Source organism: Acinetobacter sp. 24-47-62 (assembly GCF_056779765.1).
The window spans coordinates 115,343-160,074 of record NZ_JBWYIN010000010.1 but is presented as its reverse complement, the minus strand read 5'-3'; the positions used below and the strand labels follow the sequence as shown (position 1 = coordinate 160,074).

Below are 44,732 nucleotides of genomic sequence, written 5' to 3'. Positions count from 1 at the left end.
ATCCAGTGCGTCTTTGTCTGCTCCTTCTGGAAGTGCATCAACTTTCGATTGTGCATCTTCTTTAGCAGCAAGCGCATCATCACGTGCTTGAATCAGCTCAGTAAGTTCTGTTGGGGTGATGAGGCCATTGGCATTTGCATCGATCAGTGCTTGTTCTGCCGCAGCGTATGCTGCTTCTGCTGCCTCTACTGCTGCTTCGGCATCTGCCAATACTTGTTCGTACTCATCTGCTACGCCATCTTCGTTTTCATCATTTACTGTTGGTAAGGTGATGTCGACTAGATCATCTAAGCGTGCATCCAATGCGTCTTTGTCTGCTCCTTCTGGAAGTGCATCAACTTTCGCTTGTGCATCTTCTTTAGCAGCAAGTGCATCATCACGTGCTTGAGTCAGCTCAGCAAGTTCTGTTGGCGTGATTAAACCATCTGATTCTGCATCTGCTAGTGCTTGCTCTGCCTCAGCATATGCTGCTTCAGCCGCCTCTACTGCCTCTGTTGCTTCTTCAAGTGTAATATCTTCGCCGTCTGGTACGCCATCACCATCTGCATCATTGACTTCAGGTAAGTCAATATTTACAAGAGCATCTAGACGATCCTGTAAACCATCTTTAATCGCTCCATTTGGCAATACATTTACCTTATCTTGGGCAACTTCTTTTGCATCAAGTGCAGCCTGTACTTTCTGTTCAAGAATACTGAGTTCAAGCGGGTTAATTAAGCCATCTTTTTGAGCCAAAGCTAAATTATTAAGAGCTTCAGCATATTTAGCTTCAGCTGCTTCTACGGCTGACTGCGCTTCCTGAATCGCTTCTGGTAAGCCGTCTACAATGCCATCACCATCTGCGTCATTTACTTCAGGCAAACTTATGTCAGTCAGATCATCTAATCGATTTTGAAAGGCATCTTTCTGTTCCTGAACAGATTCAGGTAGAGCATTTACTTTACTTTGAGCAGTTGACTTAGCAATTTGTGCCTGCTCTAAAGCATTCTGTAAAGCATTAAGCTCTGTTGGATTAATTAATCCATCACGATTTGCAACAGTTAAAGCATTTTCAGCAGCTGCATACTTTGCTTCAGCTTCCGCAACAGCCAACTCTGCTTCAATGAGTGCTTCAGCGATATCATCTACGATACCATCATCATTTTCATCATTAATTTCAGGTAGGATGATATCCACTAAATCTTCAAGACGTTCCTGCAAAGCATCTTTTTGAGATTGAACTGATTCTGGTAATAAATTTGTTTTAGTTTCTGCTAAGGCTTTGGCACTCTCGAAAGCCTCTTTAGCTTGATCTAATTCCGCTCTTTCAGCAGGTGTAATCAGGCCGTTTTCATTCTTCTCTAAAATTAAATCTTTTAATGCTTCGTACGCTTGTTCAGCATTGGCTACAGCTTCTTCAGCATCTAGTAAAGCTTGCTCGAGATCATCTGGTACACCATCACCATTTTGATCATTAATTGGTGGCAACTCTTCATCAACCAAATCATCTAGTCGATCTTGTAAATCAGATTTTTCCTCGCCATCTACCAAGTTATCGACTTTATCTTGAGCAGCATCTTTAGCATCCTTTGCATCTTGTAATGCTTCCTCTAATTCAGCTTTTTCCTCAGGAGTAATTAACCCATCATTTAATTTATCTTCAATCAAATCTTTAAGATCTTGATAAGCTTTCTCTGCATCATTAACGAGCTGTTTTGCTTCTTCTAATTCATCGTTATTTGGTGGTTCTGGTTCCGGCGATACAGAATTAGATTTTTTATCTGAATCACTCATATTATCTGCAATAGCAACTACTCCAGCAGCTAATCCCCCTGCAATTAACCATGGAGTTAACCCTGTCAAAGCTGTACTTGAGTTTCCAGCGATAAGTGCTGAAATATCATCAATTGGATAATATTTAATAGTCGAAGCTATTTCATTGGCAGCATCTGTGAACTCAACCCAATAAAGCTGACCATTGTCATTAAATAAAATATTATGACTATTTAAGGGATCATCAAAATAACTTTCTACAACTAATTGTTCGCCATTTTTAAAATTAATAACTAAAGAATTTCCTTCTTTCTGAAAATTTAAGACCTCTTCGATTGATGCATCAATTTTCACAATTGAGTTCTGGTTTAATACGATTTTATTAGCAGTAGTCTTTTCTAAAACCGCCCCATCGTTTTTTGATAATATTTCTAAATTTTTCATGACGTCACCCAGTATTATTAAGATATTCTTTAACCCTCTATTTTTTTATCAGATTGAGAATCAATGTAAACGTCATAAAAAGTCAGTTGAAAATCAACAAAAATTCATAGTTAAAAAAAATTTTTTACACTCCATTCGAGATTCTTAAAGCAATGTTTTTATTGATAAAATTTAATTTTAAACAAAGTCACAATTTATAAACTAATAGTGAAAAAAATCTCATTATTTATTATTTTATATAAGTTAGACATAAAATTTTTAAATATTGCAAAAAAACACCAGAAACAAAATTACACTATTACTTAATTAAAGTTACATAATAAAACCCAATGAAACAATATTTTATTTCTTGAAACAAATTAAATTTTATTTATTTTCAAACACTTATTTTTACTAATTTATTTTTCCTATATAAAACATAAAGTTAGGATTAATGAATTTATTTCAATTTTTTTATTCTTATTACTTCGAAATAACTTAAAAAATGGCCAAAAACACCATTGCAATGTGGAAGTTAAAATATATTTATAGAAATTTTCTAGCCGTTAAAATATTGTTTTATATTGATAATTTAAGAATCAGTTTTAAGTTATTAAGTTACTTTAAAATAAAAAACCGAGATTTAAATCTCGGTCTTTTAGATTCATTGATATTTTAGTTTGGAATTCTTAGAACCTGTCCCGGGAAAATATCATCTGCATTTTTAAGTAATGGTCGGTTTGCTTCAAAAATTTTGTTGTACTGATTTGCATCACCATAAAACTCTTTAGAAATTTTTGAAAGATTATCCCCTGATTTTACTGTATAGAATTTACTTTCAGGCTCTGGAGATGAAACAGTAAGTTGGTCATCGACTTGAGCAACATGATCAATATTTCCCACAGCCAAGATGATCTTTTCACGATCTGCTTGAGTTTGCACTTGTCCTTTTACAGTCGCTAAATCACTGCTTGCATTATAAGTCACAGACAGTCCTGTTACTGGTAAGCCAAGTGATTTAATATGCCCCAATAATTTATTCGCAATTTCTTGAGCAGATGGCTCTGCTGGCGTTGCTGGTGTAGCTTGTTGCTCAGCTGGTGCGGTATTCTTTTTCCCAATACCTTTCACAAAATCAAAAAGACCCATTGTTATTCTCCTATTGTTATTTCAGTTTGGTGATCAAATAATTTAGATCCCTTAATTTTTATACAGAAGAACTATACCTAACGCCGTTATCTTTCTTAAACTTAAGGTAACTTAATGTAATATTGCAATTTATTCCTTAATAAAAAAAAGCCACCATAAAGGTAGCTTTTAAGTTCGAAAAGAACTGAATCTGATGATTAAGCTAATTTCTTAGTTACATAATCGATAGCAGATTGAACAGTTGTAATTTCGTTAGAATCTTCATCAGGAATAGTAATGTCGAAATCATTTTCGAAAGACATTACAAGCTCAACTAGATCTAGAGAGTCAGCACCTAAGTCATCCATGAAAGATGCTTCGTTTTTAATCTCTTCAGCTTTTAAGCCAAGTTGTTCAGCTACTGCTTGTTTGATACGTTGTTCGATATCGCTCACAGGAATTCTCCTCATTGCTTGTGGCGGCGTATAATGCCTATAGTTTAATTGAATCTTGATATATTTGAAAGTTTATACATCGCATTACGCCATGTATAAACCACCATTCACGTGTAATACCGTACCAGTAATGTAACTTGCTTTATCAGAAGCAAGGAAACTTACTGCATTTGCGATATCTTGAGGCTGACCAAAACGGTTCAATGCCACTTGATCACTCATTTTTTTCTGAATTTCATCACTTAACTGTTCAGTCATCTCAGTTGCAATAAAGCCAGGCGCGATACTATTGACAGTAATTTGACGACTGCCCATTTCTTTAGCCAAACTGCGGCTAAAAGCTTCAATCCCAGCCTTCGCAGCTGAATAATTTGCTTGACCTGGATTTGCAAAATGCGCAACGACAGAACTAATATTGATAATTCGTCCAAATCTCGCTTTCGTCATACCTTTCAATACACGTTTAGAGAGACGGAATACTGCTTTAAGGTGAATATTTTGGATATCATCCCAATCATCTTCAGACATACGAAGCAGTAGATTATCTTTAGTGATACCTGCATTATTCACAAGAACAAGTACAGGGCCAAAACTTTGTTCAATATCTGTAATGAGTGCATCAATTGCAGCTCCATCACGAACATCAAGTACTTTTCCTACACCATGTTCAGCAAATTGTGTAGATAATTTTTCAGCACCAGACTCAGATGTAGCCGTACCTACGACAAAAAAACCATCTTCGATCAGCTGTTGTGCAATCGCAGCACCAATACCACGGCTTGCACCTGTCACTAACGCGACTTTACGTTCCTGCGTCATGCAATTTTCCCTTCTGCAACTAATACAGTATTTAAAGCATCTTCTAAACGAGATTTAGTATCTAAAGGCAATGCTTTTTCAACATGTTCTAAACGTTTTGCTAAATTTGTTAATACATTCCCAGGACCACATTCAACAACATAGCTCACATCTTGATCAGCCAATACTTGAAGTGTTTTAGTCCATTGGACAGACTCATAAAGTTGTGATGTCAACGCTGTACGCAATTCATCAACACTGTCAGCCACTTGTGCATTGACATTTTGAATCACTGGAATGCGAGGTAATTGAATATCAACATCTGCTAAAGCTTTGGCAAACTCTGCTGCCGCTGGCTTCATTAATGAACAATGTGATGGTACTGATACTGGTAACGCAATTGCTTTTGCACCTTGCTCTTTTACCAAAGCTATTAACGCTTCAACCTGTGCAGTATCACCTGCCACCACAACTTGACCCTGTGCATTATAGTTTGCAGCTTCCACTGAACCCTCACCTTGAGCGGTGACTTGAGCACACAGTTCTACAACCTTAGCATCATCAAGACCAAGAATCGCAGCCATAGCACCTTGACCCTGAGGGACAGCATCTTGCATCAACTTACCGCGTAAGTTCACCAATTTAACTGCATCTTTTAAGCTTAAAGATTCTGCAGCAACCAATGCACTGTATTCACCTAGTGAATGTCCCGCTAAATATTTAGGAACGACACCACCAAGCTCTAACCATACACGCCATAAAGCAATGCTTGCTGTGAGTAGCACTGGTTGTGTAAATTCAGTTTGGTTTAACCCTTCACCACTTTGCGCAATGTGCCATAAATCAAAGCCGAGTGCTTCAGAAGCTTCAGCAAACGTTTCTTGCACACTACTAAACTGTTCTGCAAGCTCCGCTAACATTCCTGCTTTTTGAGAACCCTGTCCAGGAAAAACAAATGCAGTTTTGGTCGCAAGAACGGCTTGCTCGAGGCGTTTAGCAGACATATAAAAATCCTTTATTCAGAGCTTTGACTATTCTATTTTGATTCATTTCGATCATCTTGAACATCAAACTCAAGTCTTAACTGATTTGATGGAGCGAAATTTATCATTAAAAAAAAGCTTTGGTAATTGCCAAATACAACAAAAAATAGAAATAAAAAAAGGGAGCTTACGCTCCCATTTTTTCTACTAAGCTTGACGCTTAATACATCACCAATTATTCAGCATCAGCTGCTTTAGCGAATAATTGACGACCACGGTAGACACCATCTTTAGTTACGTGGTGACGACGGTGAGTTTCACCAGTCGTTTGGTCTACTGTTAATGCATTCTCGGTTAAAGCGTCATGTGAACGGCGCATGTCACGGCGAGAGCGACTTTTACGGTTTTGCTGAACGGCCATGATGGCTCCTTACAAAGATCGAAAAAATGGATCAGAACAAATTCGATTGTCTTATACCTAAGAGTATAACACAAAAATTAGTTAAGTTTACCCTTCAAAGCTGCCAAAACACCAAACGGATTATCTCGTTTTTCTTCAACAACTTCTTCTTGGGCAGGTTGATGCTTATGCTCACAAGACGCATGTCTTGGTGACAAAGGAATCAACAATAACAATTCATCTTCTATGAGAGAAAGTAAATCAGCGGTTGCAGGTGCATCAAATGAACCTTTTGTCGTTGCTTCACTCTCACCTAAGACGATGAAATCAGCATCCTCATCCAAGCGCTCTATCAGTGACTCATCATCGACTAAAGCCAGATGAAAGTCCAATTCGAGAGGTAATTCAACAGTATCCAAACAACGTTGGCATTCCATTGGAACCTTCGTTTCAACACTACCATCAAGCCAAACGATACGATGATACGCATCCATTGATAGCTTACAGTCTATATTGATCAATTGATTATCAATTGACCCAACAGCTTCACGGGATATACGAACAAAGCGCGACAATGGCAGTGTACCTGACCATGTGAAGCCCTGTTCAGCCCATTTAAACGGCTCAATCTGTGCCGGAAAGGTATTTGCTGACATAATTAAGGCGGCAATTCTACAAATTCATAAGTACTCTGTCAAAGATTAAGATACAATTTTGCACTTATTCAGACAGATCATTTGGGTTAATCAAGTCATGCATCAGTTGCAGCCGCAACCTGAAGTCACAACTTCATTACAGTTACACTATCCTTCGACCTCAAATTTGACCGATCACTTAGACCGCGTGCAACTCGCACCTTGGGTAAATCTGCAAACAGAAGCTCAACAGGTAGACTGGCTTATCTTACACTTTAATCATTGGTTTTCCCACTTAAATGTCACATTAGTCAAAGGCGACTTTGAACCTGAATACTTCCCTGCCTCAGACCAACAACCTGCTCGCATCCAATTCGCACATGGATTTTTCAATAGTGCTTTACATGAAATAAGCCATTGGACAATCGCAGGAGATCATCGTCGCACTCTTCCTGATCTTGGCTATTGGTACGCACCAGATGGTCGAACTGCTGAACAACAAGCCCTATTTGAACAAGTCGAAATTAAACCTCAAGCAATTGAATGGATGTTTTCCACAGCCTTTAGTCGAAAATTCCGCGTTTCTCTGGACAATTTAACGGGTGAAGGTGGTGATGGGCAGTCTTTTAAAGACAATGTTTATGCTCAAGTACAACGCTATTTTTCAGGTGAAGCTCAGCTTCCAAGAGATGCTCAACACTTTATTCAGTGCATCTGTAAGTGTCTCAGAAGTGGCAAAACATTACATTTGCATGAATTTTCTCGTGCATCGCTAGATTAAGTCTAGTAAATATATACTCATGACATTGAAGTGAATGTCCATGCACGCAATAATACGAAAAAATAATCAGGAGAAAATAAAATGCTTCATTTAAGAGTACATCCTGACAATCCACAATCTCGACTTATTACTCAAGCAGTAGAAAGAATACGTGCAGGCGATGTCGTGGTTTATCCAACAGATGCAGCCTATGCCATCGGATGCCAAATTGGTAATAAGCAAGCGATGGAACGAATTGCTCAAATCCGTGATCTTGGTGCTAAGCATCAATATGCGATCTTATGTGCGGATCTCTCAGATATTGCAACGTATGCAAAAGTGGATAATGCAACTTATCGTTTGCTTAAAAATAACACACCTGCGATTACCACCTTTATTTTGCAAGCGACAAGTGAAGTCCCTCGTCGCTTGATGCACCCCAAAAAGAAAACCATTGGTTTACGTGTACCGAGCAACCCAGTCTGTCAAATGCTTCTTAAAGAGTTGGGTGAACCTTTACTCACCAGCACCCTGATTCTTCCAGGTCAAACTGAGCCTTTGGATGATCCATATGAAATAGAACAACAATTAAGTAAAAGAATTGATGTTTTTATTGATAGTGGACTTGGTACATTAACTACGACAAGTATTGTTGATCTCTCAGGAAGTCAACCTGAAATTATCCGCCGTGGCGTGGGTGATGTGAGTGCTTTTGAGTAAAATGCCTCACCATTCATCTCTCTTTATTTGATTTACGCTGATTTTTCGTTATAGATTGCTTGGAGGGTCTTTATTTGTTGACCCTCTTGCGTAAAGTTGCTTGGTTCAAGCCAAGCTAAATAACTTTCTTTTAAAGTCAGCCACTCTTCATCCAACATTGAAAACCAAAGCGTGTTTCGGTTTCTTCCCTTGACCACTTTATGTTGTCTAAACATTCCTTCATATTGAAAACCGAATCGTAGTGCGGCTTTTTTGGAAGCTAAGTTCAACTCATGACACTTCCACTCTATACGCCTAAATCCTAAAGTAAAACACTCATTCAACAGTAAAAATAATACTTCTGTAGCAGCTCTAGACCGTTTTAAATCTGCTGAGAAGTATACATTCCCAATTTCAACCACTCCATCATCCAACCCGATATTCATCAATGCGATCCACCCCACTGGTTTGTTCGCTATGCGAATAACATAATAAATATTCCCTTGTGTACCAAATTGCGATGAGAGTTTATATGACAAGTCTTCAATCGAAGTTGGCGCTTCGTAAGGCAAATAGGTAAAGCTTGAAATAAACTCGTCTGTAATCTTAATTGGGAATAGATTTCTCGCAAGCTCTTCAATATTTTCAATTAAATTTAAAGGATATAAATTTACATACGTTCCACTCAACGCTTTGAATGAGTTTATAGGGTGAGTATTTGAGTGAACTTTTATACCTACACTTTGTTTATATACATTTTGTTCTACTTTTTGAAAATTATTCATACTCTTTTACTTCTCGTCGAACACACGCTAACAATGAATACCAGTTTACATTTATCAATTAAAACACTAAATACATCCATATAACCTTAAAAAATACCACCTATTTATTTCAATTTTTTTATCGTAAAACTGCGGATAAAGATATATTCAGCACTCGATTTAATTTAGAATACCCATATTGTTTTTATGCTATTCGAATCACTGTCCTTTTACTGATTTCGATATGTGATCTCCTGAATCGCCCAACATGCTTTTGAAAATTCGCGTGGCTAATAATTGTAATGACTCAAGCTATCCATAATCCCATGGACGCACTTCCACACATCCGTGTTTTAGATGAGTGGCAAGATACGATTCCTGAAGATTTATATATACCGCCTGCAGCATTCGAAATTCTATTAGAACATTTCGAAGGACCACTCGACTTTTTAATTTACCTCATCCAAAAAAATGGTTTCGATCTACTTCAGCTCGATATAGCTCCGATTGCAACGCAATATTTGTCATATATTGACAGTATGAAGTCACTCAATATTGAGTTAACCGCAGATTATATGGTGATGGCGGCATTATTAGCAGATTTAAAATCACGCTTACTGCTGCCTAAACCTAAATCAATCCAAATTGAAAAAGATCCAAAACAAGAATTAATAGATCGCTTAGAGACATATTTAAGGATCAAGCAAGCTGCTGAGCGTCTCGGTCAAATGCCTATTTTGGACCGTGATACTTTTCTACCCAACGTTAGCCTTGGACAAATTAATACAGTAAATGAGGGTTATGAAGCCTCTCTTCTGCGCGATGCTATGTTTTGTATTTTTAATCGCCCAGAGCCTGTTACACACCAGATTACTCAAGAACCTGTTTTGCTTGAAGAACGTATTGCCTATATTGAACAGATGACAAAATCAGGTGAGGTTTTGAAATTTGATCAACTTTTAAAACCAAGTCAAGGTCGTATGGGGTTAGTGGTGACGTTTATGGCAATATTAGAGCTAACACGTCAGCAAAAAGTTCAAATTATTGCATCAGGTATTGAAGCCCCGCTGGCAATTCAAGGGGTAATGATATGACCATTGATCAATCAAACTCCTTTCAAGTTGATGAGTTACACCACGAAGTGCTCATGCAGCTCGAAGCTATTATTTTTGCCAGTGAAGCGCCTGTTTCTATTGCACGCTTGAAAGAGGCATTTCAAAACCAATTTTCCAAACAACAACTGCGCGCATATTTGCAACAGCTTGCAGTGTTACAACACGGTCGTTCAATTGAGCTGACTGAAACAGCTCAAGGTTTTCGCTTTCAAGTTCGTGCTAAGTATCGACAAGTGATTGCACAAACTTGGCCAGAACGTCCAACTAAATTATCACCATCATTGTTAGAAACTCTAGCAGTGATTGCTTATCATCAGCCCGTTACCCGAGCCGATATTGAGCAAATTCGAGGAGTCACGAATAACAGTCAGCAACTCAGAACGTTATTCGATTGGAACTGGATTAAAGAGTCTGGTTTCCGGGAACTTCCAGGAAGACCCGCGTTGTTGGTTACAACGCCACAATTTTTAAATGCTTTTGGTTTAAGTGATTTAAATCAACTGCCTCCCCTACAGGATGCCAAGGAAGCTTTTATGGCATTGGATGCTCACGCACCCAAGTCGTAAATAGGTGAACTGTTGATGATTATTTCTAAGGTTATGCTGTTATGAGTGAAAAATTGCAAAAGGTATTGGCACGTGTAGGTTTGGGTTCTCGCCGCTATATGGAAGAAGTCATTGCTGCCGGTCGTGTTAGTGTCAACGGTCAAGTTGCTCAAGTAGGTGAACGTATCGAACCAACCGATGAGCTTCGTATCGATGGTCGTAAAGTACAGTTCCAAATTGAAGATGAAATCCGTCGTCGTGTATTGATTTACTACAAACCTGAAGGTGAAATCTGTTCACGTAACGACCCTGAAAATCGCCCAACTGTATTTGATCAATTACCATCAATTCCGGGTGATCGTTGGGTCATGGTTGGTCGTTTAGATATCAACTCAACAGGATTATTACTTTTCACAAACGATGGCGAGCTTGCAAACCGCTTAATGCATCCATCTAGTGAAATTGAACGCGAATACGCTGTACGTGTGATGGGTGAAGTGACCCCTCAACTGAAAAAGAACATGACAGATGGTGTCATGCTCGATGATGGTCCAGCAAAATTTGAGTCATTCTCTGAAATTGGTGGTGAAGGGATTAACCGTTGGTATCAAGTGGTTGTAAAAGAAGGACGTAACCGTGAAGTACGCCGCATCTTTGAATCACAAGGCTTGAAAGTCAGCCGTCTATTACGTACACGTTATGGTACAGTCATTCTGCCACGTGAATTACGTACAGGTCGTTGGATTGAACTTGATAAAAATGACATTGATAACTTAACTAAGTCTGTTGAGCTCAAACCACGTCAAGGTACTGGTCTTTACGGTATGGCGAAACGCCGCAATGAACGTATGCAAGAGAAACCACTTGCAGCACGTCGTGGTGGTTATTTACGCCAACAACGCCGTGACGAAGGCGAGCATCAAGAACCACGCCGTGACTTCCGTCAAGGTGGTGCTGATCAAAGCCGCAGTGATAATCGATTTAACAATCGCGCACCGCGTCAAGAAGGCTCAGAAAACCGTTTCAATGCACGTGCACCACGTCAAGAAGGATTTGAGAATCGATTCAACAATCGTGCCCCTCGCACTGAAAATCAGGATTTCCGCAATAAACGTCCTGAAAACAAAGGTGAAGTAAACGGCAATTCTGTTGATTACAAACCACGCAACGAAAATAAATTCGGTCAACGCAAACCTTTTGGTATTAACAAAGGCTTTAAGAAGTTCTAATTTTGAAATCCCTAAAAAAACCGCTCAATAGAGCGGTTTTTTTCATTTATTCAATAACAGGAATATCAAACCATTTAGCAGATGGAAAATGTTGTGATAAATACTTTTTTAAGTAGGTAGATGTATCACGTGAAATAAGCTCATCGTCAGATTCAGCATTCAAATTATATGCTAGAGCATATAACTCAAGCCCACGATGCTTCAGTGCCTCTAAGCTCAACAAAGTATGGTTGATGCTTCCCAAACGCCCCGAACTCACCAAAATTATGGGATATTTTTTATCCACCAAATAATCAATGGTTAAATATTGTGTTGTTAGAGGGACCATCAAGCCACCCGCCCCTTCAAGTAAAACAACTTCATATGAAGAGGACAACTGTTGAGTCGCTTGTTCAATTTTAGCGAAATCAATACTTCGCCCATCTATACGTGTCGCTAAGTGAGGCGATGCAGGATAACTGAAAATTTCAGGCATAGTGAGTTTTTGAGTATCTTCCTCTAACCAACCACATCCCATAATTTCACGATGTTTTTCAATATCTTCAGAAACATCCACATTACCCGTTTGAATTAATTTCTGAGTAATGACATTCCGCCCTTGTTCACGCCAAATTTTTGCCAAATAACCAGTGACGTATGTTTTTCCAATTCCAGTATCAATACCGCTCACAAAGTAGATTTGAGCACTCATGACTTACTCCGTGCGATAAAAAATATAGGGTGATACGTTAAAGGATATACAAGATTCTCTTGCTCATCAGTCGCAATAAATTGTCGGTAACCTAGATAAAACTGATTCAAACTTTCCTTCGTCCAACGAAATCCCTGTGAGGTTGCCGTCACACCTGTGGCCTGTAAATGTTTTAGGACCAATTTTGGGTGCGCGAAGTGTAATTGAGCCAATTGTTGTTCACAGTGCATCACTTCAAATCCGTTCTGCTCTAGTAAGCTTTTAATTTGGCTTTGATCAAAATATTTTAATCCTTGTCCAGTTAAGGATTTAATTTCTTTTAAGTTCTGAGGCCCATAAGTTGAAAAGCAAAAATAACCATTGGGCTTTAAAGCCGAATAAATTTTCTGTATCAATCTTTCAAACTCAGACATCCACTGTAATGCAGAGCTTGAGGCACATAAATCAAGGTCTTTGGGTAACTCAATTTTTTCGACATCACCAATACGCCACTCGACAGGCTGATGATGACTGATGGTATGCTCAACATCAGCATATAAATCATTCAAAATGACTTGATCCATTTTAAAATGATGAAGCATCTCTTGAGTTAGATTTCCAGTTCCACATCCAATTTCAAATACTTTAGCAAGCTCAGAAGATGAAACATAAAGACGCATCAGCTCGCTTAAATGTTTCGCTACATTTTGTTGAATACGTGCCTGATCTGCATAAGTCCAATGCGATTTTGCAAATCGAGTAGCAATCATTTCTTTTTGAATAAATTTGTTCAACATAGAGTCATTCATAATTGTTCTTTCAAACGCTCCAATTCATCTTGATTCAGCTGAGAATTCATACAAATTCTCAGGCGTGAACTTCCTTGTGGAACCGTTGGTGGCCGAACCGGCAAAATATAAAAACCAGATTGTTGTAATTGTTGTGCGCGCTCAAGTGCACGCTGAGAATCACCTAAAATTAAAGGAATAATCTGCGAGCTTGAAGGACATTCGTAACCTTGCTCAAGAATATATTGACGCAGTTGCAGACTCAAATCACTTAAATGAGCACGTTGCTCCTGCATTTTTTTCATTTTATTCCAAATAAAATGCGTCCAAGCCATGTTGATGGGTGGTTGTGCGGTACTAAAAATCAAAGAGCGCATTTTGTTGATTAAATAATCTTTTAAGATTGGATGACACACAATGTATCCACCAACAGATGCGAGTGCTTTCCCAAATGTTCCTACCAAGAAATCGATATCATCTATGACAGCATATTGTTCAGCACAACCGAGCCCTTGCTCTCCCCGAACACCAATAGCATGTGCTTCATCAACATATAACATGATTTTACTGAACTGATATTTCAGACTCACCAACGCAGTTAAATCAGTTTCATCACCATCCATACTAAAAATTGATTCAGTTACCACAATGATTCTTTGATACAAGGGATCATCATGATATTGCTCGATCAATTGCTTTAAATGAAGCAGATCATTATGTCGATAACGTATCAGCTTCGCTTTACTTAAGCGAATCCCATCAATCATGCTGGCGTGAATCAATTTATCCGAGAGAATTAAAGTTTGACTATCAGCAATCGCAGGCAGAATACCAATATTCATGTGATAGCCACTGTTGAATAACAGAACTGCCCTTTGATTGAATGATTGACTCATGTCATATTCAAATTGCTCATATTCAGGATAATTTCCTGTGAGTAACCTTGAAGATGAAGAGCTCATTCTTTTTGAATCTGCTGAACAGTGATCAAAAAATGCTTCTCTTATTTGTAGATCTGACGCAATCCCTAAATAATCATTACTCGATAGATTCAACATTCTTTGTTGCTGAAGCTCAACCCATTTTCCATGCTGAACGATGGATTTAAACTGCCGAAAATTTCCAGTTTGTTTTAATGAGTCTAACTGCTCTGCGTAGTAGTCCAACAGATTCATCTCATTTCCTCTGCAAGTTCCATCACAACACTCACCAACTGCGTTAGTAACTCAGTAAGTTCGACATCTGAAATCACAAAAGGTGGCATGACATAAACTAATTTTCCAAAAGGACGAATCCACACGCCTCGTTCTACGAAACGCTGTTGCAGCGTTTTCATATCAACATTTTGTTTAAGCTCAACAACACCGATAGCACCGAGCACACGAACATCTTGAATATGCGCTTGATCATCTAATCTATGTAAATAATGTTTTAGAATTTGCTCTATTCTTTGAATATTGGACTGCCAATCTTGTGACAATAAAAGCTCAGTACTCTTTAAGGCGACAGCACAAGCCAAGGGGTTCGCCATAAATGTAGGTCCATGCATAAATACGCCAGCTTCACCAGAGCTGATCACTTCAGCGACATGTCGTGTGGTCAGTGTTGCAGATAAAGTCATATACCCACCGGTCAGCGCCTTACCAATACACATGATGTCTGGTTCAACTTGAGCGTGTTCCCAAGCAAATAATTTACCTGTTCGCCCAAACCCCGTGGCAATTTCATCAAATATCATTAACACCTGATATTGATCGCATAGCCTCTTGGCTTCGCGTAAATATTCAGGATGATAGAAACGCATGCCTCCAGCACCTTGCACAATCGGCTCAATAATCATGGCAGCGATAGTGGCATGATGGTTTTTTAAAGTTTCTGCCAATACAAGAATATCTGCTGGATTCCAATCTTCATCAAATCGAGTCTGCGGTGCAGGAACAAAATAACGAGAAGGTAAACTAGAACCAAAGACCTGATGCATCCCAGTAACTGGATCACATACTGACATTGCATTCCATGTATCACCATGGTAACCAGAACGCGTCGTGATAAAACTGGTTTTATCTTTCTTATTTTGTGCGGTCCAATATTGAACTGCCATCTTTAGTGCGACTTCAACAGCGACAGAACCTGAGTCCGCATAGAATATTTTATCTAATTGAGGTGGTGTAATTTTTAATAATGCCTTCCCTAATTCAATCGCAGGATCATGAGTAAGCCCACCAAACATAATGTGTGACATGTGCTGCAATTGATCCGACACAGCTTGATTAAGTTGAGGATGGTTATATCCGTGAATGGCACACCACCAAGATGACATACCATCAATGAGTTGACGGCCATCTTCAAGTTCAATCATCACCCCTGTAGCCTTTTTTACTTTATATGTCGGCAGTGGGTTTAACATCGAAGTATAAGGGTGCCATAAGTGTGCTAAATCGAATTCGTCAACCATCCTGGAAGAATTTCCTTATTAATCTAGACAGAGCATAACGCGAATTATTTTTGTTATGAATTGCCTGATTAGACAATATTCATCAGGATTTCTCATTCTTTCTTAGATATTGAACGATTTTGTCACTTAGTTGTGTAGCTCTAAAAATTGAAAAGCAGTGAGAGCCTGGGATAATTTCGAATTTAAAAAACTTTGCATCTATCTTTCGGATATTATCTAGAACTTTGTTACTAACTAATCCATCATCATCAGCAAATACATGTAATTGTTTTCCGACATAATTTTTCAATATCTCGACAGTATTAAGATGATATAGTAAATCCAAGCCCTGCTTTTTTAAATCTAGCTCTTCACTCGTAATTGAATTTTGCAAAGATTGCCAATCTTGTTTAGCAGTTTGGCTGCCCTGTGAGACCAGATAACAAAATCGCTTTAAAGTGGTCATGGGGTCATTTTCAAAAGACTCTCTAAAACTTTGAAAAGTAGAAAGCGGCATACCTGTAGACCAGCGTTCATTGGCAACGAAGCAAGGATTCGATGCTAAAGTAATTAACGTTTTTGCCTGACCTGAAAGCTCGAAAACCTTTTGGGTGAGCAATGTTGCTAATTGCCCGCCTAAAGACCACCCTATAATGACATCGACTTTTTTAGCTAACTCAACATGTTTAGATAATTCAACAGGGTCGAGTGCATTAAAGATATTAATCAGATCGATTTGAAATCCTGCCATATCCAAAGCAGTTTTTAAGTTTTCGAGTGGTTTTGTTCCGAGTCCCCAACCGGTAATTAATAAGATTTTACTCATGATTGCCAATCCTTAGCTGATCGTTTTCGGTCAGTATATAAAGCCAAGCACAATAACTCATTGAGCAAATCATTCAATTTCACTTTGATTTTTAGATAATTATTAAAAATGAGTCAATTTAAGCAAAATTGAGATATAAAAAAACCCAGCCTTGCTGGGTTTTAACTTACATTTGAGACTGAATATAGTTTTGTAAACCAATTAGTTCAATTAAGCGAAGCTGTTTTTCCAACCAATAAGTATGATCTTCTTCGGTATCCGACATTTGTTGACGCAACATATCACGTGTCACGTAATCGCCTTTTTCCTCACAAAGCTTTACACCTTGCGCTAATTTTTCACGCACTTCGTACTCAAGCTTTAAATCAGCTTTTAAACATGAAACGACGTCTTCACCTACTTCAATATCATCACGACTCATATTCGGTGTACCTTCCAAGAATAAGACACGGCGAATAATAGCATCAGCATGTTGTGCTTCTTCTTGCATTTCGTGATCGATACGCTCAAAAATCTTAGTGAGACCCCAATCTTCATACATACGTGAATGAATGAGATATTGATCACGAGCAGCCAGTTCACCACCGATCAACATATTTAAGTAATCTACGACTTCTGGATTGCCACGCATTTCAATCACTCCATTCTTTAATAGCAACATTATGAACAATCAGAGCTTATTTTGCAAAAAATATAATGTGTAAGTTTATGATTTTTATATAATTAAAATGAGAAACATACGCATTTGCAGTTTGAATCACTTATTTTTTACTTAAAAAATAACCCCTTGCATACAGTTAAAAAAATTCGAGAGCAGTTTTAAACAAATTTTAGCTCTATTTAATTTTGTAACCAATCGAAGTGACTCTCATTACATTTGAGTTGATGTTGAAAATGATCAAGGACAAATCCTTTTTTTAATTTTAGAATGAATCTATTTGACCATCAGGCAATAACAATGATGACGACTACTGCCCCGATTTTGGTGACAGGTGCAACTGGCTATATTGCTGGTTGGGTAATTAAACAATTATTAGAACAAAGATACACCGTTCACGCCACTGTACGAGACTTAACTAAAAGTTCAAGTTTTCAACATTTAGAACAAATCGCATCTCAAACTTCAGGCGCTTTAAAGTTATTTCAAGCAAATCTCTTAGAAGAAGGTTCGTTTGATGAAGCAATGAAAGACTGTGAAATTGTGATCCATATGGCGTCACCTTTTTTAGTGACTAACTTTAAAGATCCAGTCACAGACTTGATTGACCCTGCACTAAAAGGTACGACCAATGTACTGAACAGTGTCAATCGTACAGATACAGTAAAACGTGTGGTTGTCACATCTAGTATTGCTTCAACTTATGGCGATGCAGTGGATATTTTGAAAACTGAGCAGAACCAGTTTGAAGAAAGCCATTGGAATACCACCAGTAGTGCCGAACACCAACCTTATTTTTACTCTAAAGTCGCAGCAGAACGCAAAGCATGGGATATGCAAAAGGCACAATCTCGATGGAATTTAGTGTGTATCAATCCCTCATTGGTTGTTGGACCATCACTCACACCTTCTACACAATCTGGAAGTGTTGAAGTCATTCAACAATTTGGAAATGGCATGACTTTATTTGGTGTTCCTCCAATGTGGAATGGGTTAGTCGATGTTCGAGATGTCGCTCATGCGCATATCCAAGCAGCACTTCACCCTAAAGCACATGGACGATATATTATTAATGCTAAAACGATGACGCTACTCGAAATGGCTAAAACATTACGACAACATTTTGGTGGACGCTATCCTTTCCCACGAATGATTGCCCCCAAGTTTTTATTCAAATTACTCGCTCCTCTGTTCGGCTATACGCGAAAATTCGTTGACTTGAATGTGGGTTACCCCATTTACTTCAATGCTGAGCGTAGTAAGCAAGAATTAGGCATGCAATATCGTGACGTTGAGACAAGTATCGTAGAACATTTTCAACAGCTACTTGACGATGGCATTATCAAAAAACGTGGTTAATATCTAATTACTCAAGAAAAAAGGGCATCTATTGATGCCCTTCGTTATGTGCAAGATACACTTAAGACTCAGGTTCAGTGAGCTGACCATGCTCAATCATAAATGCAATAAACTCAGCTTCATTCATCACCGGAATACCTAGTTTTTCTGCTTTTTCAAGTTTGGAACCTGCCTTTTCACCAGCAACCAAGCATTTCGTTTTACTGGATACACTACCACTCACACGTGCACCTAATGCCTGTAAGAGTTGAGTCGCTTCATCTCGTCCCATACTGCTTAAAGTACCAGTCACCACCCAGCTCTCACCATTTAAAGGTTGTCGAGTCGGTGCTATCGGTGCATCCCAATGAATTCCAGCCTCAATTAATCGATTTAATACTTCAATATTATGTTCAGCTTTGAAAAAGTCTAATATCCATTCTGCAGTAATATCACCTACATCAGGGGTTTTCTTCAATGCTTCTAAATCAGCAGATTTCAGCGCATCTAAAGTCTGGAAAGTATTGGCTAACATTCGAGCCGTAGTCTCGCCTACTCCTCGAATGCCTAGTGCGTAAATAAATGCCGCTAATGTTGTTTTTTTACTACTTTCAATTGAGTCTATGAGATTTTGTACAGATTTCTCACCCATTTTTTCAATAGTCAGTAATTTTTCACGATGCTCGTGCAAGTGATAAATATCTGCAACATCTTTGAGGAGTTCAAGATGTAATAAAGACTCAACCCAACGATCACCCAAACCTTCGATGTCCATTGCTTTACGTGATACAAAATGACGGATCGCCTCTATACGCTGTGCCGCACAATAAAGCCCCCCTGAACATCGTGCTAAAGCTTCGCCTTCGGGCATCACAACTGGAGAAGCACATACAGGACATTGTTCTGGCAATTGAATTTCAGTGGTTTCTAGAGGTCGAAATTCTGGCCAAACCTTTTCAACTTTAGGAATAACATCTCCGCTACGATAGACACTCACCGTATCTCCAACGCGCACGTCCAAGCGATGTATTTCACCAATATTATGTAAAGTCACGTTTGATACTGTGACTCCGCCAACCGATACAGGATTTAATCGCGCTACAGGCGTTAAAGTACCTGTACGCCCTACCTGCCAATCAATATTTTCAACCGTTGTTAGCGCAGCCACTGCAGGGAACTTATATGCTGTTGCCCATCGAGGTTCACGACTTAAAAAGCCTAATTGTTGTTGTTGCTTCAAATCATTGACTTTGATCACCATCCCGTCAATTTCAACTGACAGGTTTGGACGCTCCTGATTTACAGATTCATAAGCCGCTTGAACCTCTTCAATACTGTCACAAACAAAATGTTTTTCCCCAACAGCAAAGCCCAACTGTTCAAGCCAATTTAAGCTCTCTGACATCGTGTTCAGACCATGATGTGGCATGCATTGCGCAATACCATAAGCATAGAATGCAAGTGGTCGTGATGCTGCTATGGTCGGATCAAGTTGACGCAAACTCCCTGCTGCTGCATTTCTTGGGTTAGCAAAAGTTTTCTCACCTTTGGCCTCATTTTCAGCATTTAACTTTACAAATCCAGCTTTAGGCATTAGTACTTCGCCACGAACTTCTAACAACGCTGGTGGTACACCTTGAGACATCATGAGTACTTTAGGCAAATTACGAATTGTTTTTACATTTTGGGTTATGACTTCTCCTGTTTCACCATCCCCACGTGTAACCGCTCGAATCAACACACCGTGTTCATACCATAGCGAGATCGCAAGCCCATCAAATTTAAGTTCGACGTCGTATTGGATTTTTTGGTTCGGTAAACGCTCTTCAATTCTGCGTGCAAAGGCAAAAAGTTCATCCTGATTAAACACATTACCCAAAGACAACATTGGAACAGTATGTGTAATATTTTCAAACTTAGATAAAGGTTTATCACCCACTTTATTGGTCGGTGTATCCGCCTGTACTAAATCAGGATATTGTTCTTCTAAGTTTTTTAGTTGATGAAACAATTGATCATATTCACTGTCTTCAATCATCGGCTGATCCATCACATAATAAGCATGGTTATGCCGAGCCAGTAATTGAATGAGTTGGCGCATTTGCGCAACGACAGCGTTCTGATCCATATTTTCACCATATAAAAGGGCGGAAAATTCCGCCCAATAATTTCAACCTAAACAGTATAAATGACTTTACACAAATTCAGTAAGTCACCTAGGGATTAAACAGCTTGACCTGATCTATAGTCGATCGCTTTATGGCGCCAGTGTTCTTTTAACTGCGGTGTAAATTCAAGATTATTTTCGTCATAGACGGTACCATCTGTTTCACGTGCAATAAGCCCTGCAATACTAACCATACTGTCATAGCCTTTTTGAACATTATGATGCGGTAATGCTAAGAAGAATGCTAAACCTTGAACTTGTTCACCGGATAATGTTTCTAAATCGAAACCTGCAGGACCCTGATCTGTGATTCTGAGTACGGAAAACAGCAATGGGCTGACTGCATCAGGAGTTTCATAACGATGGAAACAGTTCATTTCGCCAAAGCGCAATCCATATTTCATTAACACTTTCAAAGCTTTATCACCTGAAAGTGCTTTTCGAGGGTTCGGATACATATTCAAACTAATAATGTATTCGGCATTTGCTAAAGCACTTTCATCATCAAAACGTTGCTGTTCATGTAAATGCACATCCAAGATGCTGCTTTCCTCTTCAAATTCTTTGATTTCAGCAGTTTGAATATTCGGATTTAATACAAAACTTGGCTCAACTTTTTTAGAGTCTTCAATTGTAGTTTCTACGATTGAATCTTTGGAAATAAGATCTGCACTTTGAGTGTCTGTTACACCATCAATCGACTGAGCTTTACTCTCGACTGTTTCTGTATTTTTTTCTAGTGGGTCAGTCTCAGTGCTGTCCGAGTTTTTACTGGAGTCGAGCAGAGATTTACTTTCTTTCTCTGCAAGGTCTACTGAAGTATTCAGTTGCACTGTATCTACCACTTCTACAGTTTTTTGAATATTTTCAGGCGTCTTTGTAGCATGCTGATCAGCTGTTTGATCCACTCGAGCCACATCACTCGCTTCAATGTCTTTCAAACTTGGTTCTACACGCTCAGAAGAAGCCAATGGTGCGGCTTGCGCCTGTAAAAGACTACGAACATGACGAGGAATGACGGGTTGATTACATTGTTCATTTATATGTAATTCAGCATCTAATGACGGTGCTGCATCACTCGGCTTGCGCAGGATCATAAACAACCCTATGCAACAGATCACGATTGCGATCACAATTCCGATAATGGTACTGATTTCCATATTAAGACTCCGCAGCTAAACCGTATTCTTTCGCTTCTTCTAGATCAACAGTGACTAACTTCGATGTTCCTGGCTCAGGCATTGTTACACCAAGTAAGTCAGTAGCCATCGTCATCGCAACTTTATTGTGTGTAATGTAAATGAATTGGACCTGTTCAGAAAGCTCTTTTACTAAATTACAAAAACGTCCAACATTTGCATCATCTAACGGTGCATCAACCTCATCCAATACACAAAATGGTGCTGGATTCAGTCGAAATATAGCAAAAACTAATGCTAGTGCTGTTAGTGCTTTTTCACCGCCTGATAACAATGCTAAAGAACTATTTCGCTTTCCTGGTGGTCGAGCCATTAGCTTTACACCAGATTGCCAATCATCTTCTAAACTTAAACTTGCTTCACCACCATTAAACACCTTTGGGAATAAGTTTTGCAATTCCGCATTTACTTGATCAAAGGTAGTCATGAATAGCTTTTTAGTTTCTTGATCAATGCTTTTCATCGCATCCTTTAATTGTGCGACTGTTTTTTCAAGATCTTCAATTTGATGGCTTAAATCTTCATAGCGCTTTGATACTTCTTCATACTCTTCTGAAGCTGCTAAGTTCACAGCGCCTATTTTGTCAAACTGACGCTGTGCCTGCTCTAACTGCTGTTGGTGCTGACTCAAATCAATTTTCACATTTTCTAATAATTCTGCATTAAGCTCTTTTAATTGTTCAGCATAATGTTGTAAATCAGATTTAGCCACTTGCCATGCTAAACGCTTCTCTTCTAACTGGGTTCTAAAGTGCTCATCACTTTGCTGATGATTTAACCGTAGCTCCGTCAATTTTTGTTGCTTAGACTGTATTTCATTAAGTTCGACTTGCCATGAGGACCAAGTCTTTTGTAACTTTTCAGTCTGCTGCTTTTGAACCTCATATTGGCTTTGCAAAGTGGGTAATTCTAATTGAATCGGATCCACGAAATTTTTAGCTTGTGTAATTTGAGTGATGATCTGCTGATATTGCGTTTTTAGAAAACTTGCATCTTTTTCCAACAGCTCAATTTGTTGCTGATTTTGCGTATGAGTACGGCGGTTTGTTTCTAACTCTTGTTGTTTTTTGTAGACTAAGTCCTGAAGATGCTCAACCTGATCATTCAATTCTTCAACTTGAAACTCTAAGGTTTTGTAGTGTGGAAGATTGTGTTCAATTTTAAGCATCAATGCATGTAAATCGATTTCCAAATCATCTTTTTGCATCGCATCTTCTTCAAGCTGCGCATCAAGTTGAGCAATTTGTGACTCGATGTGTAGATTTTGCGACTCGAAAGCCTGCTGAGCCATTTGCTGTTTTGCAATCTTCACTTCAACTTGGTGAGCAAGGGCTTGATGATTTTTTAACGCTTTTTGCAACTCCGTACATTCACTATTTTTTTGTTCAAGCTTTAATTGCATCTCAGCGAGTTCGAGCGTCATTGACTCATGCGCTTTCACCATTTGTGTCAACTCTGAATCAATTTCATCTAATCGAATTCGGTGGCTAAGTGCTCCTTGAGCATCTTGACTCGACTCATCAAAGTACAGACCAATCATCCAGTCAGGACCCATATGATAGCCATCCAAACTTAAAATAGACTCACCTTGTTTTAATTGAGGCTGTAATTGAAGCGCCTGCTCAAAATCTTGAGCTATCGCAACGTTTAACCATAATGAGTTTTGGGGGAAATCAATCCAGCTCGCTAATGTGGGTAAACCAAGTACAGTCCCAGATACATCTTGCTGAATAACTTTTAATTGACGGGCAGATTCGGTCTGAAATAAATCTTCACTCTTTAACGTATTCGCATGCAGCCACTTTGACAGAAATTTTTCGACCAATGCTGCAAATGGTTTCGCCTGATCTTTTAGCTTCAAAATTTGCATTAAAGGATCATTGCTCTTCGATGCATGTCGACTGACTTTCACCACAAGCTGTTGTAATTGTTTTTGTTCAGATTTCAAAATCTGTATGTGTGAATTCAAATCTGTGCATTTACTTTTTTGCTCAGTCAATGAGATTTGATCACGTTTCAATTGAGTTTCTAATTTCTCAATTCTTTCTTCTAGACGAACGATTTCAATCTGTACATCATTTTTTTCATGCAGGAGATTGTCAATATCATCCTGTTCATACTGTGCTTGATTTTGAGATTTTTGTTCGAGCAAAGTTTGTTTTTGCTGCTCAATTCGAAGCACATTTTTAGCCAATTGATCACTCTGCGCCAACATTTGTGCACGTTGCTGTTGTTGCTTTTCAACCAATGCTTTTATTTCAGAAAATGATTTTTGCGCTTCAAGTTGCTTTGCCTTCAGCTCATTGAATTGTTGTAAATCAAGCTGTGCATTTGATTCAGTATCACTCAATGTTGTTGCTTGATGTTCTTGCTGGAGGATCAAATCTTCCAACTGAATATCAATCAGTTGCATCCGCTCTTTGGTTTGTATTTTTTGCTCTTCAAGCTGCTTTAAAGTTAAAGTATTTTGAGCAAACAATTGCTGTTTTTGATCCAAATTGGCTTGTAATTCAGCCAGCTTTTTTTCAGCTTGTTGCCATTCTTGCTGAAGTGGTGTGGATTGTTGCATTAATCGCTGAAATAACTCATTTGTTGCTGTTAAATCATGCTCAACAGTGGTGAGTTCAGAACGAACAAGCTTAAATTGCTCACCCAATTCAGTCATTTCAGTTGTATATTCTTGTTGAATTCGTTCACTTTGATGGCATTGAAATGAAAGTATCTCAACTTTCAAAGTTCGAATTTCAGTCTCTAAAGCTTTATATTGAAGTGCAGCTTCTGCTTGACGCTTTAGTGTCTTTAATTGGGATTTTAATTCAACAGCAATGTCATTTAGACGACTTAAATTTTGATGAGTATGTTCTAAATGTTGCATCGTCTCACGACGACGTGCTTGATAACGTGATACTCCAGCAGCTTCTTCGATATAAACGCGCATTTCATCTGGTTTTGCATCGACCAAACGGTTAATCATGCCTTGTTCAATAATCGCATACGAACGAGGACCTAAGCCTGTTCCTAAAAAAATATCTGTAATATCACGGCGGCGGCATTTTGTACCATTAAGAAAATATTCAGATTTACCATCGCGATTGACTTGGCGACGTACCGCCAACTCACTATAAGCGTTATATGCTCCACCTAATTTTCCATAGGTATTTTCGAAGCGTAATTCTACACTCGCCATTCCCACTGGTTTACGCTTTGCTGTCCCAGTAAAAATGACATCCTGCATACTTCCACCACGTAACTGGCGTGCGCTTGACTCTCCCATCACCCATCGGATTGCATCGATGACGTTGGATTTACCACAACCATTTGGTCCCACGACTGCGGTACGGTTGGCTTTAAATTGTAAGGTGCTGCTATCCGCAAAAGATTTAAAGCCAGAGAGTTTTAAGCTGCTTAATCGCATAGTGTCCTGATTATCTGCGCGATCTCCGCGCCCAAGCTAGTTCAATTTGTTTCATTCGTGTCAGTGACTCTAACACTAGATTGCGCAAGTGTCGGCAAAAATCTTCCATAAATAAAGTAGCTTGTTGTGATTTTCGGATCAAAATTGCATCGATCACGAGCTTAATTAATTCAAGTGCTTCTTGGAGCTCTCTACGCGAAGTATTTAAGGTTAAAAAATAACTACGACGTATAGATGGCAACAGTTCGCGATAAAACTTCATTAAGTAAGGGTTGGCTACCATATCTTGTTGCTTAGCTAAAAATTGAAATACACCATCGTAAAATTTTTCAGTATTACTTTGTTTAACTTGTTCAATTAAATATTGCAAAAGTTGCTGAAGCGCCTCAGCTTCATGATTACGCCAAGTTTCACTCATACGCTGGACGATCTGCCCTAACATAAGAGCACTCGTATCAAATAAAGCTCGCACTTGTTGGGCAGACATTTCTGACACAATTGCGCCGCGTCTTGGATAAATTTCAATTAAATGCGTGCGTTCAAGTAATAATAAAGCTTCACGTACCGAACCTCGACTCACGTCTAATTCTTTAGCGATACGCAATTCTTGTATACGTTCACCTTCGACCAATTCGCCACTAATAATCTGTTCACTTATATGTCTGGCTATTTGCTCTGAAAGGCTGTCCACTTCTTCCAATTGCATAATATTCCTATTTATTTTTTTACTCACACTTCATCAAGCATGATGCTATTTTATTGTTTTTATACCAATAGCATCATACTGACTATGTCTTTGTCTGACAATTTATCAAATTTTTAAGTCAATACACATCATTATTTTCGAGAATGATTTGGCATATTTTTCTCAAAATACGCCTTGATAAATAAAATAAATCCCTACAGTTGTAAGCAAAGATGCAAAACATTTTTTCAACATCGCTGCTGACAGTTTATGTGCAACTTTTGCTCCTACTTTTGCGGTGATAAAACTCATTACACTAATGCCAATGAATGCATAAACATGAACATATCCAATGGCATTTTCGATTTCAGCAGGTGCTTTTTGTCCGTAGAACATAAATCCAAATGCACCTGCTAAAGCAATCGGCAGTCCACATGCAGCAGATGTTGCAACAGCTTTTTGCATCACCACCCCATGATGATTTAAATAAGGTACGGTTAAACTTCCTCCACCGATCCCAAAAATTGCTGAAGCCACCCCAATTCCACTTCCCGCAGCCAATTGAGCAGGTACAGAAGGTAGTTGCTTAGATTGATCGACCACCACATTAGCACCACGGAACATACGGTATGCAACCCAAATTGCGAAACAACCGATAATCAATTGCAGCATTGGTCCAGAGATAATACTGGCCAATCCAGCACCAAAAAATGAACCCAGTACCAAACCTGGCGCTAAATTTTTAAATACTGACCATAGCACTGCACCTTTTTTATGATGTGCCATAACTGAGCTAATCGATGTGACCACAATCGTAGCTAATGATGTTCCAAGCGCCATGTGCATAATGACAGTTGGGTCATAACCCATTTGGGTAAATACAATAAATAAAATGGGTACGATGATTAATCCACCGCCCACGCCAAACAACCCTGCAGTAAAACCAGCGATTGCACCAATAGCTAAATATATGATTAACTCCATAAATCTTTTACTCTTCTCAGATTCAACATGGATTTAGAGACTCGCCACCTCAGTCAGCTTTTAACTGAAGCTCAACAACTTCCAGAAGTTTTACTGTTAAAACAGAGCACCACTTCAACCAATGATGAAGTACGCGCACTCATCAAAAAAGGTGTACAGGGTATTCTTGTATGCAGTGAGACTCAAACTCAGGGACGTGGACAACATCAACGACAATGGGTTTCCCCAGTCGGGAATATTTATTTAAGCACATTGCTAGAAACCAAAACACCCTTAGATGGTCGACTATCCCTTGAGATTGCACTTAATATTTTGCAAATTCCTTCATTTAAGTCATTGGATCATTTACAAATCAAATGGCCAAATGACCTTTATAGTGCGCAAGGCAAATGGGGTGGCATTTTGGTAGAGCCTGTAACCCCACATCAGGCGATTGTTGGTGTTGGTATTAATTTATTGCCTGTTTCTGATGCAGCAATCGAACAGCAAACCACATCAATCATGCAATTGGGTTTAGCTCATCCAAATCGAATTAAGATTATTTCAGAGCTTTATCTCGCAATCATGCAAGCTGGACAATGGTTTGAGCATGGAAGTTATAACCTCTCGGGACGTTTCAATCACTATGCTGCTTTTATGAATCAGACTGTAGAGTTTGAGCAAGTGAATAAAACAGTACAAGGTATCTTTAAAGGTATTGGAGATGATGGTCGAATTAATATTTTGACTGAACAAGGTTTAATCGGTTTGTATCAAGGGCGTTTACGCTTAAAAAAATAAAGAAAAGATAGGTCAGCGAATACATGATGAAACGTCTTTGGTTAGATATAGGCAATACGCGTTTAAAATATTGGATCACGGAAGGTGAGCAAATCTTGGAGCATGTGGCGGAGCTTCATCTACAATCTCCTGCGGACTTAATGTTGGGTCTCATCCAACACTTTAAATCTCAAAACCTATCAGAAGTCGGTATCTCATCTGTTCAAGACAAGAAAAATAACGATCGTATACTCAAAATTTTAAAACTGCTGGATATCCCAATTGTCGTCGCTAAAGTTCATCAAGAATATGCAGGACTCCAATGTGGATATACAGAACCGAATCAATTGGGTATCGATCGTTGGCTACAAGTTCTAGCGGTCGTCACCGATCCTCAAGAGAAATATTGCGTGATCAGTTGTGGAACGGCCTTAACAATTGATTTAGCAAATGGATTTACACATTTAGGGGGATATATCGTACCTAATCTCTATCTACAACGAGACTCACTTATTCAAAATACCAAAGGGATCAAAATCCCTGATGCTGCATTTGATGAGTTAAGTCCTGGGCAAAATACAATGGATGCTGTTCATCATGGTATTTTATTGGGATTGGTCAGTATGATCGAAAAAGTTTTAACAACATCTCCAAGAAAATTAATCCTTACAGGTGGAGATGCAGCACTTTTTGCTCAATATTTACAATCTTATGACCCGAAAATTGAAACCGATTTATTATTAAAAGGCTTACAACGCTATCTTGCTGTCACGCAACAAAAAACATAACTTGGTCATCAGGTCTGCTGAACTGAGTGTCTCTTAAAACAAAAAATTATTCACTCAGTGTCAGTACACACATCCAAAATATAAAAAAACAGGCTGAACAACATGAATAACAGGACGTTAAACGTTTGGAATATCGCGAAGGAACTGCCCTTTGGGAAAATACTTTTCAATCAAGTGATCCAACTCAAAGCACCTTATTTCAAGTCTATTCGCACGAAAATTATTGAATTGAGACCAGATTTTTGTCAGGTCCAGATGTCTAAAGAAAAAAGGGTTTTAAATCACCTCGATACTGTACATGCGATCGCATTGTGTAATTTGGCAGAGCTTACTGGTGGCCTAATGACAGAAGTTACTCTTCCACCAAGTCATCGATGGATACCCGACGGTATGCAAGTCAAATATATTAAAAAAGCTACGACCAATTTAATAGCAGTTGCTTATCCTCTGACGCCAATTCAAGCGGGGCAATCCATACCAAATAGATTTGTAGCGTGTGTCGAAGTCCATGATCAAAACCAAGCGCTTGTCTTTAGAGCAGAAATCACTATGTGGGTGACATCACGTTAAACACGTCAGTGAGAGCTTATAGCTTCTGAATTAATCTCGAATAATCTCAGCCCAGACCTCAGGCAATGCCGTACAACCTTCTGAATCAATAAAATGGCCTTGATGTTCAGCAGCAACGACATGTGCATCAATACTTTCAGCTTGCTGGAAACTAAATTTAGGCAGAACGCGCTCATCACCTTCAGAATAAATGACCACGCGATCATGAACTTGGTCACGAATGAGTTCAAAATCTATATCAGCAGCATCAATAAATGGATTGACTTGCTCAAGCCGCCCTAAACGTCCATTGAAACCAGCAACTAGAATTATTTTTTTGATTTTTTGGTTTAAAAGTACGTGGCTTAAGTAATGTAAAGTTGCAATACACCCGAGACTGTGAGCAACAAAAATTGTTTGATCATCAATTTGAGCTATTTGCTCTTTCATTTGTTGTTCCCACGTTCCTAATTGTGGCGTCTCAGAAGGATCTAATCTCAATACTTTTAATGGAATACCATACTGATCAGCTTGTTGTTGTATCCATGGAAACCAATTTTCTTCAGGGCTTGCCGTATATCCATGCACAACATAAACCTGTGTCATTTTCTTGCACTCTTGACTGTATTCTCAACACCATGAATTGATTATTTTTTAAACTAAATAGTAAGTTTGCAAAATTATGTAGCATGAAAAAAGGCGCCACAGCGCCTTTTTAAATTTTGGGAATTATTTTGGATCTTTTCCACCAAATAACGGACCAACGCCACCGCCGCCACCAAATTTCTTTTGCATACCGCTTAATGATTTCATCATTTTCGCCATACCCGATGGATTCGCAAATTTTTTCATCATTTTTGCCATTTGGGCATGTTGTTTGATCAGTTTATTGACTTCAGCAACATCCATACCACAACCTGCTGCGATACGTTTTTTACGGCTTGGATTCATCAAGTCAGGATTGCGACGCTCTTTGATGGTCATCGATTGAATAATCGCTTCCATTTTCTTCACTTGCTTTTCAGGATTTGCTTGAGCAATCGCATCCTGAATTCCTGAGTTACTCATGCCAGGCAACTTGTCTAAGAAGCCCATCATACCGCCCATTTTATTCATTTGTTCAAACTGCATCAGCATATCTTCAAAGTTGAAGCTGCCGCCTTTTTGCAGTTTTTTCGCCATTTTTTCAGCTTTTTCTTTGTCGACTTTACGTTCCAGCTCTTCGACCAAAGAAAGAACATCACCCATACCTAAGATACGTTGTGCTACACGCTCAGGATGGAATGGTTCAAGGGCATCGAGTTTCTCCCCCATCCCCAAGAATTTAATAGGCTTACCAGTAATTGCACGAACAGAAAGTGCCGCACCACCACGCGCATCACCATCAGTTTTTGTAAGAATCACACCGGTTAAAGGCAATGCATCATTGAATGCTTTTGCTGTATTTGCAGCATCCTGACCGGTCATTGCATCTACAACGAACAGTGTTTCTGTAGGATTAATCGCTGCATGCAATTCTTTAATTTCGCCCATCATATCGTCATCGATATGTAAACGACCTGCAGTATCGACAATCAATACATCCGCAAATTGAATTTTGGCTTGTTCAATTGCTCGGTTTGCAATCGTAATTGGCTTTTCATCAGCACTTGATTCAAAGAAAATCGCGCCGACTTCACCTGCTACAGTCTGGAGCTGCTTAATCGCCGCAGGACGATAGACGTCGGCAGAAACCATTGCGACTTTTTTCTTTTGACGCTCTTGTAAAAAACGAGCTAATTTTGCAGCAGTCGTCGTTTTACCTGCACCTTGTAAACCAGCCAATAAAACAACAACGGGAGGCTTTGCAGCAAGATCAAGACTTTCATTTGCCTCACCCATCATTTTGGTGAGTTCATCATGAACAATTTTGACGAATGCTTGGCCTGGAGATAACTGTGACATCACCTCTTGACCTAATGCCTCTTCCTTAACTTTCGCGATAAATTCACGAGTTACAGGAAGTGCAACATCGGCTTCAAGAAGTGCCATACGCACTTCGCGTAACGTATCTTTAATATTGTCTTCGGTCAGTTGCCCAGAGCCAGTAACATTTCTTAAACTCTGCGTGAGTCGTTCTGTTAAGGTATCAAACATTGCAAAATCCGCTTAAAATGGTTGTTGCAAAAAAATCTTTCTTAAAATAGAAAATTTATGCATAAGATGCTATAGGATACTGTAGTTCGTTTGGAATTTATATCTTATTAGATGAATATTCAGCATCCATAAAAAGGTTTGACATGATTAGCCTCCCTTTGGTTTACACAATTTTAGCATTGATCGCCTATACCACTGCCTTTTGGTATTTGTTTACCCATTTAATGACTAAACGTGTCCCTAATCATTGGTTTATCAGTCTCGTAGCTGGATTAGGCTTGATCTTGCATGCTGTCGTCTTATTGGTAGATATGAAAACGCCTTTCGGCATTAACTATAACGTTTTTAATCTCCTTTCATTTACTTCAGCACTCATGCTGTTATTGAGCCTGCTTTATAGCACTTATCGACCTGTACTTGCGCTAAATCTGATTGGAATACCAGTAGCTGCATTGGGTTTAATTTTAGGCTATTCCCTGAGCCAGCCTATACTTACACTTAAACAGAACACGTTTGGACTTGATGTCCATATTATTTTGTCACTCTCAGCTTATGCAGTGCTATTAATGGCAACAATTCACGCAGTTTTGTTGTGGTTACAAGATCGTGAGTTAAAAAACAAACAGAAACATCGTGTTTGGGTAAATCTATTACCCTCCTATCAAGCAATGGAATCTTTGTTATTCGATATGCTTGTTACAGGTTTCATTTTATTAAGTACTGCACTTATCTTCGGCTTTTTTACGATTGATGATTTTTTTGCACAGCATTTGGCACATAAAACAGCGTTTAGTATTGTCTCTTGGTTTGTTTACGGTGCACTTTTATTTGGACATTATCGTTTTGGTTGGCGCGGTCAAAAAGCGAGACGCTTTACCATTATTGGTTTTATTTTACTTGCAATAGGCTTTATTGGATCAAAATTTGTATTAGAAATGATTCTAGGAAAATAATAATTGTGTGATTTAAATCACAATAAATAATAATTAAATAAATATCACATCATATTAAATTTTATATATTTTAAATACATTTAAAATATAGGTAAATAAATTTTAAGTATAAATAAAATTTTCATATAAAAATATTGATAAAAATCAATTACTTAAAATAAGAAAATACATTAAACCTTTTTGATGATTTAATAAATAATAGTTAATATTATTTGAATTATTTAATTAATTAATATTAATAATCTGTTCATCGCTTAATAGCCCCCATTAATCCCCTATAAGTTGTTATTATTTAGGTTAGTAACTAATGTTACAGTTAGTAAATGGATATTTTTGATGATTATTTTGGGGTATGTATGAAATTGCAAAAAGGTTTTACCTTAATCGAATTAATGATCGTCATCATTATTGTTGCAATCTTGGCCGCAATTGCAGTACCAAGTTATCAAAACTACGTCACCAAAGCCAAAATCAAAGAAGCTCAATCAAATTTAATCGCACTTTCATTAGGTGCTGAAAATGCATATCAAAGAACACTAAACTACCCTAAAGAAACCTTGTCAAATACCAATGCAGTAAAAACTAAATTTACAACTTGGAATCCGAGTTCTGATTCATTTAATTTTACGTACACTTCATCAGATGGTGTGAATTATGCGGTTCAGGCAATAGGAACTGAAGCAAGAGTTTTAGGTTGTACATTAACACTCAAAAATGATGGAACTCGTACCGTGTCCGGTTGTGGTTCATATACTGACTGGGTGAAATAATATGCAAAATACTGGTTATAGAAAACAACTTGGTTTCACGCTGATCGAACTAATGATTACGATCGTTGTACTGGCTATTTTGTTATTTGTAGGTACTTCTTTAACCAGAGCTTGGGTAGATCAAAGTCATGTTGATGGAGCGCTAGCAGGTATTAAAAATGCGACTTATCAAGCCCGTTCTGCAGCAATTCGAAACACGAATAATCAAGAGTCTTCACTTGCAGCAGCATCTGTTTGTATAGATAAAACCCATCAAGAAATTAGAGTCATTCGTGTTGCTAAGGACAATACTGATGCGTGTTCAACAAGTGACGGCAACTCGCCTGACCAAAACTATATCCTTCAAAAAATCCCCTATGCATCGAATGTATTTTTCAAAGTAAACAATACAGAGTTTTATTGTCTATCTTTTAACTCGAATGGGATGTTGGTTGCTGCAAGTTCAGCATCAGCAACGTGCAATTCAAATTTAAATTTAACCGTTACAGTTGAGAAGAATAATGAATCAGCAAACATTCAAATCAACTAATCAACGTGGTTTCACATTGTTGGAGTCTCTTGTTGGTTTACTTATATTCTCGATTATTGTTTTTGGTAGCGGTTTAGCAATCAGCAAAATGTTGAACACGCAACGATATATGAACATTGACAATATAGTGATAAACGAACTGCAAAATCGCTTACAAACCATCACTATATCAACTGACTCAACTGATGTTTGTGCTTCATTCAATAACCAATCTACCGAAAGTAAATCGTTCACATTAAATGGTAATACCTACTACATTTATTGCAATTTGAATTCTGAAAATATTAGTGAAACGAGCGGTGTCGCAGGTACAAAAATTACATGGCCTGTGTTAGCTGCGAGTACAAATCAATCTAATGCCAAGACCTGCGCTGAAGACAGTATGGAAGGCTTAGATTGTTATCGAGTCGGGAGATAAATCATGAGTCAAAAAGGATTTACGCTCGTTGAGTTGATGGTTGGATTAGTCATTGCAATGTTATGCATGCTAATGATGCTCATGCTTTTTAAACAGACGACTCAAATTGGTATTAGTTCTTCTCGTGATTCGGAATACGATGCTCAAATACGAACAGCATTATCAGTTGCACAGAAGCTCGTTCAAAATGCAGGCTATGGTTCAGGAAAAACATCAGATATTGCTGTAGGAGTGGACACTCAAAATTTACCTGCTGTTTTCTGGCGAATGAATCCAGATCCTGTAACAAGCTTAATGTCTGCAAATACAACGATTAATTACAACTGTGAAGCATTAACTCAAGAAAAAGAAGGTGATACATATCGCTTAATCTTTCTTAAAAAGAATAACTGTGGGTCTGAAGCAGTATTAAATATAGAAACTTTTAGCCAACCTGATGAAAAACAGCATATTGTTTCCTTTAAGACCTTAGAAACAGGCACCGTTTTTAACTTTGTATTAACACCGGGAAATTGTACACCTTTTGGAATTGATAAAAACAACTCCAAAGGTACGCGCCAACTGACGATTACTGCTAATCGTCAATACGCAGATGAAATGCAAAATTCAAATATTGGTCAAACAGTGAGTAATACCGTTTGTCTTAATAACATTGTTAACCTTTAAGAGCGAGATTAAAGATGAATAGTTTAAGAAAGCAGCAAGGCATGGCCACTATTCTTTTGGTCTTGCTCATCGGGCTTACAGTGATGATCATAACATCGACTGTTGCAAAATCACTCATCTCCAACAAAGAAGCAAATGTAGCTGCGCATGCACAAACCAACGTACAACTCATGGGATGGTCAGGTGTTAGCGCCTTTCGTGAATATTTATTAAAAAAATATAAGGATACCGATATCAATGACTTTCGCCAAAGCTTATTAAATACAGGTGAAATTCAGCTTTTAAATGATGATACCAACCAACGTTATGTCACGGTTGAAGTAAAAGATGTAAAAGGTTGCAATGGTTTAACCAATAACCCAGATGGTTCTACTGGAACCAAATGTATTGTAATCGCAAATATTCTGTCGAAAAGTGGGTCAGCTCAATCAGCTACTACGATACAAGCAATCTATGATCTTGCAGCAGACCTGATTAAGTACAAGAGTGTTATTAATTTCACTGGTCAAACATTTATGTCTGGCACTACCATTTCCGGCGAAGATCCAACTAAACCAGATGAGTATGTCGAACTGAATGTCGATGGTGGCAGCCTGTCCTTACAAGCTGGTTTCAAAATCAAAAATATTAAAAACTTAACTATTAACGTTAAGAAAGACAAAGATGGTAAAGGTGGAAATGTCTATATAGATTGTTTAATTGATGCCTGTGGTACAAGAAATGGGGCTGTAATTAACATCAATGCTGAGGGCTATGTTCACATTATTAACGGCGGAAATTTTGGCAATATTTCTTCTGGTGAGTGGGTTAAACTGTTAACCAATGTCAAAGCAGAAAATATTAAAGCAATTGGTAATGTCACACTTTCTCTTGGTTCTAAAGCTCAAAATATTTCCACTGACGGAAATATTAGTCTTACAGAAGGTGGCTATGCTGCAAACTTACATACCAATAAAGATGTAACACTACGCACGAATGTTGAAGTGTCTTCTATCACCACACACCAAGGGAATGTCAATCTTTCCGTTTCTAGTAAAGTCAACGGAAATGTCATGGCAGGTGGCAACGTAACAATGATCGGAACTAGTGTTGTTACGGGTGATATTACATCAGGCGGTAAAGTTAATATTTCTAGTAGTGACGTTAAGGGCAGTGTAAGAGCCAAAGAATTTATTGACCTTGATACCTTCTCCAAAATTGAACAATCGGCCTATGCTCACAATCAGTCGAAACAAGGGATTGGCGTGTACAAGGCTGGAGTCCGCTTAAGTACAAGTTGGATTGGTGGAAATGTGTATTCTAACGGTCCATTACGCTTATTAGATGGTCTTATTATTGAAGACGTAAAAGGTGATGTCTATCTTGCCAACTTTAGTACTTCAAACCAGAATGGTGTAGTTGAAGGATTTAAGAATGCAATTAGTGGAAAAATTTATGAAAAACTCACAAGCATCCCTCAGCTCAGTACTTTTCCAGATATTCCTAAATACGACGTTTCTGAAACCATAGCCAGTATTCAAGAAGCAATTCAAAATATGACGTTTGAAACCAGAGTCGATGTTCGTCAATATCGAAACGATGCAAACTATATTTTCGTACGTGAATATGGCGCTGCTCGCGTATATTTAAATCATCTTCGCAATGAGAGCTCTAAAATCACTTACATGTATGAGTATGACGCTACTAATAATATTCACAAACAGTTTGCTGTAGATGCTTCAGGAAATAAAACTCAAATCATGAAAATTGACCCTGATAACTCAAACTCAGGCTCACGAGGTTTCTATTTAGGGAAATACACCTTGAATAGCAAAGATTATGTCGGTGCTATTTGTGAAACTATTCATGAAGAACAGGTCATGACCAATAGTTTAGGGCTACGTACTGAGCATAAGAGCGGTTATTGTACGAGTCAAATTATTGGATATCTTCCACGGGTCAGCTTAGACTTCAATGGTCTTAATGGTAAAGATCGTTATATATTTGGCTGGCCTAAAGATTATGACTATACATTACCAGACACTTGGTATATTCGTTCAATGGATACATCTACATTCGATAACGCAAGTTTTGCTCCAGGTATTCTGTATTTCGAAGGTAAATTAATTATTTCTGGTAAAGCGAATCTTGCGGCGGATAGTACTGATTCTGTATTCACCAATACTTTCCTTGCTGAAGGTGATATTGATGCGATTGCGATGTCTCCTCGCATTTATTCGCCTCGTAATATTACGCGAAATCCAAATGCAACAGATGCCTTAATTTGTTCACGTAACTTAGGCACTACGTCTAATACTAAGTTTAGTGTTAGTCCACCTGCAACAACACCTGCAACTTTATCGAACAAATTCTTGACGCCAGTGAATTTGTGCCAAGATGCGAATACGATGTATAAAAATACCAATAGATTACCTAACGGTACGCTTGATACAGTGACTATTGATAATAAAGAAATAACAAAGTTAGAACTTGGTTTAGTTGCCTTGATGTCTAATCAAGTTGTGCGTATTGGTGCATGTGCACAAATTTATGGTGACGTATTAGCAAGAAGTAATGTTGAAGGTAGTGCAGCATGTGGTATCGGTGAAAAAAATGGAATCTTTGGTAATATCAGCTCTCAAGGTGTCCCACCGTATACTAGTGTTCAACAACACAATACAATGGGTGCTGGTACAAATATTTATATTCCCAAAAATGAATATAAAAATTTAAATAAAGTTGATGATGTGAATGCCAATGATTTCATCGCCATTAAAAATGCAGACCTACAATGGGCTAAATATCAATAATTGGAAGCGAAAAGCCCAAACATAAGTTTGGGCTTTTTTTTGTGTGAAATTTCTGACTAGACAAGCTATACAAAACACCGTATAACACCGTTTTTCCCATATTCAGGTGACCAAGTGAAACTCGTTTTAGCACCCATGGAAGGTTTAACTGATCCCATCATGCGTGATGTTCTCACACATGTCGGCAGCTTCGACTGGTGTGTAACTGAGTTTATCCGTGTCACTGATTCTGTCCTTCCAGATCACATCTATCATTCTTACTGTCCCGAATTATTGAACGATGGCAAAACAGCAGCAGGAACACCCGTTCATGTTCAATTTTTAGGGAATAATCCAACCATGTTGGCTGCAAATGCCGTTCGAGCGGTGGAGTTAGGTGCACCTGCAATTGATATGAATTTTGGCTGTCCAGCTAAAACAGTAAACAGGCATCGAGGTGGTTCTGTATTATTGGATGAACCTGAAACAGTGTATCAACTGGTTAAAGCTGTACGTGATGCAGTGCCTGCTGAAATACCAGTTTCAGCAAAAATGCGTTTAGGTTATATGGATCGTAATTTCACCCTAGAAAATGCACATGCGATAGAAGATGCTGGTGCCGCTTGGGTTACCGTTCATGCACGAACAAAAGCAGATGGCTACACCCCACCCGCCTTTTGGGATCAACTTCAACCCATTCGTCATGCGCTTAGCATTAATGTGATAGCCAATGGTGAAATCTGGAATAACCAAGATGCGCGCCAGTGTTTACTAGAGTCAGGTTGTGAAGATCTAATGATTGGTCGTGCAGCAGTGACAACACCCGATGTCACACAATGCATCCGACAAAATAAAGACGAAGCGATATTACAATGGAGCGATTTAATTACACTCCAAATTCGCTTCTTAAATGGTTCTTATAAAAAAGAAATGAATATGGTCGGACGTTATAAGCAATGGCTAGGTATGATGTCTAAACATTATCCTGAAGCAAAACTGTTATGGGATGAGGTGAAACGTCTGAAACAAGTAGATGAAATCATTGCTAAGCTCAATCATTTTCAAAACATTATGCAAACTGTCTAATTTCTAAATTCTAGAATGAATAACTCCGAACTTCACCTTGAAAATTCAGACAGTCTTGAACGCGAGTGCGTTGAACTTCAGACAGTTGCTCTGGACTAAACCATGCATATTCCGTATGTTCCTCAGAGAGTTGAATTTGGGCGTTATTTTCAATCATGCATCTAAAGATAAAGGTATGTGAGTTTACATGTGCGTGATAGTAGACCCCTGATAAATATTGGATGCTTACATCACAACCTATTTCTTCTTTACATTCTCTGAGCAAAGCTTGATGTATGGTTTCACCTTGATCTAAACCACCACCTGGCAACCCCCAACTGTAATTGGCATAGTTTGCTTTCAGTAATAAGACTTGTCCCTCTGGGTTGGTGATCACCGCATGAGAACTCAAACGATAAAAATCATAAAATCCCATGACACGTCTCCAGAACTTAACTCATTCATGAAAGATAACACTGTTTAAGCCCATCTAAATGCTCAAGATAAGCTAAACCACAAGCCTTAATTTTGATTTATCCTTCAAAATGATAGCCTTTCCCGTTGCTAAGTCTACAGGCATAGAAATATGTTGGTGTACCATCACCCATTGTTCATTGGTTTTTTGTAGACATAATGTTGTACGACACCAAGGCATTTGCAACTGACCTTTTAAGGCTTTATGTTCCACTTTAGAGTGACAATGTAATACAACCAAATGATCACTCGCATGCACTTTTATATCACGGCGAGTGATTTGCATTCCATCGAAGAAATAGGGACTAAATTTTTGCCATTCTTTTCGATAAGCTTCAGCTCCCTCAAGTTGGGTGCTGACATCAAACATACTTACATTTTGCGCACATTGTTCGATTAACGCATCAACATTATTACCTACTAATGCTGAATCCCATTCTTTTAATTGCGCTAATACTTCATGAGCAGCAACAACATTACCCTCAATCTGAATAGACATGATGTGACCTTATTGTTATTAGTGTGATGAAGTTAACACTTTTAAAGAAAAACTGTAATGTTATTTTGTGCCAAGCAAAGAAATTTTTATTCTAATTTGTATCTAAAATTCAATTTAAATTGATAAAAAACAACCATTATTTATTAAAACTTATCATTATGATCAAATTAAAACCAACGACGAGTTATTATCACATAAAAAAATTGGCCCCAGTTTCACTGAAGCCATTATAAGAGCTTATGCTTTCTTTACATATTCGGACTTAAGTTTCATTGCGCCAAAACCATCTACTTTACAATCAATATCATGACCATCCGTTGCATCTGGCAACAAACGAATACTTTTTGCTTTAGTACCGACTTTGATTACGGATGATGAACCTTTAATTTTTAAATCTTTGATAACCGTTACGGTATCGCCATCTGCAAGAAGATTGCCATTTGCATCTTTGATCTGAACCACTTCTTCGAGTGTCTCTCCTTCTTTCCATTCATGTGAACATTCTGGGCAGATCAAGAGGTCCCCATCTTCATAAGTATATTCAGAGGAACATTTTGGGCAATTTGGCAAAGACATAAAAAATCCAAAAAATAAAAAATTTTGCTCAATATACCACTTTCATCTAGCGAATAGAAAAAAACCTTAAATTTTATAAGGTTTAAATAAAAAAAACCTAAGTTCAATCACTTAGGTTCTTTTATTGGCTCTAGCCTTGTTTAGCTTTGAAACTCATCTTCTATATCTTCATCATCATATACATATGCCATACATCCCCATCCATCGTACTCACCGTCATAGTCATTGGCTATTTTGGTAAACCACTCTTCTAAATCCACAATATCTGAGTATTCTGGCTCCATATACACATAAATCGTGATAATCCATTCTGCGGATTCAGACTCTTCATCAATAAATAAACTGATCTTTTGTTCTTCCTGAAGCAAGAACAAGGCACATTTTTCAGCTTTGTCTTTAGAGCTAAAAGCAATTGAGTACTCAATCTCATGCGGCTCGCTTAAATCATCTCCATCCTGGAACATTTGCCACAGTACATCGCCATTATCATCATTTGGAAATTGTTCTAAATCACGGCTCATACGTTCATCCTTATTGTGGTTATTGCGTATACAATATCCTAGAGTAGCCTATATTTATTTCATTTTGGAGAAGAATTCATTAGAAATTGTTCTTAACTTTATATGATCGTAATTGTTAAATTTTAGTTAGGCACTCACAATACGTATTTTGCTTGAAGCGTTTCATTCAAAATGGAACTTCACTCACAATTTTAATTTCAATACCACTCAACGGTTGTTGAAACTCTAAATAACTCGCATGCAAAGCCATACGCCCTAAATCACTGAGTTTAGGGTTTGGATGATAGAGTTTATCACCTGTGATCGGATGACCTATGGCTTGCATATGTACGCGTAATTGATGTGAACGCCCCGTAATTGGCGTCAACAAGACACGACTAACATCTAAATGCGCATCATAAGCGACCAATTCAAACAGTGTTAAGGCTGATTTTCCAAGTTCAAAATGAACGATTTGTCTCGGTCTGTTTTCCCAGTCCGTAATTAAAGGCAAGTCTACTTGTCCCTGTTGTGCAATTTTACCTTGCACCAGTGCCACATAATTTTTTTTCACGGTGCGCGCTTGGAACATTTTGCTCACAGCCACTTCAGCATCGCGATGTTTTGCAAACATCAAAATTCCAGAGGTTGCCATATCTAAACGATGGGTAATTTTTGCATTTGGATATTGAGCTATCACTCTTAAATACGCACTGTCATGATGCTCAGGCAAGCGTCCTGGCACAGACAATAATCCTGCTGGTTTATCAATGACCACCAAATCATCATCTTCATAGACGATGTTAAGCGGACCTTGAGGTGGCATATATACAAAATTATCGTCTAAAGGCATGTGAACAGAGCATTTCTTTGGGATGCGGAAAAATAGCAACTGATCAACTCAGTGTCAATTTATAAGATGAGCGATTTGAGAATTGAGAATTGAGAATTGAGAATTGAGAATTGAGAATTGAGAATTGAGAATTGAGAATTGAGAATTGAGAATTGAGAATTGAGAATTATAATTTTTTTTAAGAGAATTTTGAGGGTGTCAGGGAAAACATGTTGTTTACTTCAACTATTATAACTTTGTAAGTTATAACCCTATTGCCTATAAACTTCTGGTTTATAGCGTCCTAAGCCGAATCAAGACCTTTTGGGTAAGTACTACACGCACGCCGTACGCAACTGGTAGCAATCTACTCTTTTCGATCCCGTCACACCCTTGAGATATATAATAGCGAGACTGCGTCGGGATTAATTTCCTAAGATTAACGAATTTTAGCATCGAATAAAAAAATATTTCATATCACCTTATAAATATAATATTTTTTCCCAAATAGGTTCATTGATACACTTTTTTTAGCGATTTTTAGCTAAATATTGCAATTAAAATTCAAGTTGACCTTCCATTTTAGAGACTGGCTTGAATCCAAGATGCAATGCTCCACCACAACATCATGGCAAACATGCCACACATAAGATTAGCTATTACTTTTTGTAGTTCAGATAATTCAGATTTATAAATTTTGAGGTTAATTGTATAAGCAATTGCACCGAGTGAACCACCCACAGCACCACCAATAATCAGTAGTAACAACGGCCAGCCTGCCATCATGTGGACTTTAAAAGGAAGTTTTGCGCGGGATTTTCTTGTACTGTATTCACAGGGTGATCCTATAAGTTTATTTCAGTCTTCAATGAGCTTAAGTGCTATAAATCTAAAGCAAGCTTTAGACCAATGCTGAGCTAAAATAGTTGTAAAATTGATCGTGGTTTTTAAATATTTAAACAATCTCACTTAAAAATCAAAGATATAGTTTATTCAGAAGTCTGTAAATTCAATTCATCCACTGAATAATTTAGATATTTGCTTGAACAAACGTCAGAATGATAAACAATATTACAGCTAAACCCATTAAAGGCTGTTTAGGCGCAATACTGTTAATTAATCTGGCAATTCTCTGAGCACTCAGCATAAATAATAGAAAAATCAGTAGTGTTGGTAGCGAAATCACCCACATTATTATGTAATAGATGACAAATAAGCTTGTCAAAATAAGACTACCTACAAGCCCCATAATAATTGGATGATGCATCCCGCTCGGTTCCAAATGCAGTGTCTGTGCGAGCGTGTTGTATATCTGAACAAATATTGCTGTAAAATTTAATGAAAAAAGATAGTCCATTATTCCTGCAATAAAAGGCGTTACACTTAAAAAAGCAACTTGCTTTGCCATCGAAAGGATCATGTTTTTATGATCAATTGTCCAGGTCAAAGACAACCAAACAAATATACAAGCAACAAATGCAGCGGACAGAAGATGAAGCAAATAAATTTGTGAAGGCCATAATTTTTGGATAACGAGAAATATAATGATAAAAATTATAGATAAGTAACCATGAATCTTCTTCAACAAAAATAAGCCTGATTTTGCATTTGAATCTTTGAGCTTGTGATTCCAATTTGAAAAATTTTTTTCAGTATTTTGTAAAAAACCATCAATCTTTGGATTCTGTCTAATCAGATCACCCAAAAAGTAAAGCCCAATTAAAACTTGAAATAATGCCAATATATTTTTCATTCTTTATCCGAGATTTTTAATACTTCTTTTATAAATTTACTGAGCATCAGCTTGACGCTGCTTTTTCTTTTTGAACCAACGTACTGTCCAAACCACACCAATTAGTAAAACGATTACTACCAATACTGGTATAAAGAATGACAATACGGAAATCACCAATGCGCTGACCCACTCACCTGTAGAAACCACAGGATTTGCCACGCCACCCGTGGTTGCGGTCGATACACCCCGTGCTGCAACTGTCCCAAGTTGCACTGCTCCTGCTGTTCCACCACCGACGATGATTGCAGCAGCCCAACTTGCAAATTGCGACATTTCGCCAGAGCTGACCGCCATCGTGGTCAGTGTACCCGCCACCAATGCCGCAGGCGTCGCAATAGTATCCAGTAAGTTATCAATCCAAGGAATGTAATACGCCCCGATTTCAAAAATGGTGGCAACACCCAATGCAATACAAACCGATGGCATCGCAAGCCATTCAAAGCCTTTCATCGGTTCAAACCATCCCATGAGGGAGGCAATACTCATCACCAATAAGGGAACAAATACGCGGAAGCCACATGCAGCACTCAATCCTATACCAAGACATAAACCGAGTATTGTTTCCATAGCAAACCTTTTTATTTATATGTTTTTAATTTTCTTAAGGTAACAAAAAAGCCCTATGGTGTAATAGGGCTTTTGTTTAAAACAGTGGTGTCTGTTTTAGTGTGTTTGCTTGAGCGAATTATTTTTTAAATTGATTGCTTAAGCATTTGGTACACGGTGGTAAACGATCAGTACCAATTTCTAAGTAAGCACGATGCCCACATTGAACGCAAAAATAGAAACCTGTTCCCGGTTTAGAGCCAGCTGTAACCATTTTTGTTCTCCGTATATTTTTAGAAATGGTGTGCCCACTATAACGAAGTGTGAATGACTTTTTATTGTCCATTTCGACAAATGATGATGGCGATTGGGCGAAATGATAAATGTTGCTTATATATGATTACTACTAATAAAGGAAACCTTTAATTCATTATCATTAATATATTCTGATATTAAATTTTTATTATTTTCTAAAATATCATCCCAATGTTGTTTCCAAATTGAATAAGCTTCCCAAGAATAACCAAGTAATAATCTTTCACTCATAGTCTCAAATGAATAGATAATAATCTCTAGGAAATTATCTTTATTCTGAAACTTTGATATATCAATATTCATTAAAAAATAAGTTAACCAATTGGCTAAATCACGATATTGATTCCATGCACTAGGCTCATTTGTCAAAATTTTCTTCTTTTTTAAAAATATCCAAAAACTTAGATTGAGCTGTTTTAGTACCAAAATTAAACCCAGATGATATCATTGCATTAAATATTTCGAAAAAAGAATCTGCCGATCTTAAATATTCTCCTTTATAAGTTGTATTATGATTACCATCCATAACTTTATTGATAGCTTGCATTGAACTTGTTTTACATTTTTCAGCTTTAGGTATATGACTATTTAATTTTTTAAAGAATTCATCAATTTCTATGCCATCAATTACTCGCATATTATAAGTATTTCTATATAATTCTTTAATATGTTTTTCTATCTTACGCCGAGTAACTAAAATAATATTAGGTGAGGTCATTGTAGCTTTTGAAAATTCCTTATAATTATTAAATATAGATTTAAGGTTGTTATCATTTAAAGCATAACCAAGAATTACTATTGTATTTTCATAAAGCAATGTACTTAATTTACGTGAAAAATAACTTTCCAAATTCATGAATGTAAAGTAATTATTAGAGGTCACGATCATATTTTTTGGAACATCAATTGATCCATGAACATGATAGACTTTAACCTTAGATCTT

The 44,732-nt window shown here is 38.0% G+C and carries 48 protein-coding genes (1 of these 48 cut by a window edge); 16 read left to right on the top strand and 32 right to left on the bottom strand.

Annotated elements, in window-relative coordinates:
• From AC1M87_RS09680 to AC1M87_RS09650, 7 genes are all read right to left on the bottom strand, one after another.
• Positions 1–2,196, bottom strand: a 2,196-nt coding sequence (locus AC1M87_RS09680; RefSeq protein ID WP_481593574.1) for a GA-like domain-containing protein, incomplete at its 3' end; no start/stop codon positions are given.
• A gap of 654 nt (positions 2,197–2,850) precedes the next feature.
• On the bottom strand, positions 2,851–3,324 hold the full coding sequence (lysM, locus tag AC1M87_RS09675; protein ID WP_035269196.1) for a peptidoglycan-binding protein LysM: 474 nt from the start codon (positions 3,322–3,324) through the stop codon (positions 2,851–2,853).
• 197 nt (positions 3,325–3,521) lie between these two features.
• The gene (gene acpP, locus AC1M87_RS09670; protein WP_035269198.1) at positions 3,522–3,758 is read right to left on the bottom strand and encodes an acyl carrier protein; all 237 of its coding nucleotides are present in this window, start codon (positions 3,756–3,758) and stop codon (positions 3,522–3,524) included.
• An 84-nt stretch (positions 3,759–3,842) separates the two neighbouring features.
• Entirely contained in the window at positions 3,843–4,577 is a 735-nt protein-coding gene (gene fabG / locus AC1M87_RS09665; protein WP_035269201.1) for a 3-oxoacyl-ACP reductase FabG, read from the bottom strand.
• Positions 4,574–5,560, bottom strand: coding sequence for an ACP S-malonyltransferase (gene fabD / locus AC1M87_RS09660; RefSeq protein WP_035269203.1), 987 nt, complete (start codon positions 5,558–5,560; stop codon positions 4,574–4,576). The genes fabG and fabD overlap by 4 nt, the downstream gene beginning before the upstream one ends.
• Before the next feature lie 214 nt (positions 5,561–5,774).
• Positions 5,775–5,960, bottom strand: coding sequence for a 50S ribosomal protein L32 (rpmF, locus tag AC1M87_RS09655; RefSeq protein ID WP_035269206.1), 186 nt, complete (start codon positions 5,958–5,960; stop codon positions 5,775–5,777).
• Positions 5,961–6,037: 77 nt separating this feature from the next.
• Positions 6,038–6,595, bottom strand: coding sequence for a YceD family protein (locus tag AC1M87_RS09650; protein ID WP_035269208.1), 558 nt, complete (start codon positions 6,593–6,595; stop codon positions 6,038–6,040).
• A gap of 97 nt (positions 6,596–6,692) precedes the next feature.
• On the opposite strand from AC1M87_RS09650, the gene AC1M87_RS09645 reads away from it, so the two are divergent.
• Together AC1M87_RS09645 and AC1M87_RS09640 are read left to right on the top strand one after the other, a co-directional pair.
• Complete coding sequence (locus tag AC1M87_RS09645) at positions 6,693–7,355, top strand: elongation factor P hydroxylase (protein WP_035269210.1); 663 nt, start codon at positions 6,693–6,695, stop codon at positions 7,353–7,355.
• Between the two features lie 81 nt (positions 7,356–7,436).
• Entirely contained in the window at positions 7,437–8,054 is a 618-nt protein-coding gene (locus AC1M87_RS09640) for an L-threonylcarbamoyladenylate synthase (protein ID WP_035269212.1), read from the top strand.
• A 32-nt stretch (positions 8,055–8,086) separates the two neighbouring features.
• Here the strand turns inward: AC1M87_RS09640 and AC1M87_RS09635 are convergent, their stop codons facing one another.
• Entirely contained in the window at positions 8,087–8,818 is a 732-nt protein-coding gene (locus AC1M87_RS09635) for a GNAT family N-acetyltransferase (protein WP_035269215.1), read from the bottom strand.
• A gap of 281 nt (positions 8,819–9,099) precedes the next feature.
• Between AC1M87_RS09635 and AC1M87_RS09630 the strand changes: the two genes are divergently transcribed.
• From AC1M87_RS09630 to rluB, 3 genes are read left to right on the top strand one after another with little or no spacing between them, the layout of a single operon-like run.
• Entirely contained in the window at positions 9,100–9,891 is a 792-nt protein-coding gene (locus AC1M87_RS09630) for a segregation and condensation protein A (protein ID WP_035269217.1), read from the top strand.
• Positions 9,888–10,478, top strand: a complete 591-nt coding sequence (scpB, locus tag AC1M87_RS09625) for an SMC-Scp complex subunit ScpB (protein ID WP_035269219.1) — start codon at positions 9,888–9,890, stop codon at positions 10,476–10,478. Before AC1M87_RS09630 ends, scpB begins: the two co-directional genes overlap by 4 nt.
• A 41-nt stretch (positions 10,479–10,519) precedes the next feature.
• Positions 10,520–11,686, top strand: a complete 1,167-nt coding sequence (gene rluB / locus AC1M87_RS09620) for a 23S rRNA pseudouridine(2605) synthase RluB (RefSeq protein ID WP_081403293.1) — start codon at positions 10,520–10,522, stop codon at positions 11,684–11,686.
• 46 nt (positions 11,687–11,732) lie between these two features.
• Here rluB and bioD read toward each other — a convergent pair whose 3' ends face one another.
• From bioD to ftn, 6 genes are all read right to left on the bottom strand, one after another.
• Positions 11,733–12,377: a dethiobiotin synthase gene (gene bioD, locus AC1M87_RS09615; protein WP_035269221.1), complete on the bottom strand. Its 645-nt coding sequence runs from the start codon at positions 12,375–12,377 to the stop codon at positions 11,733–11,735.
• Entirely contained in the window at positions 12,374–13,165 is a 792-nt protein-coding gene (gene bioC, locus AC1M87_RS09610) for a malonyl-ACP O-methyltransferase BioC (RefSeq protein WP_228133285.1), read from the bottom strand. Before bioC ends, bioD begins: the two co-directional genes overlap by 4 nt.
• Positions 13,162–14,319 (bottom strand): 8-amino-7-oxononanoate synthase, encoded by a 1,158-nt coding sequence (locus AC1M87_RS09605; protein ID WP_035269224.1) that lies wholly within the window; start codon positions 14,317–14,319, stop codon positions 13,162–13,164. Before AC1M87_RS09605 ends, bioC begins: the two co-directional genes overlap by 4 nt.
• Positions 14,316–15,599 (bottom strand): adenosylmethionine--8-amino-7-oxononanoate transaminase, encoded by a 1,284-nt coding sequence (bioA, locus tag AC1M87_RS09600; RefSeq protein WP_035269226.1) that lies wholly within the window; start codon positions 15,597–15,599, stop codon positions 14,316–14,318. The genes AC1M87_RS09605 and bioA overlap by 4 nt, the downstream gene beginning before the upstream one ends.
• A gap of 82 nt (positions 15,600–15,681) precedes the next feature.
• Complete coding sequence (locus tag AC1M87_RS09595; RefSeq protein WP_212771600.1) at positions 15,682–16,407, bottom strand: alpha/beta hydrolase family protein; 726 nt, start codon at positions 16,405–16,407, stop codon at positions 15,682–15,684.
• Positions 16,408–16,570: 163 nt separating this feature from the next.
• Complete coding sequence (gene ftn / locus AC1M87_RS09590) at positions 16,571–17,035, bottom strand: heteropolymeric bacterioferritin subunit Ftn (protein ID WP_035269243.1); 465 nt, start codon at positions 17,033–17,035, stop codon at positions 16,571–16,573.
• Between the two features lie 321 nt (positions 17,036–17,356).
• On the opposite strand from ftn, the gene AC1M87_RS09585 reads away from it, so the two are divergent.
• Positions 17,357–18,421: an SDR family oxidoreductase gene (locus tag AC1M87_RS09585; RefSeq protein ID WP_481593577.1), complete on the top strand. Its 1,065-nt coding sequence runs from the start codon at positions 17,357–17,359 to the stop codon at positions 18,419–18,421.
• Positions 18,422–18,482: 61 nt separating this feature from the next.
• On the opposite strand, the gene ligA is transcribed toward AC1M87_RS09585, so the two are convergent.
• The 5 genes from ligA to AC1M87_RS09560 all read right to left on the bottom strand — a co-directional run bounded on the left by ligA (position 18,483) and on the right by AC1M87_RS09560 (position 26,850).
• Positions 18,483–20,528, bottom strand: a complete 2,046-nt coding sequence (gene ligA, locus AC1M87_RS09580) for an NAD-dependent DNA ligase LigA (protein WP_481593573.1) — start codon at positions 20,526–20,528, stop codon at positions 18,483–18,485.
• A gap of 95 nt (positions 20,529–20,623) precedes the next feature.
• A complete protein-coding gene (locus AC1M87_RS09575) occupies positions 20,624–21,727 on the bottom strand; it encodes a cell division protein ZipA C-terminal FtsZ-binding domain-containing protein (RefSeq protein ID WP_035269249.1) in 1,104 nt (367 codons plus the stop codon).
• A 1-nt stretch (position 21,728) separates the two neighbouring features.
• Positions 21,729–25,181, bottom strand: coding sequence for a chromosome segregation protein SMC (smc, locus tag AC1M87_RS09570; RefSeq protein WP_035269251.1), 3,453 nt, complete (start codon positions 25,179–25,181; stop codon positions 21,729–21,731).
• Positions 25,182–25,191: 10 nt separating this feature from the next.
• The gene (locus tag AC1M87_RS09565; protein ID WP_035269253.1) at positions 25,192–25,887 is read right to left on the bottom strand and encodes a GntR family transcriptional regulator; all 696 of its coding nucleotides are present in this window, start codon (positions 25,885–25,887) and stop codon (positions 25,192–25,194) included.
• A gap of 162 nt (positions 25,888–26,049) precedes the next feature.
• Positions 26,050–26,850 carry a sulfite exporter TauE/SafE family protein gene (locus tag AC1M87_RS09560; protein ID WP_481593572.1) on the bottom strand — a complete coding sequence of 267 codons (801 nt, stop codon included), beginning with the start codon at positions 26,848–26,850 and terminating at the stop codon, positions 26,050–26,052.
• 27 nt (positions 26,851–26,877) lie between these two features.
• Here AC1M87_RS09560 and AC1M87_RS09555 point away from each other — a divergent pair, with 27 nt between their 5' ends.
• The 3 genes from AC1M87_RS09555 to AC1M87_RS09545 all read left to right on the top strand — a co-directional run bounded on the left by AC1M87_RS09555 (position 26,878) and on the right by AC1M87_RS09545 (position 28,967).
• Complete coding sequence (locus AC1M87_RS09555) at positions 26,878–27,630, top strand: biotin--[acetyl-CoA-carboxylase] ligase (RefSeq protein WP_092767469.1); 753 nt, start codon at positions 26,878–26,880, stop codon at positions 27,628–27,630.
• A gap of 26 nt (positions 27,631–27,656) precedes the next feature.
• A complete protein-coding gene (locus AC1M87_RS09550; protein WP_481593576.1) occupies positions 27,657–28,397 on the top strand; it encodes a type III pantothenate kinase in 741 nt (246 codons plus the stop codon).
• Between the two features lie 102 nt (positions 28,398–28,499).
• Positions 28,500–28,967, top strand: coding sequence for a hotdog fold domain-containing protein (locus tag AC1M87_RS09545; protein ID WP_481593571.1), 468 nt, complete (start codon positions 28,500–28,502; stop codon positions 28,965–28,967).
• Between the two features lie 30 nt (positions 28,968–28,997).
• Here the strand turns inward: AC1M87_RS09545 and AC1M87_RS09540 are convergent, their stop codons facing one another.
• Both AC1M87_RS09540 and ffh read right to left on the bottom strand, forming a co-directional pair.
• Positions 28,998–29,552, bottom strand: a complete 555-nt coding sequence (locus AC1M87_RS09540; protein WP_481593570.1) for an RBBP9/YdeN family alpha/beta hydrolase — start codon at positions 29,550–29,552, stop codon at positions 28,998–29,000.
• Between the two features lie 123 nt (positions 29,553–29,675).
• Positions 29,676–31,082 carry a signal recognition particle protein gene (gene ffh / locus AC1M87_RS09535; protein WP_035269264.1) on the bottom strand — a complete coding sequence of 469 codons (1,407 nt, stop codon included), beginning with the start codon at positions 31,080–31,082 and terminating at the stop codon, positions 29,676–29,678.
• Positions 31,083–31,225: 143 nt separating this feature from the next.
• On the opposite strand from ffh, the gene AC1M87_RS09530 reads away from it, so the two are divergent.
• From AC1M87_RS09530 to AC1M87_RS09500, 7 genes are all read left to right on the top strand, one after another.
• Complete coding sequence (locus AC1M87_RS09530; protein ID WP_481593569.1) at positions 31,226–32,035, top strand: cytochrome C assembly family protein; 810 nt, start codon at positions 31,226–31,228, stop codon at positions 32,033–32,035.
• 356 nt (positions 32,036–32,391) lie between these two features.
• Entirely contained in the window at positions 32,392–32,805 is a 414-nt protein-coding gene (locus AC1M87_RS09525; RefSeq protein ID WP_481587214.1) for a type IV pilin protein, read from the top strand.
• 1 nt (position 32,806) lies between these two features.
• Positions 32,807–33,334, top strand: a complete 528-nt coding sequence (locus AC1M87_RS09520) for a pilus assembly FimT family protein (protein WP_092767479.1) — start codon at positions 32,807–32,809, stop codon at positions 33,332–33,334.
• Positions 33,306–33,752, top strand: coding sequence for a PulJ/GspJ family protein (locus AC1M87_RS09515; protein ID WP_092767481.1), 447 nt, complete (start codon positions 33,306–33,308; stop codon positions 33,750–33,752). Before AC1M87_RS09520 ends, AC1M87_RS09515 begins: the two co-directional genes overlap by 29 nt.
• Positions 33,753–33,755: 3 nt before the next feature.
• A complete protein-coding gene (locus AC1M87_RS09510) occupies positions 33,756–34,418 on the top strand; it encodes a PilW family protein (RefSeq protein ID WP_092767483.1) in 663 nt (220 codons plus the stop codon).
• 41 nt (positions 34,419–34,459) lie between these two features.
• Entirely contained in the window at positions 34,460–37,207 is a 2,748-nt protein-coding gene (locus AC1M87_RS09505) for a hypothetical protein (protein ID WP_481593568.1), read from the top strand.
• 114 nt (positions 37,208–37,321) lie between these two features.
• On the top strand, positions 37,322–38,272 hold the full coding sequence (locus AC1M87_RS09500) for a tRNA dihydrouridine synthase (RefSeq protein ID WP_035269844.1): 951 nt from the start codon (positions 37,322–37,324) through the stop codon (positions 38,270–38,272).
• 10 nt (positions 38,273–38,282) lie between these two features.
• Here the strand turns inward: AC1M87_RS09500 and AC1M87_RS09495 are convergent, their stop codons facing one another.
• The 11 genes from AC1M87_RS09495 to AC1M87_RS09445 all read right to left on the bottom strand — a co-directional run.
• Positions 38,283–38,687 carry an NUDIX hydrolase gene (locus tag AC1M87_RS09495; protein WP_035269847.1) on the bottom strand — a complete coding sequence of 135 codons (405 nt, stop codon included), beginning with the start codon at positions 38,685–38,687 and terminating at the stop codon, positions 38,283–38,285.
• Positions 38,688–38,759: 72 nt separating this feature from the next.
• On the bottom strand, positions 38,760–39,224 hold the full coding sequence (locus AC1M87_RS09490; RefSeq protein ID WP_035269850.1) for a YybH family protein: 465 nt from the start codon (positions 39,222–39,224) through the stop codon (positions 38,760–38,762).
• A 237-nt stretch (positions 39,225–39,461) separates the two neighbouring features.
• Complete coding sequence (locus AC1M87_RS09485; RefSeq protein WP_035269853.1) at positions 39,462–39,800, bottom strand: zinc ribbon domain-containing protein YjdM; 339 nt, start codon at positions 39,798–39,800, stop codon at positions 39,462–39,464.
• 140 nt (positions 39,801–39,940) lie between these two features.
• Positions 39,941–40,321: a ribonuclease E inhibitor RraB gene (locus AC1M87_RS09480; protein WP_035269856.1), complete on the bottom strand. Its 381-nt coding sequence runs from the start codon at positions 40,319–40,321 to the stop codon at positions 39,941–39,943.
• Positions 40,322–40,487: 166 nt separating this feature from the next.
• Entirely contained in the window at positions 40,488–41,153 is a 666-nt protein-coding gene (locus AC1M87_RS09475) for an RluA family pseudouridine synthase (protein WP_180028302.1), read from the bottom strand.
• A 561-nt stretch (positions 41,154–41,714) separates the two neighbouring features.
• A complete protein-coding gene (locus AC1M87_RS09470; RefSeq protein WP_481593567.1) occupies positions 41,715–41,918 on the bottom strand; it encodes a hypothetical protein in 204 nt (67 codons plus the stop codon).
• 244 nt (positions 41,919–42,162) lie between these two features.
• Positions 42,163–42,885, bottom strand: a complete 723-nt coding sequence (locus AC1M87_RS09465) for a hypothetical protein (RefSeq protein ID WP_481593566.1) — start codon at positions 42,883–42,885, stop codon at positions 42,163–42,165.
• A gap of 36 nt (positions 42,886–42,921) precedes the next feature.
• On the bottom strand, positions 42,922–43,494 hold the full coding sequence (locus AC1M87_RS09460; protein WP_481593565.1) for a DUF4126 domain-containing protein: 573 nt from the start codon (positions 43,492–43,494) through the stop codon (positions 42,922–42,924).
• 118 nt (positions 43,495–43,612) lie between these two features.
• Positions 43,613–43,819: a zinc ribbon-containing protein gene (locus AC1M87_RS09455; RefSeq protein ID WP_481593564.1), complete on the bottom strand. Its 207-nt coding sequence runs from the start codon at positions 43,817–43,819 to the stop codon at positions 43,613–43,615.
• Between the two features lie 44 nt (positions 43,820–43,863).
• Entirely contained in the window at positions 43,864–44,157 is a 294-nt protein-coding gene (locus tag AC1M87_RS09450; RefSeq protein WP_481593563.1) for a hypothetical protein, read from the bottom strand.
• On the bottom strand, positions 44,147–44,732 hold the 3' portion of the coding sequence (locus AC1M87_RS09445) for an SIR2 family NAD-dependent protein deacylase (protein ID WP_481593562.1). 488 nt of this gene lie beyond the right edge of the window; only the last 586 of its 1,074 coding nucleotides appear in the window; its start codon lies off the right edge, out of view; its stop codon occupies positions 44,147–44,149. The genes AC1M87_RS09450 and AC1M87_RS09445 overlap by 11 nt, the downstream gene beginning before the upstream one ends.

Coding starts and splice junctions, on each gene's coding strand:
- lysM (WP_035269196.1), bottom strand. CDS start 3,324: ATGGGTCTTTTTGATTTTGTGAAAGGTATTGGGAAAAAGAATACCGCA.
- fabG (WP_035269201.1), bottom strand. CDS start 4,577: ATGACGCAGGAACGTAAAGTCGCGTTAGTGACAGGTGCAAGCCGTGGT.
- fabD (WP_035269203.1), bottom strand. CDS start 5,560: ATGTCTGCTAAACGCCTCGAGCAAGCCGTTCTTGCGACCAAAACTGCA.
- rpmF (WP_035269206.1), bottom strand. CDS start 5,960: ATGGCCGTTCAGCAAAACCGTAAAAGTCGCTCTCGCCGTGACATGCGC.
- AC1M87_RS09650 (WP_035269208.1), bottom strand. CDS start 6,595: ATGTCAGCAAATACCTTTCCGGCACAGATTGAGCCGTTTAAATGGGCT.
- AC1M87_RS09645 (WP_035269210.1), top strand. CDS start 6,693: ATGCATCAGTTGCAGCCGCAACCTGAAGTCACAACTTCATTACAGTTA.
- AC1M87_RS09640 (WP_035269212.1), top strand. CDS start 7,437: ATGCTTCATTTAAGAGTACATCCTGACAATCCACAATCTCGACTTATT.
- AC1M87_RS09635 (WP_035269215.1), bottom strand. CDS start 8,818: ATGAATAATTTTCAAAAAGTAGAACAAAATGTATATAAACAAAGTGTA.
- AC1M87_RS09630 (WP_035269217.1), top strand. CDS start 9,100: ATGACTCAAGCTATCCATAATCCCATGGACGCACTTCCACACATCCGT.
- scpB (WP_035269219.1), top strand. CDS start 9,888: ATGACCATTGATCAATCAAACTCCTTTCAAGTTGATGAGTTACACCAC.
- rluB (WP_081403293.1), top strand. CDS start 10,520: ATGAGTGAAAAATTGCAAAAGGTATTGGCACGTGTAGGTTTGGGTTCT.
- bioD (WP_035269221.1), bottom strand. CDS start 12,377: ATGAGTGCTCAAATCTACTTTGTGAGCGGTATTGATACTGGAATTGGA.
- bioC (WP_228133285.1), bottom strand. CDS start 13,165: ATGAATGACTCTATGTTGAACAAATTTATTCAAAAAGAAATGATTGCT.
- AC1M87_RS09605 (WP_035269224.1), bottom strand. CDS start 14,319: ATGAATCTGTTGGACTACTACGCAGAGCAGTTAGACTCATTAAAACAA.
- bioA (WP_035269226.1), bottom strand. CDS start 15,599: ATGGTTGACGAATTCGATTTAGCACACTTATGGCACCCTTATACTTCG.
- ftn (WP_035269243.1), bottom strand. CDS start 17,035: ATGCGTGGCAATCCAGAAGTCGTAGATTACTTAAATATGTTGATCGGT.
- ligA (WP_481593573.1), bottom strand. CDS start 20,528: ATGGATCAGAACGCTGTCGTTGCGCAAATGCGCCAACTCATTCAATTA.
- AC1M87_RS09575 (WP_035269249.1), bottom strand. CDS start 21,727: ATGGAAATCAGTACCATTATCGGAATTGTGATCGCAATCGTGATCTGT.
- smc (WP_035269251.1), bottom strand. CDS start 25,181: ATGCGATTAAGCAGCTTAAAACTCTCTGGCTTTAAATCTTTTGCGGAT.
- AC1M87_RS09565 (WP_035269253.1), bottom strand. CDS start 25,887: ATGCAATTGGAAGAAGTGGACAGCCTTTCAGAGCAAATAGCCAGACAT.
- AC1M87_RS09560 (WP_481593572.1), bottom strand. CDS start 26,850: ATGGAGTTAATCATATATTTAGCTATTGGTGCAATCGCTGGTTTTACT.
- AC1M87_RS09555 (WP_092767469.1), top strand. CDS start 26,878: ATGGATTTAGAGACTCGCCACCTCAGTCAGCTTTTAACTGAAGCTCAA.
- AC1M87_RS09550 (WP_481593576.1), top strand. CDS start 27,657: ATGAAACGTCTTTGGTTAGATATAGGCAATACGCGTTTAAAATATTGG.
- AC1M87_RS09545 (WP_481593571.1), top strand. CDS start 28,500: ATGAATAACAGGACGTTAAACGTTTGGAATATCGCGAAGGAACTGCCC.
- AC1M87_RS09540 (WP_481593570.1), bottom strand. CDS start 29,552: ATGACACAGGTTTATGTTGTGCATGGATATACGGCAAGCCCTGAAGAA.
- ffh (WP_035269264.1), bottom strand. CDS start 31,082: ATGTTTGATACCTTAACAGAACGACTCACGCAGAGTTTAAGAAATGTT.
- AC1M87_RS09530 (WP_481593569.1), top strand. CDS start 31,226: ATGATTAGCCTCCCTTTGGTTTACACAATTTTAGCATTGATCGCCTAT.
- AC1M87_RS09525 (WP_481587214.1), top strand. CDS start 32,392: ATGAAATTGCAAAAAGGTTTTACCTTAATCGAATTAATGATCGTCATC.
- AC1M87_RS09520 (WP_092767479.1), top strand. CDS start 32,807: ATGCAAAATACTGGTTATAGAAAACAACTTGGTTTCACGCTGATCGAA.
- AC1M87_RS09515 (WP_092767481.1), top strand. CDS start 33,306: ATGAATCAGCAAACATTCAAATCAACTAATCAACGTGGTTTCACATTG.
- AC1M87_RS09510 (WP_092767483.1), top strand. CDS start 33,756: ATGAGTCAAAAAGGATTTACGCTCGTTGAGTTGATGGTTGGATTAGTC.
- AC1M87_RS09505 (WP_481593568.1), top strand. CDS start 34,460: ATGGCCACTATTCTTTTGGTCTTGCTCATCGGGCTTACAGTGATGATC.
- AC1M87_RS09495 (WP_035269847.1), bottom strand. CDS start 38,687: ATGGGATTTTATGATTTTTATCGTTTGAGTTCTCATGCGGTGATCACC.
- AC1M87_RS09490 (WP_035269850.1), bottom strand. CDS start 39,224: ATGTCTATTCAGATTGAGGGTAATGTTGTTGCTGCTCATGAAGTATTA.
- AC1M87_RS09485 (WP_035269853.1), bottom strand. CDS start 39,800: ATGTCTTTGCCAAATTGCCCAAAATGTTCCTCTGAATATACTTATGAA.
- AC1M87_RS09480 (WP_035269856.1), bottom strand. CDS start 40,321: ATGAGCCGTGATTTAGAACAATTTCCAAATGATGATAATGGCGATGTA.
- AC1M87_RS09475 (WP_180028302.1), bottom strand. CDS start 41,153: ATGCCTTTAGACGATAATTTTGTATATATGCCACCTCAAGGTCCGCTT.
- AC1M87_RS09470 (WP_481593567.1), bottom strand. CDS start 41,918: ATGATGGCAGGCTGGCCGTTGTTACTACTGATTATTGGTGGTGCTGTG.
- AC1M87_RS09465 (WP_481593566.1), bottom strand. CDS start 42,885: ATGAAAAATATATTGGCATTATTTCAAGTTTTAATTGGGCTTTACTTT.
- AC1M87_RS09460 (WP_481593565.1), bottom strand. CDS start 43,494: ATGGAAACAATACTCGGTTTATGTCTTGGTATAGGATTGAGTGCTGCA.
- AC1M87_RS09455 (WP_481593564.1), bottom strand. CDS start 43,819: ATGGACAATAAAAAGTCATTCACACTTCGTTATAGTGGGCACACCATT.